Below are 43540 nucleotides of genomic sequence, written 5' to 3'. Positions count from 1 at the left end.
AAGTTATTTTACAATTGAGGTTTATTTTTTTAATCAACTGAAAGGTAAAATGAGATTATCAATTTCTGGATTTTTCAGATAATCAACAAGCATTATACCTGAATAATAGCTGTCGAAGCCAAGCTGCATGGAAAGCTCACCTCCAAGCTGTTGGATATACCATCTGTCGTTATATTTTAAAGTATCAGTACAAATGATATAGCGGGCACCATTAAATTCAAACACAACCGCGATGCTTTCCGCTTTATCCGAGCCGTAAATCTTCATCCTCCTGAGCCTTAAATCTTGAAATTTATCTGTTTCATATGACTCTGACAATTGTTCCGGATTAATATATCCCAGAACTTTTATGGAATTTAAATTCAAACGTTTTGGCATCTCTGATAACGCCGAAGAAACATTTAATTTTCCCGTCTGAACCAGATCACTCATATCATTTTCTGAAAAAACGCCCAGTGCTGTATATTGTTCTAAAAATCTCCTCTGAATCTCTTTTTTTCTGCTTTGAATGTTTAAATCTCTGGTAAAACCATTTACAACAGGAAGGTTGATTTCCTGCTGCATAAAAATATATCCTCCGGTAGTTTCTAATCTGGTCTGAAAATCTAAATGGTCCACATAGCTCTCTACTGCAAACGCACCAATCATCTTGTCCTGATCATTGGCTGCAAGACTTTCTAAATAGCTTTTAACTGCCATTTGAGGCGAATTAAAGCCTTCTGCCTCAATGTTGGAAACTGCAGATTTTTCCGCTCCACGCACAGCTTCCGTCTCTAATAGATTTTTTGAAAAATCAGGTACCAGCTGTTTCAGACTCTTCTCATCTTCTGTATCTAACGAGATACTTCCTGCCGCTTCCCTGTCTATTCCTAACATATTGGCAAATATTCCGCCTATCTGGTGATTAAACCATCGGCCATCCTTTCTTATTACATCAAAAATAAGTAAGTACTTAATGTCATCGGCCTCAATAGCTGCGACACAGCTTACCATCTTATCACCGCCACTGCGTTGTGCTGCCTTGATTAAATTTTCCTGATGTTTTTGACTTGCATATACCTCTTCTAACTCTTCCGGAGCAACAAACCCCATCAATTTTATTGAGCCAAAATCTCCCCCCCTGATATGACTTTCCAATTTTTCCACAAATGCCGTTACATCTGCCGGATCATTTAAAATCACAGGGCCTTCTTTCTCCAATTCAAGCCCGCAGAGAATAGTATATTGCCGTATAATATCATCTGTATTAATATTTTCTGAAAAGGTATCCATCATACGCTTCAAATCGTTGTCTCTAAGGCCTTCTAAATAAGCTATGACTGCACTTTCCGGCGAATCAAACCCTGCCTGAGCCGTTGTCTGCGACATACTTAAGGCCTCTTTCCCCTTAGAAAGTTCCGGCTGGATTTCTGAAAAAACTCTCTTTCCTTCCTCCACTGGAGGTTTCTCCTGCGAAGAACAGGCAGAAACAAGTGCCGTCACCAATAATGCAGCCGCAATTGCCAAAGTAAATTTACTTCTTTTAATCATTTTTATTACCCTCCCAGTAACTTTAAATCAATCTTATGTTCAGTTACATTATAATACAAATTTTTACATTTTTTCGCATCATGTAATAATTAGCAGCCTATATGTAATTTTTGGTAACAAAAAAAGAAAAGCAGTTGTTGACTGCTCTTCCAAGATAATCATTATTATGAAATATTAAAATTACCACTGCACAAGGCCTCCTCCTGCTTTCCCTCCCCCATAAACAATAACACGGCGCAGATCCTCACCATATAAGGAACCATCCATTGGTTAAAAATGGTATATACAGGTGTTGGTGCAGTCATCTGACTGAAAAATCCATAGGTATCCATATCCGACATAAAAATCTGATAATCCTGCCACTCTTTAAAAGAACATAAAACAGCGAAACCAATGGTTACGACTGCTCCTGCAATAAAATGCTTTAAACTGGTTTTATCAATGCATAAAGCCTGGCTTTTGTTTTTCAGAGACATTTTCATCACAATAATTACCATAAAAAATACGGTAACTATTTTAAATGCCATAAATATCGTGACAGCTATGGGATATGATTCAATAAAGAATGAAATCAGGTTATGAAAGATGTATATTATTATTTTTTCCAGAATGACTCCAATAATTAGGTACAAATACAGGATTTTTTTATATCCCTGCCACTGACCGTCTCTTTTTGATCTCCAGTCTGATAAAATGAATAACAGGAGAAGCGCTTCTCCATATATAACAGCTATCTCCAAAAAAGACCGGATTAAATAGTGAACAGCAACAGGAAGCGGCGGCAGCAATATAATAATATCCGTAAATATGCGGCTAATAAACCGGATACTTCCTTCCAGCCAGACAATTCCCCCCATCAGCATCATAATAACGTAATAATTTAATCTTTTTGTCATCTTATCCCCCATTTACCTGGTGGTTTTTAAATCTGACACCACCCCATCGTTTCAAACATGATCTCCTCCACTTCCTTGCGCCTGCTGCGGCTAACCGGTAGGCAGGTTCCATCCATCAATTCCACGACGTCATTGGAGAACCTGGCAATCTGGCTGAAGCTGACCAGATAGGATTGGTGTATTCTGATAAAACGAAATTTACGGTCTTTTAATTCGTTTTCGATCTCTTCCAGACTTTTATATAATCTGTGACGGCCTTCTTCACATGCAATCTCAGTCAGACGGAGCTTACTTTCAAAATACAGCACTTTCTTTAAATATACCTGGCACTCGGTTCTGCCATATTTAAAGTGGTAATATAAGTCTTTTGTTTCGATCAGATTCATAATGTGGCTGAAATTATTATTGAATTCAGGATCCCTGACTGGTTTTACAAGGTATCCTATGGGCGCCGAACGGAAGGCCTGATTAATGTATCTCTGGTGAGATGTCATAAAGACAATTTGTACCATGCGGTCAAATTCCCGGATACGTTCTGCAGCCATCAGTCCATTCATGCGTTTCATCTCGATATCCATATAAATGATATCATAACGCTTACCTAAATAAACAGCCCTGACAATTTCATCACCGTCACAGAAAGTCTCCACATCCAGATCCATTTCTTTTTCATTCCCAATCCTGCGCAAACGCGTTTCTGCTTCCAACAGCAGCAGATGGTCATCATCACATACTCCAATTTTCAACATGGCCTCTCCTCCTATTATCCAGCAATCTCCGAAATCAGTTTTCTACAGATTTGCTTCCTTATCATATATTAACAATTTGCCAATTTTGTTTTTTGTTAACGGTCTCAGCATATAACTATTTTCGACAACTTTCAACCCAAATGCCAAAATTATACACGTTGAGTTCCAAAATTGACACATTTTATTTTTTCAAAGTTACATTTTCCTTATTGAAATGATATTTTTTAGTCAATTTATAATCGAAAATTTTAACAGAATTCTAATACAAAAAAAGAAAACAGGGATGACCGGCATGACCTCAAAAAAGAGGCATACCGGCCATCCCTGTTTTCGTCTTAACAATTCAGGCACCCGTTCCCGAATTATTAATAACCTTATCAATAAATATCGTTACATATTCCTTACAGAACTGGGTTCCTGCTCCTTTGCGCAGCTCATTGACCGCAATCTCCTTTGACAACGCATGGCGGTAACTTCGTTCACTGATCATTGCATCATAGGCGTCTGCTATGGCGATAATTCTGGACTGTATGGGAATCTCTTTCCCCTTCAACCCTTTTGGATATCCGCTTCCATCCCAGCGTTCATGATGGGCTAGCACGTAATCCGCCATTTCTGACAGCTCATTCACTGTGCTTAAGATCCGGTATCCGATTTCGGGGTGCTTCTTAATTTCTCCCCATTCATCAACGTCAAGCTTTCCGTTCTTATTAAGGATGCCTTCCTCAATCGCCACCTTGCCGATATCGTGAAGAAGACCGACTGTCTTTAATTCCTTAATGTCATCCTCCTGAAGCTCAAGTGCTTCTCCCATCTTTTCACACAGCTCTGATACACGCAGGGAATGCTGTTCCTCCCTGAAATTCTTTTCATGAAGCGCTGCCATAATGGTATAAATGGTTTTCCCTCTCATACTTGGACTTTCCATCAGTTTTTTCCTGTACATAAAATCTTCGGCTTTCTTTAAAACCTCTGTAATGGAGTCTTCGCTGCTGCTCTTTATGCTGTATCCGAAAGAAATTGAAAGCATGATTTTATTCACAGACTGAACCTTTGCCATGTCACTCATGGCTGATATCATCTTTTTAATCTCTTTCTCATCCGTATTCGGTGAAAAAATAACAAATTCGTCTCCGCCCAGCCGGCATATGATATCCTGGCTCCGGGTATTGTTCATAAGAACCACTGCGGCTTTTCGTATGTACTCATCACCTGCTGTGTGGCCAAATGAATCATTAATCAGCTTCAGACCATTAATGTCCGCCATGGTGATCACCAGCGGATAGTGATAATCCTGGTTTAAAAGCCTTAGCTGTTCTTCAAAATATCTACGGTTATACAGACCGGTTAGGGGATCATGGTAGCTTAAATAATTCAGCCTCTCCTGGGCCTGCCTGCGCTCTGTTATGTTATTGATAATCAAAGCCAGCTGGCATTTCCCGGGACAAAATACAATCACCTCATAGTAAATGCCTGTCCTGTGCTGGAACCGCTCGTAGCGGGCAGGCTCACCGGTTTTCACAGTCTTATAAAGCAGTTCCCATATATCAGGTTCCAGAGTATCATGTATATCACAGAAATATCTCCCAATAACAGATTCTTCCTGGTCACAGGCCAGTTCCTCATAACAAGGGTTTACATCTATCAGCTTATAGTGCCTGATATCAGTTTCACACTCTCCCTCAAACAGTGCCATTCCAAGCTGCATATGGGCGATGATTGTCCGATATTTTTCTTCACTCTCCATGAGCTTCTGATCATAAAGACCGATCTTCTCATACTGCATCTTCAGTTCTTCATAACTTCTGCACAGCTCTTCTTCAGCAAAACCGGCTTTGTTTAACAGTCTTAATATCACATAGTATAAAAATACGGAAGTACAGAATACAAACAGGATTCCCTTCAGCATGCTAAAAAGCATGGCTTCCCAGGAATTACTGACAATGGCTGGAACCAATCTGTCAGAACAAAATATCCAGAACAAACCCAGCAGAAAATAGCTCACGCAGATCTTGATTCCTTCCCGCTTCAGTTCCTTTCTGCTCTTATTTAACATAAGGAAATGTTCCCTCAGCCTTTTCCACATACCGTCCCTCCTTTGATGATTTAATTATACACGATTTTCATTCTTCTGAAAACCAATAAGTGATTTTTTTCTATAGTTGGAAAAAACTGACAATAAAAAAACACGGTCTTAAAAAGCCGTGTCTTCCAAAAAAATAAATTAATTTTACAAGGGCATGACATCAATGTCCTTTAACTCACGGGCATCTTCTGCCTCTAAAAGGAACACATCAGACATGTGGGCTGCAATAATTTTTTTCCCTCCTCTGTCTCCTGTAAGCTCCATCAGTTTTTTTCTGTATTGCCCGGAAAATATAGCCGGATTGCCTAATTCCCCTCTGAAACATAAACAGGCAAGCCCTTTCCGGCTTTCCCAAAAGCCTTTTACCAGTGCTTCTATGGTGGAAGACTGTAAATAGGGCTGGTCACAGACTGCAAAAAAGAAATCCGTGTCATCCTTTTCCAGTTCCTTTAGTGCAAGATGGATGGAATGAGAGATTCCAAGTCTGCTGTCCCTGTTTGCAATGATCTTATATCCGGAATCTTTCATGTATTCCATAATTTCATCATACTGGGTGACAATCAGTTTTCTGGAAAATAACCCATCCGGAAGTTGATCAATTGCTTCTATAATATACCGATACATGGGCTTTCCGTTTATTTCATAAAGCAGCTTATTGCCGTTAAATCTTAAGCTGTCCCCTGCTGCCAGGAGAATCAGTGTCATATTCATTCTGAAACCCTTTCTTTTTCAGTAAGAAGCTTCTTTCTAAGGCTTAATACAGCCTCTAATACTCCCCCTCCAATGGCAGAGGCCTTATCTGATATGGTATAACAATGCCCGGTTATTCCTCTGGGATCAATATCTCCTGATTTCATCCCTTTAAAAACAGTCACGCCATCCTGAAGCAGCCCTCTAACCACACCGCCTGCTAAAGCAAATACAGGAGCGTTATCCACATATCCAACCACATCTCCCTTATTTACCACCGTTCCAATGGTGACAGCCGGATGAAATACGCCGTTTCCCACAGAACGGATGATCCGCTCTTTATCATAACCGCCGATTATTCCAGGGACTCCTGTGTTGGAAATTGCACTTCCCTTCCAGATGCACCGGCCCAGGTCGTGACCGCGTTTGGTCTCCACCACTCCATGGCAGTCCACGCCTGCAGTAAAACCAGGCCCCACTCCAATAACGATATCTGCATCTGTGATTTTTGTTCCCAGATTCCGTTTCGCTATGATGGCATCTACAACCACATCCGGCTTCAGCTCCTTCCGGATGCGGCATTCTTCATCAACCACCACAGCCACCTGGTCCCCTGACAGAGCTTCCTCTATCTCTTCCATGCTGCGGCATAACACTCCGGTAACATCCTCCACTTTGGCCCTGCCTTCATAAACAGCTCTGGAAAATGCCACTGTACGCCTCACTGTAGTGGGAACCGGAATTTCCGTCATAACAATGGAAAACCCGCAGCGCTGCAGGCGGCAGGCGATTCCGGAAGCCAGATCGCCTGCACCTTTGATCAATATCTTCATCCTACCAGCCCTTTCCAAATCCGCAGTTTGGATAATGACATTCATCGCAGGAGAGGCAGAGCCCTCCTTTTCCAAGCTTATCCAGTTCTTCTTTTGTCACCGGATCATCTGCCATCAGCCTTGGCAGGACTAAATCAAGCACCGTCCTTTTGGCATACATCACACAACCCGGAAGTCCTGCTACCGGAATGTTCTTCCCATCTTTCCTGTAATAGGAAAGAAGAAACATGGCTCCTGGCAGAACCGGTGCGCCGTAAGATACCACTTCAGCACCTGTACTGCGGATTGCAAGAGGCGTTTTATCATCAGGATCCACGCTCATGCCTCCGCTGACCAGAACCATATCTGCTCCCTGACTGATAAAATTAAGAATCGCCTCAGTGGTATGCTCCGGCTTATCATCCGTTATTGTCTGCCCCAGAATTTCTCCTCCAAACTCTTCAGCCTTGGCTCTTAAAACAGGACCAAAGGCATCCTTGACCTTTCCGCAGTATACTTCACTTCCGGTTGTTACAATACCGACTTTCTTATTTTTATATGGCAGAATGGAAAATATCTTTTTTCCGCTGCACATATTTTTCACTGCTTCCATTTTATCCTTCTTAATCACCAGTGGAATAACCCGGGTTCCGCACAGTTTGTCCCCTGGTTCCACAGGCGTATTGGGATGTCTGGAGGCAATCATCATATCTCCTGCACTGTTTACTGAATCAAGCAGACCGGTATCTATTTTCAGAAGTCCCCGGATGGTGGATTTTAATTCTATTTTTCCCTCTTTCGCATCGCCTCTTTCCATATGGTCGTTGATGCATAATTCACAGAGTATTTCAGCTGCCTCATTTTCATGATACATCGTATCATCCTTTTCCCATACATAAAGATGCGCTTTCCCCATCGACAGCAGAACAGGTATGTCTTCCTCTGTCACCACATGTCCTTTACGGAATCTTGCGTCCTTTGACACTCCAGGTATGATCTGGGTCATATCATGGCAAAGAACCTGGCCCACTCCGTCTTCCGTTCTGATTTCCTTCATCTTGTTAACCCCTTTCCTGTAAATGCGTTTTTATCTTTAGAATTTGCAGACTGCCCGGATTCCTTAAAACTGGCTGCTGCACAGCACTCCGCCCATTGTTCTCCCATGTCCTCTGCCACTGCCTGGGCACGGGACAGCTGCAGTTCATCATCTGCTTTGTTCATAAGAATCCGGTACTCCATGGACTCGGCTCCCTTTCTGGTCCCATTGGTGCTGGTCAGGATTCTGGCCGCATCACCCGGAGTAATCCGGTCTTTCATCGTCTGACTGCCAAATACCTGGGGCGCCAGTTCATGGCGGAAACATATTTTTTCCCATGGCTCTCCAATGCAGTCAAGCCCCATACACCCGATCACTGCATAGGTACCTTTTGGTATAACCGGTTCCCTCATCGCCGGTATCTTAATGGGAAGACGTTTTGCCCCATCTGCCTCAACAAGAAGCACATCACAAAGGCTTAACAGTTTTTCCAGTTCAGACAGTTCCATTCCGTTCAGTTTTCCCTCTCCGGCAGGCAGGCCGGTCACCAGTACCCAGCCTGCCAAAGAAGAATATTCCTTATGACCGGCAATAAAATCACTGACTGTTTTCCAGTCAGCCGCTTCTGCAACAATCCTGTCAACAGGGTAGAAGATATGTGTGCTGGTCGTTACAATTACCCGCTTTCCCTGACCCGCCAGTTCATCGGCAAGGCAAAACATGGCGGTTGTCTTACCGCCTCCACCGGTAAAAGCAACAATCATCGGTTCTACCAGGGTAAGGCGGAGCGCCTCCCACAAAGAATCCTTTTTCTCCGGCTGTATTTTTCCTTCTGTTACTTCAAAAGCATACGCGTTTTTTAATTTCATCAGGGTAACTCCATGGGTCTGTTTCTTGGCACATAAGAACCTGTTTTTTCCAATAGGACTTCACCGTTTTCAGCCGCCAGTCTGCCTTTTAAAAATACAAGCTCCGCTTTTCCCTCTACGGAAATTCCTTCAAAAGGACAGTAATCCACATTGGCAATCTGATTTTCAGCAGACATCGTCCATCGGGCATCGGGATTTAATACCACAATATCTGCGTCACTTCCGGGAGCTATAACCCCTTTCTTTGGATAAACACCGTAAAGCTTTGCAGGATTTTCAGAAAGCAGACGGCACATCTGTTCCGCAGTCAGGCCATTCTTTTTTACTCCGAAGCTGTACATTAAAGCAGGACGAGCCTCCACTCCAGGCATACCGTTTGGTATCTTTGTAAAGTCAGCCCTGCCTGCTGCCTTCTGTGCAGTAGTGAAGCTGCAGTGATCGGTGGATACTGTCTGAATCTGATCCGCCTTTAGAAGTTCCCACAGACGCTGTCTGTCTGATTCCTTCTTAATCGTTGGTGAAATTACATACTTACTTCCCTCAAAGCCAGGGAGGTCATAAACTTCCTCATTAAAAATAAGATACTGGGGGCAGGTTTCCACATAAACCTTCTGTCCTCTCTCTCTTGCATATAAGATCTCTTTATAACCGGCTTCTGAGCTTAAATGTACGATGATAACCGGACAGTCCGCCACCTGGGCGATCTTTAAAAGACGGCCTGCCGCTTCCGCCTCTACCGCCGCAGGTCTTGTCTTTTTATGGCCATTAACCGAAAAATTACCTTTTGCCTTTTCTTCCTCCACCAGTGCCTCTATGATTCCTTTGTTTTCACAGTGTACACCGGCAATTCCTCCGGCCTCTTTTAAACGTTTTAGAATCTGGTATATCTTTTTATCCGCCATATACATCTCATCATAAGTCATATACAGCTTAAAGGAGGTCACACCCTCAGAAATGATGGTGTCAAGCTCTTCACTTACAGAATGGTTCCAGTCCGATATGGCCAGATGAAACCCATAATCACAGGATGCATTGCCATCCGCCTTTTTATGCCAGTGGTCCAGTGCCTGATGAAGACTTTCTCCCTTGTACTGGGTGGCAAAATCGATGATCATGGTGGTTCCGCCTGCTAAAGCCGCTCTGGTTCCCGATTCAAAATCATCTGCAGTTACAGTACCTGCCACATGAAGGTCAAAATGTGTATGGGCATCAATAAATCCCGGAAACAGAAGTCTGCCGGATACATCGATTATATCTGCCTTCTCATCTTTTATTTCCTGTTCCACAGCCAGAATCGTTCCATCCTCCATGAGAACATCTGCTGCAACAGCCTTGCTTCCCGAAATTACTGTTCCGCCTTTCAACAACGTCTTCACAGCAAATCCACTTCCTTTCTTATGATCCGGTCTGCTGTCCGCATACCGGTCTATGTCATCTATTTTCCCTTTTTCCCGGTTTCTTGTCAATCCCAAAAAGGCGCAGAGAAAACGATTTTCTCCTGCGCCCTTTCCCCGGTTATTTTTTCTTTTTCCGATATGCCGTCTCTTCCAAAGGCAGGGAGGTACGAAATACTCCGTCATACTTATAATAAGCACCCTGCACAGCCGGTGCCGTAGGAATGGAGGTAATCTCTCCGATTCCGATTGCCCCGTAGGCCAGTGGATCGTGATTGCGTTCTACTATTATGCTCTTAACGTCCGGCGTCCTGTCCGCACGAAACAGCCCCAGAGTACCGAATTTTGCAAGGGGAACACCATGATCCAAAGGAAATTCCTCCGTCAGGGCATATCCCAGCGACATGATCACACCGCCTTCAATCTGTCCTTCTACAGACAGGGGATTGATGGCTTTTCCCACATCATGGGCAGCTATCACCTTTTCCACGGTGCCGTCTTCCTTTAAACAGACCACCTGGGTTGCAAAGCCGTAGGCCACATGGGAGACCGGATTCTTCTTTTCGCTTCCCATGGGATCTGTAGCAGCCAGATACTCTCCAAAGTATTCTTTTCCATTTAAAGAAGACAGATCGTTCCCGTCCTTTAAGTCATTAAGAATCAGACCGCATGCCCGTATCGCGGCTTCTCCGGTCACCAGAGTCTGCCGGGAGCCGGAGGTGGTACCGGAATCAGGAGCCAGATTGGTCTCTGCAGCCACATAGATTACCTGATCTCCTGTTATGCCAAGTGTCTCACAGACGATCTGCTCCAGAACTGTTCCAAGTCCCTGACCGATGCAGGATGCACCTGATCTGATATGGACTTTCCCATCTTCAATGGTAAGCCTGCACCTTCCCCAGTCAGGAAGTCCCACACCCACACCCGCATTTTTCATGGCACAGGCAATTCCTGCATATGGGCTGCTTTCATAAATATCCTTTACAGCAAGAAGGGTTTCCACAAGCGCCGTTCCTTCTGCAGCAATCTGGCCGTTTGGAAGTTCCTGTCCCGGCCTTATGGCATTGCGGTAACGGATTTCCCATGGAGTAATCCCTGCTTTCTCTGCAAGCAGGTTTAAGTTGCATTCTATGGCAAAACAGCTTTGTGTAACGCCGAATCCGCGAAATGCTCCTGCAGGCGGGTTATTGGTATAAACAGCCGTTCCTTCAATGTCGATGTTCTGATAATTATAGGGCCCTGCTGCATGGGTGCAAAGCCGCTGGAGCACAGGTCCTCCCAGGGAAGCGTAGGCTCCGGTATCCGTTATGACCGTTGCGGTCATGCCGGTGAGGTAACCGTTCTCATCACAGGCCGTGGTAAATTCCATGGACGCAGGATGGCGCTTTGGATGAACCATCATGCTTTCTTTCCTGGTGAGCTTTACTTTTACAGGTCTGCCTGTGTAGTAGGACAAAAGAGCCGCATGATGCTGAACGGACATATCCTCTTTTCCGCCGAAACCGCCTCCTACCAGCTTATTGATCACATGAACCTTTGAAAGCTCCCAGCCAAGCATTCCGGCACATTCCTTTTGCGTATCGTAGGTTCCCTGATCAGAAGAATAGATAACAGCTTCTTGCTTTTTTCGATCCACTATGGCTATGGCACACTCCGGCTCCAGAAAGGCATGCTCGGTAAACGGTGTGTCATAATGCATGGTTACCGAATAAGCGGAACTCTCTATTGCTTTTTTTGCATCTCCTCTTACCAGATGCTCATGGGCTAAAATATTACCGGTATCATGAACCAGAGGTGCATCCGGCTTTAAAGCTTCCTGCGGCGAGAAAACTCCTGGAAGCTCTTCGTAGTCAATCTTGATTAACCGTTTGGCTTCTTCCAGTATCTCGGGAGTGTCGGCCGCTACAAGGCAGACTGCATCTCCCACATATCTGGTAATTTCTCCTTCCGGAATCATGGTATCCCAGTCTTTTTTTAAATGTCCCACTTTATTCCTTCCCGGAACATCCTTAGCTGTTAAGACTGCACGGACTCCGGGCAGCGCTTTGGCCCTGGAACTGTCTATGGACAGAATTCTGGCCCTTGGATACCGGCTCCGTACTGCGCTGCCGTAGATTAAGCCTTCCACTTCCATATCATCCACGTATTCACCGTAACCCAGAACTTTTTCCGGTACATCCAGGCGATGAACCCGCTGTCCCACAGACGTTACCTCAGGAGCCTTTAAATCCCTGACATCTTCACGCAACAGCCTGGCTGCAAGAAGAATGGCATCAATAATTTTCTTATATCCGGTACAGCGGCAGATATTCCCCCTCACTGCAAAGGCAGCCTCTTCCCTGGTCGGATCAGGATTTTCATCAATTAAAGCCTTCGCACAGATTACCATACCCGGGATGCAAAAACCGCACTGAACAGCTCCTGCCTGCCCGAAGGCGTAGACAAACACTTCTTTTTCTCTGTCAGACAATCCCTCCACCGTCATGACAGATTTCCCCTCCATCCTGGCGGCTTTCTGAACACAGGCTTTTACAGCCTTTCCGTCTATTAAGACCGTGCAGGTCCCGCAGGCACCCTCACTGCAACCGTCTTTCACTGACTTAAGCCCAAGATCGGTTCTTAAAACGTCTATCAGCTTTCTTTCTTCCGGTACTGTTACGGTCTCCCCGTTAACCAGGAAACGAACCATTGCTTCACCCACTTTCTTATCCTAAAAGATAATCGTAGTCTTTTATGACGGTTTCCACAATCTTTAAAAGTCCCTCCGGAACTGCGTCAAACTGCTCTCCTGCTTTCCCCGTATACAGCTTTCCCAGATACCGGATCAGGAATGTACCGGTTTTTCTGTCAGTTACGGTGAAGCCCTGATTTTTACTGTTATTTAAATCCGCTTCATTTGCAAACAGGGTGAATTTGTCTAAATACGGAGCGCTGTCATATGGACAAAAGCTTCGGCAGTTTCCGCACTCATTGCATAAATAATCCACATGAAGGATCTGATGCTTTGTTAATCCCGGAATCAGGAGTGCCAGATTGGCGCGGTTCGGACAGACCTCTGCGCAGTTTTCGCAGATGCTTTTACAGCCAAGGCATCTGGTACTTTCTTCCTGACCGTCCAGGGTTTCTTTTAAAATTCCCCTTCTGCCGTAAAGCTTCGTAGTATCGGATGATGTGCCGTCAAAATCCTTTGCGGCCTTTTTTCCTAAAATGGATTCAGCTGCCATCCTTGCATCTCTTATGGCTTCCACCACTGTTCCCGGGCCAAAAAGACCATCTCCCACTGCATAAACTCCTGGTACGCCTGTTTCCAGAGTCTCCTCATTCACAAGCACTCTTCCCCTGTCTGTTAATTCAATGCCGTTCTTTACATAAAACTCCTTTGGTATTCCCTCACCAACTGCGGCTATGACCGTATCAGCAGGTATGGAAACGGTCTCTTTCGTCTCTGTAACAGCCCTTCTTCCGCTTTCATCTGCTGCGGAAAGCTTCATCACTCTGCAGATGAGCTGGCCGTTGCTCCACTCTGCGGGAGCTAAAAGTTCCATGAATTTTACCCCATCCTGCATGGCCAGCAGCAGTTCTTCCTCATCTGCAGGCATATATCGTTTCGTTCTCCGGTAAATAAGCGAAACCTCTTTCACACCATGGGTTCTGACAGCTGCTCTTGCCGTATCCATGGCTGTATTTCCTCCGCCGATTACAGCAACTGCCTTTCCGATCTCCACGTTTTTATCCATTTCCTTGTATAGATTCAGAAAATGCAGGGCGTTCATGGTTTCGCCTGTTTTCAGATTCAAAACTCCCGGCTCGCCTGCACCTGCTGCCAGAATGATAAAATCAAAGCCTTCTTCTTTTAATGCAGACAGATCTGTTACTTCCGTATTCAGCCTTACTTCTGCCCCATAAGAGAGACATAAATCGATATCATGATCAATCACGTCCCCTGAAATTCTAAAATCAGGAATGATGTTTCGTACTACGCCTCCAAGCTTTCCGCTCTTTTCAAAGATTGTAGCAGGCATGCCATTCTTAGTAAGAAAATAAGCAGCAGAAAGACCAGCTGGTCCGCCTCCGACAATTGCCGTTTTTTTGCCCGTCAGTTTCCCTTTTTTAATGGTTTTCCGATAATTGTCATATCCATTTTCTGCACAAAGCAGCTTGGCCCCCCGTATATTAACCGGGGATTCGTAATGATTCCTGGTACACATATTCATACAGTTATGGGCACAAATGGAACCGGTTATGAAAGGAAGGGGATTTTTCTCCGCAATCACCTCCATGGCCTCTTCATAGTTTCCCTGACCAGACAGTTTTAAATAGGTGGTAATATCCTGATGAATGGGACAGGCCTCCTGACAGGGTGCCGTATAGCAGTCAAGCAATGGCACTGTTTTTTTCATCTTCCTGTCCGGCAAAAGCTTTAAGGCTTTTTTATAATGAGGATCTGAAACGGAATCTTTGGCCAGCCTGGAAGCTTTTATACGATCCACTCCCTGAAATGAGACGCCTATTTCTTTCGTCTTTTCCGCCATCTGAAGGAGTCTCTGGTAACCGCCCGGTTTTAAAAGGGTAGTGGCAACTGTAACCGGCCAGATTCCTGCGTCTATAATGTCCCTGATGTTATGATAATCAGCTCCGCCGGAGAATGAAATCCGAAGCGCTCCGTCAAATTCTTTGGAAAGTCTGGCTGCCAGAGCCATGGACAGAGGGAAAAGTGATCTTCCCGACATATACATCTCCTGGCTTGGAAGCTCGTTATTCTTTACATCAACCGGAAAGGTGTTGGTAAGTTTTACACCAAACTCCAGCCTGCTCTCCTTTGCCAGTGCCATAAGCCTCTTTAGCATGGGGATTGCATCCTCATACTGAAGATCATCAAGAAAATGGAACTCTCCGAAGGAAATATAGTCATATCCCATCTGGTCCAGGGTATTTCTGGCAAATTCATATCCAAGCAGTGTGGGGTTGCATTTAATAAAGGTATTCAGTCCCTTTTCCTCTATTAAATATACTGCAATCCGCTCAATCTCCTGAGGCGGACATCCATGTAAGGTAGAAAGAGTCACGCTGTTGCAGATCCGGGAAGAAATGGACTCAATATCCTCTTTTGTCACATTCTGAAACTGCTCTGAATGATCCAGAAGATACTGCCTGCAGGATTGGAACGTTTCCGTATCTTTTGCTTCCATCATGGAGTCAATAAAGGAATTGACTTTGGGGGATTTAATTCCCTCCAGGTCATAGCCCACACTCATATTAAACTGAAAGCCATCCATCCGGCCCAGTCCGTATTCTTTTGCCATAAAAGACAGTAAAAACCACGCTTTGATATATTCCTCCTGAGCCTGGGGAACATATAGCTCCGTGGACCATTCGCAGTTGTAGCACTCATCCTCTGCCCTGATGCAGGGCTTTTCTACAGGAAGATCATCTCCGTCTAAAATCTGCACAGTCTTCAGTTCAAAGAAACGGCTTCCTGCATAGTAAGCAGCTGCAATGTTCTGGGCCAGCTGGGTATGGGGACCAGCCGCCGGTCCGATTGGTGTTTCAAGAGTTCTGCCAAAGAGTTCCCTGTTATAGGACCCATCCGCCCGGTAAGGACGGTATACTCCGAATATGGAGTCCTGTTTTTTCTGTTCTTCTGTTACCCATTCCATTAATTGTGAAAACGGCATAGGTGTCATTTTGTCTCCCATTGATATCCTCCTGCATCCGGGCTTACTCTCAGTGATCTTTAAGCCCTGTATGAATATTCTCAGACTGTTTTTTATCGTCCGTTGATCCGTGCAGCAAGCGCTCCCGCCGCTTCCCTGCAGTCTGCCATAAGCTTCTCCTCATCGATTCCCGTAAGGATTCTGTCTTTCATAAGTACCTTGCCGTTACAGACGGTTGTGACAACGCTTCGCCCGGTCATTCCAAACAGAATATGACTGTTTGCGTTCTCTGCATTCATGGGTGTTAACGGGATATAATCCGTTACAATGACATCGGCAGCAGCACCTTCTTTTAAAACTCCCAGCGGTTTCTTAAAATATCTTCCTGCAATCTTTGCATTCCCTTCAAAAAGCATCTTCGGAACCTCGCCCCATGCCGCATTGGGATCGCATAAATGGTGCTTATGGAGAACGTTGGCTGTCTTATAAGACTCCAGCATATCGTGGGTATAGCCGTCTGTTCCAAGACCGGTTAAAATCCCACGCCTCACCAGTTCCATAGTGGGAGGGCATCCGCAGGCATTCCCCATATTGGATTCCGGATTGTGGACCACCATGGTGTCTGTATCAAGTATTAAATCCATCTCATGGGGATTAATGTAGATGCAGTGTCCCAAAAGCGTCTTCTCCCCAAGAATCTGAAAATCCATAAGGCGGTCAGCAATCCGCTTTCCGTACTTATGAAGGCAGTCGTGGAGATCTTCAATGCCTTCTGCCACATGAATGTGATAGCCTGCCCCGTCAGGCTTATGGGCTGCCGCAAATTCCATGGTCTGATCGGATATGGTAAACTGGGCATGCATTCCCATCATACCTGCAATCATGTCACGTTCATCAGAAAGAGCATGGCGGATAAACGCCTCATTCTCAAGAACGCCTTCCTTTGCTTTTTCCTCTCCTGCGCGGTCGGATACTTCATAGCATAAGCAGGTTCTCACTCCGGTTTTACCCGCTGCATCCTCAATTTTAAATAAGGAGTCCCTGATCTGACCGAAGCTGGCATGATGGTCAAATACAGTTGTCACACCGTTTTTAATGGAATCCACATAAGTGGCCATAGCGCTTAAATAAACATCATTTAAAGTTAAATTCCTGTCTATGGTCCACCAAAGACCGTCAAGAATTTCCAAAAAGCCGTGGGGATCGTACCCGTCAATGGCTAATCCTCTGGCAAAGGAGCTGTAAATATGCTCATGGGTATTGATAAAGGCAGGCATGATTACCCCTCCCCTGGCATCGATGTATTCCGCCTGGGGATATGCCTTTCTCATCTCACCAGTGGTGAGAACACGTTTTATAACCCCGGCCTCTATAGCCACTGCACCGTCTTCCAGAAACGGATTCTTAAGATCTCTTGTGATCATTCTTCCATTACCGATTATCAGCATGATTCCATCTCCTTTTCAATTTTCTAATATACGAAAGCAAATTGCTAATTTTCTTATGTATGCAAACCTGACAGAAGTAATTTCATGGTCCAATACTTTATTTTCACAATTTGCTTACATTTTATCTGTTTCACCTTATTTTTTTATGCACATTATACCATGGTTCTCTGTTAAAAACAGTGTATCATTTCATTTTCAGAATTGCAAGCATGAATTACAAAAATAATTAGCAAACCTAAAAATTTTTTAGAAAACCACTTGTAATTAAATTTTTTTATGCTATGATGAGTTTATCAATGATCCTGTAAGGAGGAGAAAAGAATGGATTCAAAGCTTCAGTTACTGACACAGATCGCACAGGGAGTCGCGGCTCACTTCGGCAGTCAATGTGAAGTGGTGATTCACGATTTGAGCAGGGAAAACATGGAAAGCTCCATCGTTTTTATAGAAAACGGCCAGGTCAGCAACCGTAAGATCGGAGACGGCCCCTCTGAAATTGTTCTGGAGACTTTAAAAAAGGATCCTGATCTCTTAAAAGACCGTCTTTCCTATCTGACACGAACCGAGGATGGCAGAATATTAAAATCCAGCACCATGTACATCAGGGGAACCGATCATACGGTAGACTACATCCTTGCCTTAAATTATGACATTACCGGACTGCTTACAGTTGAAAATGCCGTAAAATCATTAATCTCCACCGGCGAAGCTGCCGGCGATCACAACAAAGAGCCTAAAAAAATCACCCATAACGTCAATGACCTGTTAGATACCTTAATCGAGCAGTCCGTGGCTTTGGTTGGAAAACCTGTCGCCTTAATGAGTAAGGATGACAAGATCCTGGCAATCCAGTATCTAAATGATGCGGGTGCATTTCTCATTACCAAATCAGGCGACAAGGTCTCCAGTTATTTTGGTATCTCAAAGTTTACTTTATACAGCTATATGGATGCAAACAAAGAAAAGGTGTAAGCATCCGTCCAATGATACCCGTTGATTTTAATTTATTATAAAGGAGAATGTGCAGACATGAAACCAATCGAATGGGCTGTAAACACCATGCCAAAAACCGATGACAGACATCTGCCTGTTATGTCACAGGAGGAGGTACAAAAAGCGAGAAACTTTCACGTAAGCTTTCCCCAGTACAAAGAAACTCCTCTGACAAAGCTTCCCCATATGGCAGACCACCTGGGATTAGGTGAGATTTACATAAAAGATGAATCTTACCGGTTCGGCTTAAATGCCTTTAAGGTTTTAGGCGGATCTTACGCCATGGCCAGATATGTGGCAAAGCAGACAAAAAAGGAAGTTTCTGATCTCCCCTATCAGGTACTGACCTCAGAAGCTTTAAAGAAGGAATTCGGTCAGGCCACCTTTTTCACTGCAACTGACGGCAACCACGGAAGAGGCGTTGCCTGGGCTGCCCGCCAGCTTGGTCAGAAGGCAGTTGTCTTTATGCCAAAAGGGACTACAATGAACCGTTTTAACAACATCAAAGCGGAAGGAGCAGAGGTAACCATCGAGGAATTCAACTACGACGAATGTGTCCGCATGGCAGCAGATGCTGCTGCAAAGGTGAAAAACGGCGTGGTAGTCCAGGATACTGCATGGGACGGCTACGAGGAAATCCCTGCCTGGATCATGCAGGGCTATGGCACCATGGTCATGGAAGCAGACGAACAGCTTAAACAATACGGCTGTGAAAGACCTACCCATGTCTTTGTTCAGGCAGGTGTCGGATCTCTTGCCGGAGCAGTGGTGGGATATTTTAATAACCGTTATCCGGAAAATCCTCCTGTCTGTGTTGTGGTGGAGGCAGATGCGGCAGCCTGCCTTTATGAAGGAGCGAAAGCCGGAGACGGTAATATCCGGATCGTGGATGGCGACATGCAGACCATTATGGCCGGTCTCGCCTGCGGAGAACCCAATACCATATCCTGGGATATTTTAAAGAATCATACCGATACCTTTATCTCTGCACCTGACTGGGCTGCCTCTGCAGGCATGAGAATGCTGGCTGCACCAATAAAGGGAGATACTCCTGTTACATCGGGTGAATCGGGAGCTGCACCCTTTGGAGTTTTAGCTTCTGTTATGAAGGATGACTCCTGTCAGGCTTTAAGAGAACACCTGGGACTTAATAAAGATTCGAAAGTTTTACTTTTTTCAACAGAGGGAGATACTGACCCGGACCGTTATAAAGCCATTGTCTGGGAAGGAAAAGAACGTTAACCATTTCATAAAAACCGGAGGTTAAAAACATGGATTACGAAAAAATCAAAGAAGCAGCAAAAAGCTACGAAGCAGATATGACAAAATTTCTGCGTGACATCGTTCAGTTTCCAGGAGAGAGCTGCGATGAAAAAGCTCATATCGACCGGATTGCACAGGAGATGCAAAAGCTTGAGTTTGACAAGGTGGAAATCGATCCCATGGGCAATGTGCTTGGATTTATGGGAACCGGAAAAACACTGATCGGCTTCGATGCTCACATTGATACGGTAGGAATCGGTAACAAATCCAACTGGAACTTCGACCCCTACGAAGGCTATGAAACTGATACGGAGATTGGCGGAAGAGGTGTTTCCGACCAGTGCGGCGGACTGGTATCTGCTGTTTACGGTGCCAGAATCATGAAGGATTTAGGTCTTTTAAATGATAAATATACCGTTCTGGTTACCGGTACCGTTCAGGAAGAAGACTGCGACGGGCTTTGCTGGCAGTACATTATCAATGAAGATAAGATCCGTCCGGAATTTGTAGTTTCCACAGAGCCCACTGACGGAGGGATCTACCGCGGCCAGAGAGGCCGTATGGAAATCCGTGTGGACGTAAAGGGTATCTCCTGCCACGGCTCCGCACCGGAGCGGGGAGACAATGCAATCTATAAGATGGCTGATATTCTTCAGGATGTCCGTTCTCTAAACGAGAATGATGCTGCTGATGACAAGGAGATCAAGGGACTTGTCAAGATGCTTGATGAATCACATAATCCGCAGTGGAAGGAAGCAAACTTTTTAGGAAAAGGCACCATTACTGTTTCAGAGATTTTCTTCACTTCACCAAGCCGCTGTGCAGTAGCCGACTCCTGTTCTGTTTCCTTAGACCGCCGTATGACAGCAGGGGAAACCTGGGAAAGCTGTCTGGATGAGATCCGCAGCCTGCCAAATGTTAAGAAATACGGAAGCGATGTCACCGTTTCCATGTATGAGTATTCCCGTCCTTCCTATAAAGGCCTTACCTATCCGATCGAATGTTACTTCCCAACCTGGGTCATTCCTGAGGATCATAAAGTAACCAGATCATTGGAAGAAGCTTATAAGTCCTTATACGGGGATACCAGAATCGGTGCAAAAGAGACTGTCTCCATGCGGATTGCACGTCCTCTCACCGACAAATGGACCTTTTCCACCAACGGCGTCTCCATTATGGGACGCAACCAGATTCCATGCATCGGTTTTGGACCGGGAGCAGAAGCCCAGGCCCATGCGCCCAACGAAAAAACCTGGAAGCAGGATCTTGTCACCTGTGCCGCCGTATATGCCGCACTTCCCACTGTTTACTGCAAAGAATAATACTAAAATCAGGAGGCTTACCACATTATGAAAACCTTACAGGATTATATCGACAAACTGAATTCCTTAAATTTCAAGGAGATGTACGAAAATGACTTCTTTTTAACCTGGGAGAAAACGGACGATGAGCTGGAAGCAGTCTGGACCGTTGCAGACGCTCTCCGCTTTATGAGAGAAAACAACATCTCCACAAAGGTTTTTGAGAGCGGACTTGGAATCTCCTTATTCCGCGACAACTCCACCCGTACCCGCTTCTCCTTTGCCTCTGCCTGCAACCTTCTCGGACTGGAAGTCCAGGATTTAGACGAAGGAAAATCCCAGATCGCCCATGGAGAGACTGTCCGTGAAACTGCCAATATGATCTCCTTCATGGCAGATGTCATCGGGATCCGTGACGATATGTATATCGGAAAAGGAAACGCCTATATGCATCAGGTTTCCGATGCTGTGACAGAAGGCTATAAGGATGGAATTCTGGAACAGAAGCCGGCCCTTGTAAACTTACAGTGTGATATTGACCACCCCACACAGACCATGGCCGACATGCTTCATATCATTCATGAATTCGGCGGCATCGAGAACTTAAAGGGCAAGAAGCTGGCCATGACCTGGGCTTACTCTCCTTCCTACGGAAAACCTTTATCCGTCCCTCAGGGTGTCATCGGATTAATGACACGTATGGGAATGGAAGTGGTTCTGGCTCATCCGGAAGGCTATGAGGTAATGCCGGAAGTTTTAGATGTTGCAAAGAGCAATGCGGAAAAATCCGGAGGCTCCTTCCGTGTATCCAATGATATGGCAGATGCATTTAAGGATGCTGACATCGTTTATCCAAAGAGCTGGGCACCATTTGCAGCCATGGAAAAGAGAACCGATCTTTATGGCAATGGGGATATGGACGGAATCAAAGCGCTTGAGAAAGAACTTCTGGCTCAGAATGCCAATCACAAAGACTGGTGCTGTACAGAAGAACTGATGAAGACGACTAAGGATGGAAAAGCCCTCTATCTTCACTGCCTCCCTGCAGATATCAACGATATCAGCTGCAAGGACGGAGAAGTGGAAGCTTCCGTATTTGACCGTTACAGAAATCCCCTTTATAAAGAAGCCAGCTATAAGCCATATGTAATCGCTGCCATGATCTTCTTAAGCAAATTTGAAAATCCCCAGGAAGTATTTAAAAAGCTGGAGGAAAAGAAATCACCGCGTAAGTTCTCAATCTGACCAAGGGGATCACTCATATGGAGAAAAAAAAGAGAATTGTAATTGCCCTGGGCGGAAACGCCCTTGGCAATACCCTGCCGGAGCAGATGGCAGCAGTGAAAATTACCTCAAAAGCCATCGTGGATCTGATTGAAGAAGGCTGTGAGGTTGTGGTTGCCCATGGAAACGGCCCTCAGGTGGGAATGATCAACAATGCCATGAGCGCGTTATGCAGAGAGGATCCAAAGCAGCCTAATACTCCTCTCTCCGTCTGCGTTGCCATGAGCCAGGCATATATCGGCTATGATCTGCAGAATGCCTTAAGAGAAGAACTGGTGAACCGGAATATCAGACATATTCCGGTAACCACAATGATCACCCAGATCCGTGTGGATGAAAAGGACCCTGCATTTTTAAATCCCTCCAAACCAATCGGGCATTTTATGACAGCCGGACAGGCTGAAGAAGCGGCTTCAAAATACGGATACTTAATGAAAGAAGACGCCGGAAGAGGCTACCGCCGTATGGTTGCTTCTCCAAAGCCTCAGGAAATTATTGAAATTGAAGCCATCCGCTCCCTCGTAAACAGCGGACAGCTGGTGATCGCCTGCGGCGGAGGCGGAATTCCTGTTACCTTAAACGGGAACCACTTAAAGGGTGCCAGCGCAGTCATCGATAAAGACTTTGCCAGCGAACTCCTGGCTGAAGAACTGGATGCAGATTTACTCATCATTCTGACAGCCGTGGAAAAGATCGCCTTAAATTATGGAAAGCCTGATGAGAAATGGCTGAGTAACATTACCGCAAAAGAGGCCAGGCAGTACATCAAAGAGGGACACTTTGCACCTGGCTCCATGCTTCCAAAGGTAGAGGCTGCAGTAAAATTTGCAGAATCCAGGAAAGGACGGACGGCCCTCATTACTCTGTTAGAAAAAGCAAAAGAAGGAATACTTGGAAATACGGGAACTCATATTCAACAGTAAAACTTGTTAAAGGAGAACATTTTACTATGAGACAATCTGACAGGCAGTATGCATCTATTTTTGAACTCGACGGCATCCCCAGGTTTTCTCACGCACTCCCCCTTGCAATACAGCATCTGGTTGCAATGATCGTAGGCTGCGTCACACCACCCATCATTGTATCCAATGTCGCAGGACTGGAAGCTTCCGACCGGGTCATCCTGATTCAGGCTGCCCTGGTGGTTTCGGCCCTGTCCACACTCCTCCAGCTTTTTCCCGCCGGGAAAAAGAAAGGATTCCACCTTGGCTCCTCCCTCCCCGTTATCCTGGGCATCAGTTTTGCCTACGTCCCAAGTATGCAGTCCATTGCTGCAGATTATGGTCTTTCTGCCATTTTGGGAGCACAGATTGTGGGCGGCATCGTGGCATGTCTGGTAGGAATCTCTGTTATGCGGATCCGGAAATTCTTTCCCCCACTCATTACCGGAACTGTAGTTTTTACCATTGGACTTTCTCTTTATCCCACTGCCATTAACTATATGGCAGGCGGAGTATCAAACCCTTCCTACGGATCGTGGCAGAACTGGACCGTCGCTTTTATTACTCTGACTGTGGTCACAGTACTGAATCATTTCGGAAAGGGAATTTATAAGCTGGCTTCCATTCTCATCGGCATCATGGTGGGATATGTGACCGCACTGTTTTTTGGAATGGTGAGTTTTTCCAACATCGCTGCAGCTTCTTTATTTTCCATTCCAAAGCCGCTTCACTTCGGAATCACCTTTGAACCCTCCTCCTGTATTGCCATCGGACTTTTATTTGCCATCAACTCGGTTCAGGCAATTGGTGACTTTACAGCCACCACCAGCGGATCCATCGACAGAGAGCCAACCGACAAGGAATTGCAGGGCGGAATCATGGGATATGGTGTAACAAATATCTTCGGTGCTCTTTTAGGAGGTTTGCCAACAGCCACATACAGCCAGAACGTGGGCATCGTAACTACGACGAAAGTTGTCAACCGCTGCGTTATGGGATTAACTGCCGCCTTCTTACTGGCTGCCGGTCTGATTCCCAAGTTTTCTGCTTTGCTTACTACCATTCCCCAGTGTGTGTTAGGAGGCGCTACGGTATCTGTATTTGCTTCCATTGCCATGACGGGAATGAAACTGGTAACCTCTGAAGAGATGAACTACCGGAATTCTTCTATTGTAGGACTTGCAGCAGCTCTTGGCATGGGAATTTCCCAGGCTACAGCCGCGCTTTCCACATTTCCTGCCTGGGTGGTCACGATCTTTGGCCGTTCTCCAGTCGTTGTTGCAACCCTGGTAGCCATCTTTTTAAATATTATTCTGCCTAAAAACGGGAAATAATTTTCTATAAAACAGAATAGACTGTATTAATTACAGGAATAGGAGTTTCCTATGAACAATAACAGAAAGAAATTTATTTTTTTCCTGGTACTACCCCTGGCAGTAGGCGCGTTGGCTGGATTTCTTACAAAGAACAGCATGATGATATACAAAGATTTAAACCGGCCGGCACTTTCCCCACCTGGATGGATCTTCCCGATTGTCTGGACCATCTTATATCTTTTAATGGGGTTAGGATCTTATTTAATTGCCCAGTCAGCTTCTCCGAAACGAAAGGAAGCGCTCCGGCTTTATGCAATCCAGCTGTTTCTTAACTTTATCTGGAGCCTTGTATTCTTTAACCTGCAGAATTATCTTCTGGCATTCCTGATTCTGCTGCTTTTATGGTACTTTATTATTCGTATGATCTCAGCTTTCCGGTCTGTGAATCAGACAGCTGCTCTGATGCAGATCCCCTATCTTTTATGGGTTACATTTGCAGGATACTTAAATCTGGCTATTGTTTTATTGAACTGATTTCTGGTATAGGGAATAAAACCGCAATAAAAAGGCGGTGGCAATCCGTCATTCAGGCAATACCTGCCTGGTGAACGTTTGTCACCGCTTTTTTTACAGTTCTATCAGATCAGTACATATTTGAGTACAAACAATACTGCTAAAATATACATCAGCAGACTGATTTTCTTTTTCTTTGCATTGCCTGTTACAACATTAATAAATACATAAGAGATTACGCCCATTGCAATACCTTCGGAAATGCTGTACATAAACGGCATGGCAATAATTGCAATGTAACAAGGGAGAGCCTCTGTAAAATCGGAGAAATCAATCTTGGTAATGGATGTCATCATTAAAAATCCCACAATGATCAAAGCCGGAGCTGTCGCAAAGGAAGGAATCGCAAGAAAGATCGGAGATAAAAACAGGGACAAGCCAAAGAGTATGGCTGCTACCACTGCTGTTAATCCGGTTCTTCCGCCTTCTGCCACGCCTGAAGCACTCTCCACGAAAGTCGTTGTAGTGGATGTACCAAATAATGCTCCTAAAGAAGTACCTACGGCATCTGCCATCAGTGCTCCCTTAATCTGGGGAAGCTTTCCATCCTTATCAAGCATGTCTGCTTTGGAGGCCACTCCGATCAGAGTTCCCAGTGTATCAAACATATCTACAAACAGGAATGCAAACATGACTACCAGAAAATCCACTGATAAAATTCTGGAAAAATCCAGCTTTAAAAAGGTTGGTGCCATGCTTGGAATTCCAAATCCCCTGGAAAAATCCGGGAATACACTGAACATGCCCAGTTCCGGGTTCGGCTGGTAAAGTCCAACCGCCTGGCAGATCATTCCAAGTGCCCAGGTAGCAAGAATTCCCCACAGGATGTTACCTTTCACATTCTTAACAACCAGCACCGCAGTGATCAGGATACCGATAATCGCAAGTAAAACTGTGATGCCTACGGAATGAAAGGTTCCGTCTGAAAGGGAGGTCTTAAAGGAATACATGGTTACAAGAGTCGCTCCGTCAACCACTACCTTCGCATTCTGAAGTCCGATAAATGCAATAAACAAACCGATACCAGCTGATACCGCATGTTTTAAATTCATTGGAATTGCATTGAAAATCGCCTCGCGGACACTGGTCAGTGAAAGCAGAATAAAGATAATACCCTCGATGAATACGGCTGCCAGAGCCATTTCCCAGGTATAACCCATGTTCAGAACTACGGTATATGCAAAGTAAGCATTTAATCCCATTCCCGGTGCCAGTACAAATGGATAATTTGCAAGACCCGCCATTAAAAGTGTTGCAATCATGGATGCCAGGGCTGTGGCTGTAAAGACTGCACCGCTGTCCATTTTTGCCGCCCCAAGAACGCTTGGGTTTACTGCCAGTATATAAGCCATCGTCATAAATGTAGTGATTCCGGCTATAATCTCAGTTTTCACATCTGTGTGATTTTCAGATAAATGAAATATCTTCTGTAAAAATCCTTCATTGGTGTTTCGTTCCATACTTCCTACCTCCTTAGGTGCTCTAAAAGATTCGTTTCCCTTCCACATACTTCCCCGTGATGTGTCTGTCATCAGACAGATAGATAAAACGTTCCAGCCGTTCCCTCGTACTTAGCGGCTGGGGATGACTTAAACTGCTGTCATCAAGAATCAGAGCATCAAACTCATAACCTTCCAGAAAGCTGCCTGTCTTTCCAAAGAAAGAACCTCCTCCCAGAGTTCCCAGATAGAATGCTTCCTCAATCGTAACAGGCTTTAATGAAGAATCCACAAGGCGCCACCGAAGCTTTGATACGGATATGGCATCTGCCATGGCACGGAATATGGATTCCCCGCTTCCCCCTGCTACATCGGTACCTAAGCCTGTCTTTAATTCCAGATCTAGAAAGGTACGGACTGGTGCAATTCCAGAAGCAAGGTTGGTGTTGGACTGGGGACAGTGTGCAATATAAACTCCCCGCTTTTTAATCAGTTCAATCTCCTGCTCAGACGAATAGACGCAATGTGCCATTACAGTCTTTTCCTCCCCACCGAACATGCCGAACTGATCATAGGCTTCGCCGTAACACCCGGTACTGGGACATAAACTCTTCACCCATTCAATCTCACTTAAATTCTCCGACAAATGGGACTGAACCGGAAGTCTGTATTTCCGCTTCAGCCTTCCCAGCCGCTCCATGAGATCATCGGTGCAGGACGGAATAAATCTGGGTGTCAGAATCGGAGTTACATTCTTATACTTCCCTCTTGTATGAGACAGCCATAAAAGAGTTTCCGCCTCTGACGCCTGTGCACCCGGCTCACATAGATAATCCGGTGCATTCCGGTCCATATTGACCTTTCCAACCATCGTCTTTAAACCGGTCTCTTCCATGAGATCCATTAAAAGCTCCGTCGCCGGTCCGTGGATGGTTGCAAATATACAGGCTCTGGTGGTCCCGCTTTTCTTCATCGCTTCTGCAAATATCTGGTAGGCCTTTTTTGCATATTCCAGATCGCCATATCTGGCTTCCTCCGGAAACGTATTGGTATTCAGCCAGTCTAACAGCTCTAAATCCATGGACAGTCCGCGGAATGAATATTGGGGTGCATGAATATGAAGATCGACTAGTCCCGGTATAATCAGCTTATCGTTACAGTCAATTACCAAAAAATCCTTAAACTGCTCCGGTATGCTGTGATATACTCCGGCTGACTTCCCATTCTGGCATATTAAAAAACCCTGATCCACCGTTCTTAACGTATGGACACCCTCACTATAGCAAATGTTTCCTTTTAGTATAAAATTTCTATCACCGGTCATAGAACCTCCTGTTCCGCACAAACAAAAATACGGCAGCCAAATTGCAACGTTCCTAAAAACCAAGCAATAAAAAACTACCGTTCCCTTTTGTCGCTCCAAACGTGAACAAAAATAGCACAGCTAAAAAAGCCGCCTTCCCATCACGAGGAAACTTATAGACAACTATTACGGTAGTTGGTAGAAACACTCATCCAATTATGAGCATATATAAGTTTCTTTGAATACTGATACTTAACAAATTTTGTGACCTCTGACAGGTTGACTATAACATATTGTAAAACTATTTGTCAATGCCAATTTTGTTTTAAATCATTTGTCCTTATATGCTGTCTTTTTAGTATATATATCATATTTTTCCGACTATTTTCTTGTGTAAATGATAATTTGAAAATATCAAATGAAATACTCCCCTACTGATTCCCATTTAAGACCTTTCTCTTCCATCCATTGGCTTAAGTCTCCCTCCCAGGAAACAGGCATGGACCAGGAAAGTCCGCAGCCCGCTTTAATTTCCCTGGGTACCGGAATTATCCTTCCCGGAATATTTTCTTTCATACACGCAGTCTCCATGGCAATCGCTTCCGTAACAGTATGAAATGTCACTACGGTCTTTAACTCTTTCTGCCTCATAATATCTCCTGCCCCCATCTGCCCAGCTCTCTGACCGCCTTTACCGCCTGATCAATTTCCTCTTCTGTATTGAAATGGGACATGGAAAAACGCACTGCTCCCTGCTTTGCGGTTCCAAGTGCCTGGTGCATCAGGGGAGCACAATGAGCGCCTGCCCTGGCATAGATATCATAAGAAACCGCCAGTTCGTCTGCAACCCGGCCAGAATCTAAATCTCCAATATTTAAAGCTACGACCGGTGCCCGCTCATCAAGGCTCTTCCGGGAAAAATCACCGTAGACGGAAACTCCGGGGATATCCTTCACCCCTTCATAAAACCGTCGCATCAGAAGCTGTTCCCGTTTACGGATGAACTCTATCCCCGTCCGGTCAATATAAAGAAGCGCTGCATGAAGCCCCGCAATGCCATGGCAGTTTAATGTCCCGGCTTCCAGACGCTCCGGCATCTGCTCCGGCTGTGTCTTTAAGAAACTCTGTGTCCCGCTTCCGCCTACGATCAAAGGCTGAATATCTACCCCTTCCCTTACGCAGATTCCTCCGGTTCCCTGTGGACCTAAAAGCCCCTTGTGTCCGGTGAAGCAGACAACATCAATTCCCATTCCCTCCATATCAATGTCAAACACTCCGGCTGTCTGTGAGGCATCCAGAATGAAAAGAATTCCGTGTTTATTGCAAATTCTGCCTATTGTCCCCAGGTCATTTACATTTCCAGTTAAATTAGAAGCATGGGTACAAATCACAGCTCTCGTATTGCTCTTAACTGCAGTCTCAAGCTCTTCCCAGCGTATGCAGCCATCTTTATCTGCAGGCAAAATGGTAAGTTCTGCCCCCTTGTCTTCCATACGGTAAAGAGGGCGGAGTACGGAATTGTGCTCCATCATGGTTGTAATTACATGATCCCCCGGACGGATAATTCCTTCAACAGCCAGGTTTAAGCTCTCTGTTGAATTAGCTGTAAATGCTACCTGGTCTGGATTTTTTGCATGAAACAGCCGGGAGACCAGACTCCTGGTATCATAAATCATTCTGGCTGCATCAAGGGATGCGCCGTAAATCCCTCTGCCGGGATTTCCCATGGTAAGAATGGCGTCAGCTACCGCCAGCCTCACTTCCTCCGGTTTTTGCAGGGAAGTTGCTGCATTATCCAGATAAATCATAAATGATTCCTCAGCTTTACCGGCTTTTCCTGCTTCTTCGTAACTCTGCCGACCATCCGGCATGTAGTTTCCATACCCACTCGTATAAAATCCTCCATAATTCGCTCTCCGTCTTCTCTGGATACACTGATAAGCAGCCCGCCTGATGTCTGGGGATCACAGAATATATCAATCATGCATTCCTCTATATCTGCGTAATCCACACGTTCACTGGTATAGGAACGGTTTTTATACGCCCCTTCCGGCACCAGTCCCATTCTTGCAAGCTCAAAAGCTTCCTTCTGAACCGGAAGATCACTCACGGAAAATTCCAGAGTGACCCCGCTGCCTTCAGCCATCTCAACGGAATGGCCTGCCAGACCAAAACCGGTCACATCGGTGCAGCTGTGTACCTCATATTGTTCAATGACCTGCTTGGCTTTCCGGTTTAAGGAAGTCATGACCTTTATCACTTCTTCTTTTGCTTCCTGTGATGCTAAATCAGCCTTTACAGCAGTATTAACGATTCCGGTTCCCAGGGGTTTTGTGAGAATTAAAACATCCCCAGGCCTGGCTTGACAGTTTTTAAAAACCTTATCCGGATGGACAAATCCGGTCACACTGAGTCCGTACTTGGGTTCCTCATCCTGAATGGAATGGCCTCCTGCCAGTACGGCGCCTGCTTCCAGAACCTTCGACGCGCCGCCTTCTAATATCCTGCCCAGAATCCCGGGATTTAAGCAGTTTGGCCACGCTACAATATTTAAAGCAACCTTCGGCTCTCCCCCCATGGCGTAAATATCACTGAGCGCGTTGGCAGCAGCTATCTGGCCGAATGTAAAAGGGTCATCGACCACAGGTGTGAAAAAATCCAGAGTCTGAATCAATGCAAGATCATCATTTACCTTGTATATCGCACCATCATCAGATGTTTCAATCCCCACCAGAAGACTGGGATCCTGAAACTTCGGTAAATGCTCCAGAATTCCAGCCAGTGTACCTGGACCGATTTTCGCGGCACAGCCAGCCGTTTTCGTCATTTGAGTCAATCTTACTTCACTGTCAGGTATCATATGGTTCCATCTCCATTCTATACGATATTATGTTCCGTTTATTACAACTTCTTTTTTCAGTGCGAAGGAGTAGATAATCATCTCTTTCACTTTTTTCCCTGTGATCTGTTCCAGAGCACGTCTGTAATACTCCATCTGGATTCCATAACGGTCAAAAAGAATGGATTCTTCCCCTTCCCTTAAAAAATCCGTCTTATAATCCACTAAAACCAGCTGCCCTTCTTCTTCTATATAAGCATCAATGATTCCCTGTATGAGAATTCGTTCATCGGAATCAGCCACATCCATCTCCCTGGCCGGTATGCCGATCACAAACTGCTGTTCCCGTTTTAACAGCCCTTTCTCCTGGGCTGCTGCCAGACGCCTTCCTAAAGATGAGTTTATAAATGCGAAAAGCTGTGATTTTGACAGCAGGGCAAAGCTTTCCTCATTCAGCCGTCCATCTCCTTTTAATTCTTCCAGTGCAGCCGTCAAATCCTCTGCTGTCTTCACCCTGGAAAAATCAAGGAGCTCCAGAGCACGGTGATAAGCCGTACCACGGCGGACACCTCCTGACTTTTCTTCTTCTACTTCTTCTCTTAAAAAAACAGGAATTGTGGGAAGAAAATCACTCTCCTCTTCATCCAGAAACTGCCCCTGCTTTTTCAGTTCTGAAACCGTCAGCTTGGTGTGGAGCCTTATGTCCTCTTCATAAGGATACAGATAGGAAAGTGCCTCCTTTAAGCCTCTTTCAAACTCCTGGTCATAGCTTATTTTTGTATCCAGTCTCAGGAAACTTTCTTTCGTCAGTTTCTTACTCACCTGACGGTTCATCTCTCCCATAACCAGGCCGGAAACCGTCAGTTCCTTCATAACCAGATTCCCCGTATCCTGCCCATCCTCCGACAGAATACCTTCAGGGGAATATTTACCGGACAGACTCATAAGCAGCCAGTCTAAATAAGAATCTGCTCCGGAAAGAAAAGAAAATGGAATCTGGCCGTGAGCTCTCATGACAGATGCGTAACGCTCAAATTTCTTATCCAGATAGCGGTCCAGTCCGGTCATAATCAGCTTTTCTTTTGCTCTTGTCATGGCAACATAAAGCACGCGAAGTTCCTCTCCAAGAGCGCTTAATTCTGTCTTTCTCTTTAAAACGTGTTTTTTTAAGGTAGGTGCCTTAATCCGCTTTTCTAAATCTATGTAATCTGTTCCGATTCCCAGATCAGGGTCAATAAGAAGCTTTCCATAGGCATCCTGTTTATTGAATTTTTTCCCCATTCCAGCCAGAAATACAACCGGAAATTCCAGTCCCTTGCTCTTATGTATGCTCATGACGCGTACCGTATTCTCTTCGCCAAGAAGGGAGGCTTCTCCAAAATCCGTATCATATTTTTTCAGATTTTCAATATACCGGATAAAATGAAACAGCCCTCTGTAGCTGGTCTGTTCATAGGCTGCCGCCTTTTCCACAAGCATGGAAAGATTGGCCCTTCGGACTTCACCTCCAGGCATGGCGGAAACATAGTCGTAATAACCGGTACCCTCATAGATATCATAAAGAAGCTCATGAATGGAAAGATAAGCAGCTTTTTCCCTGTACTTGGAAAGCTGTTCGGAAAATGCTGCAAGCTTTTTGAAAAGTTCAGGGGCGGTTTCATCTTCCTTATCTTCATACTCCTTTAAATAGTGCTGCCACGCACCATAAATCCCACGGTCCTGGCCCTTTTTATCAGCATTTTTCCATACAGCCATGAGGTGAGCCATCTCCTGGTCATCAATCCCTGCAACAGGAGATTTAAAAACTGCAGCCAGCGGAATGTCCTGCATGGGATTATCAATAATGTTCAGCATGGATAGAACCGTCTCCACTTCTGCTGCAGAAAAATATCCGGTTTTTCGTTCGGCGTGGGCAGGTATCCCCTCATTCATCAAAATATTGACAAATTCCTCCGCCCATCCGCTTAAGCTTCTTAATAAGATAACGATATCAGAGTATTGGCATACCCGGTATCCACCTGTCTGACCCAGGTTTTTATCCCAGATGAGAAGTCCCCCGTCAGGATCCGTAAGTTCCCTGATTTTAGAGACTATTACCTTCGCCTCCGCTTCCCTGCTGGTATAATCTGCGGTGTCTTCATCAAGCTGCTTCAGCTGCTCTGATGAGCCATGGATAAGAAGGAGCTCCGTCTTTTCCCCCACCCGGCCCTCCGATTCGCAAAAGACAGCTCCCGGGTGAAGTGCCGTCTCCTTTGTATAACGGATATTCCCCAGATTTTTTGTCATAATCTGATAAAAAACCTCATTAATACTGGTTAATACCGATTCTCTGCTACGGAAATTCTGGTGCAGCTCAATCTTTTGATAACTTCCTTCCTCACTGGAATACCTCTGGTACTTATCCAGGAACAACTGCGGTCTTGCCAGACGGAACTGGTAAATACTCTGTTTCACATCTCCTACCATGAAAACGTTGGGACTGCCAAACCGTTCTCTTGAAATGCTGTTGATCAGTGCTTCCTGTACCTCATTGCTGTCCTGATATTCATCCACCAGAATTTCCTCAAACTGGCGGCTGAATTCGTCAGCCGCTTCCGACGGAACCCTTAATCCGTCTTCTTCCTTTAATAGAATCTCAAGAGCATAATGCTCCAGGTCGTTAAAATCTACCAGATTCCGTTCCTTTTTTTTCTCCTGGTATCTGCGGGAATATTCCTCTGCAAGATGAAGAAGCATGAAAACAGCTTCTTTCGTCCCTTCCATATCCGCTCCCACTTCTTTGGGAGATTCAAAACAGTATAAATCGCAGAGCTTTCCAACGCCCTTTTTCACTCTGTCCCTGACCGCGGTTACAGCGGCTTTTTTCTCCGGATCAATGTCTTTGCTTCGTATAGAAGCAAGTCTGGCAAAAGCTGCCTCTTTTAACCTGCCGTTTAAAGTCTCGTAATCTCCTGCTTCCCCAAGTGATTTTAACATGGCTGCATCACCGGCCAGCATGGGAAGATATGCCTCCGGCCCGTTTTCCTCCTGGCAGATCTCCATGGCTGCCTCTGTCTGGATCAGGAGTTCCTCAAGCAAAAGAGCGGCATCCTCCATCAAAAATCTCATCCATGCAGTGTCCTTCATATGGTTTAAATCACAGGATTCAAGTTCTTTCCTGCAGTTGTTTATCCATTCCTCCGGCCATGGATTGCTTTGGGAGAAGCGGTATACCTGCATGATAAAATCTTCAATTCCGCGGTCTGTCTTGCCGGTGGCATACGTCTCCACAAAACATTCGAAGGAAGGGTCCTCCGATTCGTAGAACTCCTCCAGCATCTCCCTCATCACATCTCCACGAAGAAGAATCAGTTCTCCTTCATCTCCCACACGAAAGGCAGGATCAATGTCTAACCGGCTGTAATGCTCTCTGATAATCCCCAGACAGAAGCTGTCTATGGTCGTAATCTGGGCGTAGGGAATCATGGCTGCCTGCATTTGAAGATGATCATTATCCGGCTGTTCCATCAGCTTCTCATCCACCGCCTTTAAAACCCGCTCCCGCATCTCGTCTGCAGCAGCCTTTGTAAACGTCATGACCAGAAGCTGATCTATTTTAAGGGGATGCTCTCCCTCCGTAATCATCCGTATGATGCGTTCCACCAGAACAGCCGTTTTACCGCTTCCTGCTGCTGCCGATACCAGGAGATTCCTGTTCCTGCTTTCAATGACTGCTTTCTGTTCCTCTGTCCAGGTGATTGCCATGTTCTTCTCCTTCCTGCGTTTCTCCTTCAATAACCGGCCATATTTCCTCAGATTTTAAAGCCTTGAACTTCCTGAAACCATACCCCTGTGTCTTTAAATCAAACCCGCATACAGCATGGTAAGGGCAGTAATCGCAGGCTGTTTTATTCCCTTGTTTATAAGGGTTTACATCAATAATCCCATCTAAGATTTCCCGACCTTCTGTTTTCAGCCTTTCCTGGACATACTGGCGTAAAGCGGAAAAACGAGTTCCTCCTGCTACTGATGACCGTGCCTCCTGAATGATTCCATTCTTCATGGCAACCGGTATCACATCGGATTCTGTCTCTATCTCATGATCCAGATGGGAAATGGCATTTAAATCTGTGTTAACAAGCCCATTCATGCGAAGCTGTTTTAAAATCCGGCCTGATATCTCCTCCTGCGTCATCTCACCGTCCTTGTCCACAACCGGATCGTTGATGTTATAATAGAAGATGCCTGCCGGAACCACCTGCTTATCCGGTCTTTTTCTCTCTTCCATCTCCAGCGCCGCATCCATGTAAACCACCAGCTGCAGCTGCAGTCCATAATAGAGAGAAGTTAAATCAAAAGCCGTGCTTCCGGATTTGTAATCAATGATCTTAACATAGACTGCCTCCTCATCCTCACATAAATCCATACGGTCAATCCGCCCCCTTAAATGAACGGATTCATCCTTTGATAAGGGCAGTCTCATTGCTTTTAAATGATCGTCTGCAGAAAAGGAAACTTCGAATCCCACAGGAGTGAAATCCCCTTTTTTCAGCTGCTCGGACAGCGCCCAGACCGTTCTGTCCGTGATCCGCTCCACCTTACCTGCAAGGTAAGCGTTTCTTGCAGAGCTCTTTAAGACTGTATTTCCATATTCCTCCGTCACTCTGGTTACACATTCGTGCACCATAGTCTTACGTTCCTCTTCTGTCAGCGTCTTAAAATCCCGGCCCTCTTCCTTCATCCGTGCAAACCATAAATCAATGGAACCATGGAACAGATTACCGATATCCATGGCTGCCAGTTCATATTCCTGACGTTCCATCAGTTCCAGACCGTAACTTAAAAAATGAGCATATGCACAGGAAGCATACTGCTCCATCCTGGTCACGCTTCCATTGATAACGGAACCGTAAAGAGCTCTTGCAGCCGCTTTTCCGATACCTTTTTGCTGGTATACATAAAAAGCCGCTTCAATCAGCTGTCTTCCTTCCTCCTTATGGTCCGCAGATGCAAGAAAGGCTTTTAACAACTCCAGAATCCGGCTGTCTTCACCGTTCTTTCCATACTCCCTCATACCAGCTGCCAGCTGGTTCTTTGCCTCACGGAAGGTCAGGGGAACACCTGCTTTTAGCGGAGCTGATTCCTTTAATCCTGGAAACAGCTTCTTTAGTTCCCCGATTAAGGTAGAGGGGCGCATGCTCTTTCCGCTCCCATCCATGGCTGAATAAGATAACACCAGTTCTTTCTCCGGCTTTGTCAGTGCCAGGTACAGATAAAACCTCTGGCGAAAGCCTTCTTCCATGGAAGTAGGGGCCAGCTCTATGGCATGACCGGATAAAAATTCCCTTTCCCGGTCTGTAAATAAACTGCTTTTCTCCTTTTTTACGGGAACCAGTCCATCATTGACGCCTACAAAATAAAGAACCTTGATATGATCCAGACGGGTTCTCGTGATATCTCCCACTACAACCCGGTCCACAGCGGCCGGAATCACACCCACTTTAATCTCAGCAAAGCCGGCATCCAGAATCTCCCCGTATTCTCTCCTGCTCACATGCTCCCCGCCCAGCAGTCCGGCAAGACGGTCAAATAAATCCATTACCAGCCCGTAAACCTGTCCATATTCCTTTGCAAGAGCAAATTCCCCCATATCCTGAAACTTTTTCTCAAAAACAAGCATCTTCTCTTCAATGCCTGTCTCCATTAAAAGTGCGGTCACTGCGGCAGTCATGGTTTTTACCGTGGAATCTTCTCTTTTAAATTCCTCACGCAGATGCTTAAGGGGGCCCATTACCTCATCCTTAAACTGGTTTAATTCCACAAGATTTAACTCCCTGGCTCCTTTATACCAGCCCTCAAACGCAGCATCCCATCTTTTAAAGCCCCGGATTCCCATGGCTATCACGTAATTTTCCAGTCTGTCTGCCTGATCCAAACGATCCTGGGAAACAATCAGTCCCGTTCTTATATAACGAAACACCGATTCATAGGAAAAATCCTTCTGAACAATCTCTATGGCAGCCCGGATCAGCTCGACCATGGGATTCTTTAATATGCTCTTTTTATCATCCAGGAAATAGGGCACCTGACTTAACTGAAACTGATGGATCATCTCGTTTGCGTAGTTTGATAAGTTCCCGGTTATTACCGCCATATCCCTGTAGCGGAGTCCGTTCTTTCTGATGTTTTCTTCCATGGATCGTATCACAAATGCGATCTCTTCCGACGGATTGCGCGTCTGATACAGATGTATGGATTCCGGCTGTCCTTTAAAGGATCTTCCTGTGTAGCGGTAGAGATTCTGTTCCAGAAAATCCAGAGAACAGGGAGCACCCTTTCCTTCCTTAAGAAAGCGGACTGCCGGATGATCGGAAAGAAGAATGTCCTTTTCCCGGCTGATCCCCGTTTCCTTAGCCAGATCGTTCAGCTTTTTAATCATCTGACGGCTCATGTAAAACAGCTCCTGGACCCCGGTTTTTCTGCTCATATTCTCTGCCGGATCCATGGTCACTGTAATCACAACCTTCCTGCTGTAACGGAAAAACAGTTCTAAAATCCGATACTGGACAGGGGTAAAACCTGTATATCCGTCTAGCGTGATGACACTGTTTTTAATCAGCTCCGATCTTGGAAGGACGTTGCAGAGTACATCTAAAATCTCCTCCGATGTAATAAACTTACCTTCAATATACTCCTTAAACCCCTGATAAACAACAGCAATATCCGACAGCTTCTGTGCCAGTACAGGGCTTACATTCTCAGGGACCTTTTCCCCAAGCATCTCAGGAGTAATTCCATACTGGTAGAGTTCTGAAAGCATGGACTTAAGCTGAGAAATAAACCCTGCCTTTGATAAATGCTCTTTATAAAAAACCAGACTTTTTTTCTTATCTGCTGCTACCTTTCTGAGTACCATGGATTTTCCCATATCATCAAGAACCTGGGGATTCGTAACTGCCAGTTCCTCAAAGATCCGGTAGGCAAGACGCTTAAAGCTGACAATATCAATATTCATTACTCCAAAGCTTGGGTGCAGGGAAACAATCTCCTTCTGGGTCTGCATGGTGAACTGCTCCGGCACAATGGCAAAAAACTGGGTATCCGGTTCTTCCACCGACTGCCGGATCAATTCCGTATAAAGGCGGCGGGTCTTGCCGGAACCGGATCCGCCCAGAATAAATTGAAGGGACATACTTTTTCTTCCTTTCCCAAAACACATGTTTGTCTATTATATTAGCACAGATTTCCTGTTACAACAATGAAATCTTAGGAATGAAATCCCCTAATCCCCTCATACATTGTAACAAAACTATACGGAGGGCTTCTGTCTTATGAGCTCAAAAACAAAAATTGTTGTTTTACGAATGAAAGAGATCATCTATACTGCGATCTTCGTTGGCCTTGGAATCCTCCTCATTACCCTGTTTCTAGTCATGTTCCGCCCGAAAAAGGATACTGTTCCCACTTCCGGAGATTCTGTGGACTATGTACCGGGTGTATATTCCTCTGCCATTACGCTGAATAGCCAGGATATCAATGTTGAGGTCACAGTTGATTCTAAGAAAATCACTTCCGTTACACTGGTTCCTTTAAGCGAGGCGGTTACCACGATGTATCCCCTTATGCAGCCCGCCATGGATAATTTATCTCCGCAGATTTTAAAGAACCAGTCAACCAAAAACATTTCCTACCCGTCTGAATCCCGCTACACCTCCGGAGTCCTGTTAAAAGCAGTGGATCAGGCACTTACAAAAGCCCAGAAAACCGACTGAGACAGGGGATTGTGTTTTTTAATTTCAGACGGTATAATGAAAAATGATTACATAATTACTTAAACGAGGAAATTTTATGAAAGAGAATACGAGAAACAAAGACGAAGGGACGTCGAATCAGATTACAGAGGGAGTGATATGGAAGCAGCTTCTTCTGTTTTTCTTTCCAATTTTATTCGGGACATTTTTTCAGCAGCTCTATAATACAGCAGATGCTGTCATTGTAGGCAGATTCGTGGGAAAGGAAGCACTGGCTGCCGTAGGAGGTCCTACAGGAACCATAATCAATCTTTTCATCGGGTTCTTTATCGGGCTTTCCTCCGGCGCAGGCGTAATCATATCCCAGTTTTTCGGGGCCGGACAGAAAAAGCAGCTGAGCCAGGCAGTGCATACAGCCATGGCTTTTTCTGCTGTCTGCGGCTTTTTTATTATGATCATCGGAATCGTTCTGGCTCCCTTTGCCTTAGAAGCCATGGATACTCCGGCTGACATTCTTCCCTATGGTGTTTTATACATGCGGATTTACTTTCTTGGAGTGATTCCAAATCTGGTCTACAATATGGGGGCCGGGATATTGAGGGCAATCGGGGATTCCAGGCGCCCCCTTTACTTTCTGATTGCCAGCTGCTTTACCAATATCATTTTAGATATCATCTTCGTGGTTTTCTGGAAAATGGGTGTCACAGGGGCAGCCGTTGCTACCATCCTGTCCCAGCTTCTCAGTGCCGTACTGGTTCTGCTCGTTTTAATGCGTACCAGACAGCCATACCGGCTGATGCTGTCTTCTTTAACGTTTCATAAGGACATGCTGGTGCGGATTGTCCGGATCGGATTTCCGGCAGGACTGCAGTCAGTTATGTATACTTCGTCAAATATTATCATTCAGTCAAGCGTGAATGCACTGGGAACCGATACCGTGGCTGCCTGGACCGCATATGGCAAGATCGACACCCTGTTCTGGATGATGATCAGTGCCTTCGGAATCTCCATAACCACATTTGTGGGGCAGAATTACGGTGCCAGGAAATTAGACCGGGTATACAAGGGCATACGGGTCTGTCTTTTTATGTGCTTTCTTTCATCAATTGCATTAAGCTTCCTGCTTTACACATTCGGAAGTCTGGTATTTCTTTTGTTTACCACTGACGCAGCCGTTATTGCCAAGGGTACACAGATTCTCCGGTACCTGGTTCCCACCTTTTTTACTTACGTCTGTGTGGAAATTTATTCCGGATCTCTGCGGGGAACCGGCGACTGTTGGATTCCGATGATCCTTACCAGCCTGGGAGTCTGTGTTCTCAGGATTGTGTGGATCTGTACTGCAGTGCCAATTCATCCGGCGATTGAGACTGTAGTATTTTGTTACCCTCTGACCTGGACCGTTACATCCATATTATTTCTCATATACTTCCATTGGTTCAGCAGGCTGAAGAAAACAAGACCGAAAAGAAAACAACAGACACCTTAACCGTGCAAATATTTACTTGTTACGTGTCAGTAAATCTTGACAATCACATCTATGTTCACTATACTAAAACGGATAAAAGGGAGTAGCTTACGCCATTTGGCGTTTTGCGTATACGCCAGTCCCGTTTCCACTGCCAAAAAGTGGGAAACCGGTACGCATATAATTAGCGAGACTTTTATTGCATATAATATGCAATAAAAGTCTCGCTTTCTGTTTTAAGGCTGCTGCTCATATAAAAAAAGAAAGAGGAAACAAAATGATGTACTTATGGTTAATTCTAGGTTTTGTGTTACTAATTAAAGGAGCTGATTATTTTGTTGAAGCCAGCTCTTCCATTGCGAAAACACTAAGAGTACCCCGGATTATAATCGGTCTTACCATCGTCGCCTTTGGAACCAGTGCTCCGGAGCTGGCAGTCAGTACGACTGCAGCGCTGTCCGGCAACAATGATATCGCCATCGGAAATGTAATCGGCTCCAATATTTTTAATCTTTTAGTCGTTCTTGGCGCCTGCGGAATAATCCGGCCATTCGGCGTCCGCCTGCGGTGGGACTACGCTGCCAGCGTTGGCGTCACCGTAATTTTATTCATCATGATGCTTTTCAATCTTGATATTACAAGAACAGAAGCAATCATACTGCTTTGTCTGTTTTCCGTATTCGTGGGTCTTACCATCCGTGACGCAATTATTAACCGGACATCGGCGGAAGAAGGAGATAAGCCCCTTCCCCTTTGGCTTGCCGCCGTATTTATCATCGGAGGGCTTTCCGCCATCATCTGGGGCGGTAATCTGGTTGTAGAAAATGCCAGTGCTATCGCAGCCTCCTTTGGCCTCAGCCAAAACCTGATCGGCCTCACCATTGTAGCCATCGGAACCTCACTGCCGGAGCTGGTAACTTCCATTGTCGCCTCCAGAAAAGGAGAAAACGGACTTGCACTTGGCAATGTCATCGGCTCCAATATTTTTAACATCCTTATGGTATTAGGAGCTTCCTCCGCCATCAGCCCAATAAAGGTCAATCCACTCTCCCTTTATGACACCGGTTTTCTCATTGGTGCTAGCATGATCACCTGGATCTGGTGTAAAAGCAAAAAGCAGCTGAACCGGGCAGAAAGTGCTTTCATGATAATTTTATACATTTTATATATGATCTATATCATTATCAGGTAGATTTACTCCATGGGTGCACGGTAAAATTTTCCGTAAAACTGCTGGGTCTTAAACATATTTATAATCACATGGTCATCCACTTCATGAAACAGTGCGATGATATCTGTTACTTCATAGGAGGATACTACTGTATGGAGAAGATACATCTTCTTCCTGCTGTAGCCTCCCACTGCATCCACACAGGAAATGCCATGGCGGAAGTCCTTCACATATTTTGCCGCCAGCTCCGGCCCTTTCGCTGTGGTAATCTGAAGTGTAACACGTTCATACCGGTGATGGAAGGTAGATATGACCTTCGTCGATACAAACTGAAACAGGATAGAATATCCGGCATAATCCCAGCCGAATATGGCCCCGAAAATACACAACAGGATAACATTTCCCACAAACACATAGGTCCAGATGGAATTGCCGGTTTTATTGGAAACATAAAGAGCGATGAAATCGGTACCTCCGGTGGATGCGTTTCCCCGAAGTGCCATTACAATGGCAAATCCGTAAAGCACACCGCCGTAGATCACATTTAATATGCTGTCTTCAAATATGGGAGTAAAATCAAATACTCTTAAAAATAAACTGGCTAAAAGTACCTGCAGGAGAGAAAAAAAAGTAAACCGTTTGCTGATGCTCCTGCTGCACGCCCATGCAACCGGAAGATTTAATACCACCATGCCCAGAGAGGTTGATATATTAAATCCAAACAATGATGTAACACGGTCTATTAAAATGGCAATTCCCGTAAATCCTCCTGATAATAACCCTGCCGGCCTGATAAAGGCCTGAATCACATAAGTCTGTAATAATGCTGATCCGAGAACTGCCACTGCAGTCATTACATTCCGGACCCGCTTATCTCTCCTCAGTTCTTTCCACATAGAATTCCTCCTTATCACATCACATATTATATGTAAGATCCTTTCCCCTATCAACGCTTTTTATAAAAAAATTAGAGGACTGCCCTTCCCCCACAGAAGGCAATCCTCTGTCACGATCTAAAACCGTCACACTATGTAGTTTTGCGTTTTGACATCCCCACGTCAAAACACCGCACGCAAGGCACCCCTTGTGCTTCTCACATGGACGATAATACCATCTTTTAGCTCATAAGTCAATATTTTTAGTGTATTTTGCCAAAAATCAACAGGATTCGACCACCTATCCCTGCATATTTTCCAATAAAAAAAGTTGAAAAAGTCCTTTTTCACCATGCAGAATTAATAAAACATATTTTTTACAAAAATGCGCATACTTTCTATTACCAATGCAAGGAGACCATTACCATGGAATTTACAACGAATCTTTCTGATACTATGAATCACTTAAATAAGAAACTGGATGTAGAGGGGAACTTTGATCTGGTTTACCGCACCTTCTATGTTGCAGACAGAGAAGCATGCCTTTACTACATCGAAGGTTTCACAAGAGGAAACGTATGGCAGAAATTAATGGAGGACTTTGCATCCATTACGCCTGAAAACATGCCCTCCGACGCTCATGAATTCTCGAAAAAGAATCTGCCTTACAGTCAGGTAGGACTTGTAAAAGATGACGAAGCGATGATCAAACAGCTTCTTGCAGGAATCTCCTGCCTGTTTATTGACGGGTATGATAAATGCTTTACCCTTGATTGCAGAAGCTATCCGGCAAGAGGTGTATCGGAGCCGGAAAAAGACAAAGTCCTGCGCGGGTCCAGAGACGGATTTGTGGAAACGCTTACCTCTAATACCGCCTTAATCCGAAGGAGAATCCGGGATCCCAGGCTTACGATTGAAATTATGAATACAGGGGAAAGCTCCCACACGGATATTGCCATCTGTTATTTTAAGGGACGGGTGGATGAAAAACTTCTCTCCATGATAAAAGATCGGATTAAGAAGCTGAAAGTAGACGCCCTTACCATGAACCAGGAAAGTCTGGCAGAATGTATTTATCCCCATAAATGGTACAACCCCTTTCCCAAATTCAAGTATTCGGAACGTCCGGATACTGCAGCAGCATCCCTGCTGGAGGGAAATATCATTATTATGGTAGATAATTCCCCTTCCGCCATGATTCTCCCCTCGTCTGTTTTTGATATCATAGAGGAGGCCGATGATTACTATTTCCCTCCCATTACCGGAACCTATCTGCGGCTGTCACGGCTCATTATATCCATCTTAACCTTGTATTTAACGCCCCTTTGGCTGCTGTTTATGCAGAATCCGGAAATGATTCCCGATTGGCTGCGTTTTATCCGTTTATCGGAAGAACCCCAGGTTCCTCTTATATTCCAGCTTCTGATTCTGGAATTTGCCATTGACGGACTGCGGCTGGCGGCTGTCAATACCCCCAGCATGCTGACGACCCCTTTAAGTGTGATTGCCGGTATTGTACTGGGTGAATATTCCGTGAAAACCGGGTGGTTTAACAGTGAAACCATGCTATATATGGCCTTTGTAACTGTAGCAAATTATTCCCAGTCCAGCTTTGAACTGGGCTATGCATTTAAATTTATTCGTATGATTCTCCTGGTTTTAACCGCTCTTCTGAATGTATGGGGCTTTATAATCGGCTTTATTTTATCTATATGCGCCGTTATATTTAATAAAACCATCGCAGGTAAGAGCTATATCTATCCTCTGATTCCCCTTCATCTATCAGAGCTTAAAAAAAGGTTATTCCGGGGACGCCTTCCTCATAAAGTAAAATAAAGTTTAAAAAAGCAGACGGAACATTTTGAACTGACCCCCATAAG

At 45.1% G+C, this 43540-nt stretch carries 31 protein-coding genes and 1 riboswitch; of the genes, 11 read left to right on the top strand and 20 right to left on the bottom strand.

Annotation, left to right across the window (positions count from 1 at the left end; genetic code table 11):
• Nucleotides 1-33 precede the first annotated feature (33 nt).
• The 12 genes from DS742_RS27185 to ssnA all read right to left on the bottom strand — a co-directional run bounded on the left by DS742_RS27185 (nt 34) and on the right by ssnA (nt 17164).
• A complete protein-coding gene (locus DS742_RS27185) occupies nt 34-1530 on the bottom strand; it encodes a hypothetical protein (protein ID WP_117420041.1) in 1497 nt (498 codons plus the stop codon).
• Nucleotides 1531-1694: 164 nt separating this feature from the next.
• Complete coding sequence (locus tag DS742_RS27180; RefSeq protein WP_117420040.1) at nt 1695-2426, bottom strand: hypothetical protein; 732 nt, start codon at nt 2424-2426, stop codon at nt 1695-1697.
• Nucleotides 2427-2452: 26 nt separating this feature from the next.
• A complete protein-coding gene (locus DS742_RS27175) occupies nt 2453-3175 on the bottom strand; it encodes a LytR/AlgR family response regulator transcription factor (protein WP_117420039.1) in 723 nt (240 codons plus the stop codon).
• A gap of 343 nt (nt 3176-3518) precedes the next feature.
• A complete protein-coding gene (locus tag DS742_RS27170) occupies nt 3519-5261 on the bottom strand; it encodes a sensor domain-containing diguanylate cyclase/phosphohydrolase (RefSeq protein ID WP_117420038.1) in 1743 nt (580 codons plus the stop codon).
• A gap of 144 nt (nt 5262-5405) precedes the next feature.
• Nucleotides 5406-5972, bottom strand: coding sequence for a nucleotidyltransferase family protein (locus DS742_RS27165; protein WP_117420037.1), 567 nt, complete (start codon nt 5970-5972; stop codon nt 5406-5408).
• Nucleotides 5969-6784 (bottom strand): selenium-dependent molybdenum cofactor biosynthesis protein YqeB, encoded by an 816-nt coding sequence (yqeB, locus tag DS742_RS27160; RefSeq protein ID WP_117420044.1) that lies wholly within the window; start codon nt 6782-6784, stop codon nt 5969-5971. Before yqeB ends, DS742_RS27165 begins: the two co-directional genes overlap by 4 nt.
• 1 nt (nt 6785) lies before the next feature.
• On the bottom strand, nt 6786-7820 hold the full coding sequence (locus DS742_RS27155; RefSeq protein ID WP_117420036.1) for a molybdopterin-binding protein: 1035 nt from the start codon (nt 7818-7820) through the stop codon (nt 6786-6788).
• Nucleotides 7817-8668, bottom strand: a complete 852-nt coding sequence (yqeC, locus tag DS742_RS27150) for a selenium cofactor biosynthesis protein YqeC (RefSeq protein WP_117420035.1) — start codon at nt 8666-8668, stop codon at nt 7817-7819. The genes DS742_RS27155 and yqeC overlap by 4 nt, the downstream gene beginning before the upstream one ends.
• The gene (hydA, locus tag DS742_RS27145; RefSeq protein ID WP_117420043.1) at nt 8668-10044 is read right to left on the bottom strand and encodes a dihydropyrimidinase; all 1377 of its coding nucleotides are present in this window, start codon (nt 10042-10044) and stop codon (nt 8668-8670) included. Before hydA ends, yqeC begins: the two co-directional genes overlap by 1 nt.
• Nucleotides 10045-10183: 139 nt before the next feature.
• Nucleotides 10184-12751, bottom strand: coding sequence for a selenium-dependent xanthine dehydrogenase (gene xdh / locus DS742_RS27140; protein WP_117420042.1), 2568 nt, complete (start codon nt 12749-12751; stop codon nt 10184-10186).
• A 16-nt stretch (nt 12752-12767) separates the two neighbouring features.
• On the bottom strand, nt 12768-15758 hold the full coding sequence (gene ygfK, locus DS742_RS27135) for a putative selenate reductase subunit YgfK (protein ID WP_117420034.1): 2991 nt from the start codon (nt 15756-15758) through the stop codon (nt 12768-12770).
• 71 nt (nt 15759-15829) lie between these two features.
• Complete coding sequence (gene ssnA / locus DS742_RS27130; RefSeq protein ID WP_117420033.1) at nt 15830-17164, bottom strand: putative aminohydrolase SsnA; 1335 nt, start codon at nt 17162-17164, stop codon at nt 15830-15832.
• A gap of 321 nt (nt 17165-17485) precedes the next feature.
• Between ssnA and DS742_RS27125 the strand changes: the two genes are divergently transcribed.
• The 7 genes from DS742_RS27125 to DS742_RS27095 are packed head-to-tail and all read left to right on the top strand — an operon-like array spanning nt 17486 to nt 24796.
• The gene (locus tag DS742_RS27125; RefSeq protein ID WP_117420032.1) at nt 17486-18136 is read left to right on the top strand and encodes a helix-turn-helix transcriptional regulator; all 651 of its coding nucleotides are present in this window, start codon (nt 17486-17488) and stop codon (nt 18134-18136) included.
• A 57-nt stretch (nt 18137-18193) separates the two neighbouring features.
• Nucleotides 18194-19399 carry a diaminopropionate ammonia-lyase gene (gene dpaL, locus DS742_RS27120; RefSeq protein ID WP_117420031.1) on the top strand — a complete coding sequence of 402 codons (1206 nt, stop codon included), beginning with the start codon at nt 18194-18196 and terminating at the stop codon, nt 19397-19399.
• Between the two features lie 29 nt (nt 19400-19428).
• A complete protein-coding gene (locus DS742_RS27115) occupies nt 19429-20742 on the top strand; it encodes a YgeY family selenium metabolism-linked hydrolase (protein ID WP_117420030.1) in 1314 nt (437 codons plus the stop codon).
• Between the two features lie 27 nt (nt 20743-20769).
• Nucleotides 20770-21966, top strand: a complete 1197-nt coding sequence (gene ygeW, locus DS742_RS27110) for a knotted carbamoyltransferase YgeW (RefSeq protein WP_117420029.1) — start codon at nt 20770-20772, stop codon at nt 21964-21966.
• Between the two features lie 17 nt (nt 21967-21983).
• The gene (gene arcC, locus DS742_RS27105; RefSeq protein WP_117420028.1) at nt 21984-22928 is read left to right on the top strand and encodes a carbamate kinase; all 945 of its coding nucleotides are present in this window, start codon (nt 21984-21986) and stop codon (nt 22926-22928) included.
• 26 nt (nt 22929-22954) lie between these two features.
• Nucleotides 22955-24280 (top strand): uracil-xanthine permease family protein, encoded by a 1326-nt coding sequence (locus tag DS742_RS27100; protein WP_117420027.1) that lies wholly within the window; start codon nt 22955-22957, stop codon nt 24278-24280.
• Between the two features lie 51 nt (nt 24281-24331).
• The gene (locus DS742_RS27095) at nt 24332-24796 is read left to right on the top strand and encodes a TspO/MBR family protein (RefSeq protein ID WP_117420026.1); all 465 of its coding nucleotides are present in this window, start codon (nt 24332-24334) and stop codon (nt 24794-24796) included.
• 104 nt (nt 24797-24900) lie between these two features.
• Here DS742_RS27095 and DS742_RS27090 read toward each other — a convergent pair whose 3' ends face one another.
• The 7 genes from DS742_RS27090 to addB form a co-directional block, all read right to left on the bottom strand.
• Complete coding sequence (locus tag DS742_RS27090) at nt 24901-26295, bottom strand: NCS2 family permease (RefSeq protein WP_117420025.1); 1395 nt, start codon at nt 26293-26295, stop codon at nt 24901-24903.
• A gap of 22 nt (nt 26296-26317) precedes the next feature.
• Nucleotides 26318-27598 (bottom strand): amidohydrolase family protein, encoded by a 1281-nt coding sequence (locus tag DS742_RS27085; protein ID WP_117420024.1) that lies wholly within the window; start codon nt 27596-27598, stop codon nt 26318-26320.
• Between the two features lie 135 nt (nt 27599-27733).
• Nucleotides 27734-27829: riboswitch (purine riboswitch) on the bottom strand.
• A 162-nt stretch (nt 27830-27991) separates the two neighbouring features.
• Complete coding sequence (locus DS742_RS27080) at nt 27992-28228, bottom strand: putative Se/S carrier protein (RefSeq protein WP_117420023.1); 237 nt, start codon at nt 28226-28228, stop codon at nt 27992-27994.
• On the bottom strand, nt 28225-29385 hold the full coding sequence (locus DS742_RS27075) for an aminotransferase class V-fold PLP-dependent enzyme (protein WP_117420022.1): 1161 nt from the start codon (nt 29383-29385) through the stop codon (nt 28225-28227). Before DS742_RS27075 ends, DS742_RS27080 begins: the two co-directional genes overlap by 4 nt.
• Complete coding sequence (gene selD, locus DS742_RS27070; protein WP_117420021.1) at nt 29382-30437, bottom strand: selenide, water dikinase SelD; 1056 nt, start codon at nt 30435-30437, stop codon at nt 29382-29384. Before selD ends, DS742_RS27075 begins: the two co-directional genes overlap by 4 nt.
• Before the next feature lie 27 nt (nt 30438-30464).
• Complete coding sequence (addA, locus tag DS742_RS27065) at nt 30465-34160, bottom strand: helicase-exonuclease AddAB subunit AddA (RefSeq protein WP_117420020.1); 3696 nt, start codon at nt 34158-34160, stop codon at nt 30465-30467.
• A complete protein-coding gene (gene addB, locus DS742_RS27060; RefSeq protein ID WP_117420019.1) occupies nt 34120-37587 on the bottom strand; it encodes a helicase-exonuclease AddAB subunit AddB in 3468 nt (1155 codons plus the stop codon). Before addB ends, addA begins: the two co-directional genes overlap by 41 nt.
• 139 nt (nt 37588-37726) lie before the next feature.
• Here addB and DS742_RS27055 point away from each other — a divergent pair, with 139 nt between their 5' ends.
• The 3 genes from DS742_RS27055 (at nt 37727) to DS742_RS27045 (ending at nt 40806) form a co-directional block, all read left to right on the top strand.
• Complete coding sequence (locus tag DS742_RS27055) at nt 37727-38167, top strand: FMN-binding protein (RefSeq protein ID WP_117420018.1); 441 nt, start codon at nt 37727-37729, stop codon at nt 38165-38167.
• 76 nt (nt 38168-38243) lie between these two features.
• Nucleotides 38244-39635 (top strand): MATE family efflux transporter, encoded by a 1392-nt coding sequence (locus DS742_RS27050; RefSeq protein ID WP_117420017.1) that lies wholly within the window; start codon nt 38244-38246, stop codon nt 39633-39635.
• Nucleotides 39636-39891: 256 nt separating this feature from the next.
• Complete coding sequence (locus DS742_RS27045) at nt 39892-40806, top strand: calcium/sodium antiporter (protein WP_117420016.1); 915 nt, start codon at nt 39892-39894, stop codon at nt 40804-40806.
• 2 nt (nt 40807-40808) lie between these two features.
• Here DS742_RS27045 and DS742_RS27040 read toward each other — a convergent pair whose 3' ends face one another.
• A complete protein-coding gene (locus tag DS742_RS27040; protein ID WP_117420015.1) occupies nt 40809-41681 on the bottom strand; it encodes a YitT family protein in 873 nt (290 codons plus the stop codon).
• Between the two features lie 405 nt (nt 41682-42086).
• On the opposite strand from DS742_RS27040, the gene DS742_RS27035 reads away from it, so the two are divergent.
• Nucleotides 42087-43496, top strand: coding sequence for a spore germination protein (locus DS742_RS27035; protein WP_117420014.1), 1410 nt, complete (start codon nt 42087-42089; stop codon nt 43494-43496).
• Nucleotides 43497-43540: the final 44 nt, after the last annotated feature.

The organism is Lacrimispora amygdalina (genome assembly GCF_003432035.1).
GTDB classification, from domain to species: domain Bacteria; phylum Bacillota; class Clostridia; order Lachnospirales; family Lachnospiraceae; genus Lacrimispora; species Lacrimispora amygdalina.
Note: the sequence above shows the minus strand (reverse complement) of the source record. Positions and strands in the feature narration are given on the sequence as shown.

Coding starts and splice junctions, on each gene's coding strand:
- DS742_RS27050 (WP_117420017.1), top strand. CDS start 38,244: ATGAAAGAGAATACGAGAAACAAAGACGAAGGGACGTCGAATCAGATT.
- ygfK (WP_117420034.1), bottom strand. CDS start 15,758: ATGGGAGACAAAATGACACCTATGCCGTTTTCACAATTAATGGAATGG.
- DS742_RS27170 (WP_117420038.1), bottom strand. CDS start 5,261: ATGTGGAAAAGGCTGAGGGAACATTTCCTTATGTTAAATAAGAGCAGA.
- DS742_RS27185 (WP_117420041.1), bottom strand. CDS start 1,530: ATGATTAAAAGAAGTAAATTTACTTTGGCAATTGCGGCTGCATTATTG.
- DS742_RS27175 (WP_117420039.1), bottom strand. CDS start 3,175: ATGTTGAAAATTGGAGTATGTGATGATGACCATCTGCTGCTGTTGGAA.
- yqeC (WP_117420035.1), bottom strand. CDS start 8,668: ATGAAATTAAAAAACGCGTATGCTTTTGAAGTAACAGAAGGAAAAATA.
- addB (WP_117420019.1), bottom strand. CDS start 37,587: ATGTCCCTTCAATTTATTCTGGGCGGATCCGGTTCCGGCAAGACCCGC.
- yqeB (WP_117420044.1), bottom strand. CDS start 6,784: ATGAAGATATTGATCAAAGGTGCAGGCGATCTGGCTTCCGGAATCGCC.
- DS742_RS27040 (WP_117420015.1), bottom strand. CDS start 41,681: ATGTGGAAAGAACTGAGGAGAGATAAGCGGGTCCGGAATGTAATGACT.
- DS742_RS27085 (WP_117420024.1), bottom strand. CDS start 27,598: ATGACCGGTGATAGAAATTTTATACTAAAAGGAAACATTTGCTATAGT.
- DS742_RS27155 (WP_117420036.1), bottom strand. CDS start 7,820: ATGAAGGAAATCAGAACGGAAGACGGAGTGGGCCAGGTTCTTTGCCAT.
- DS742_RS27165 (WP_117420037.1), bottom strand. CDS start 5,972: ATGAATATGACACTGATTCTCCTGGCAGCAGGGGACAGCTTAAGATTT.
- DS742_RS27100 (WP_117420027.1), top strand. CDS start 22,955: ATGAGACAATCTGACAGGCAGTATGCATCTATTTTTGAACTCGACGGC.
- addA (WP_117420020.1), bottom strand. CDS start 34,160: ATGGCAATCACCTGGACAGAGGAACAGAAAGCAGTCATTGAAAGCAGG.
- DS742_RS27180 (WP_117420040.1), bottom strand. CDS start 2,426: ATGACAAAAAGATTAAATTATTACGTTATTATGATGCTGATGGGGGGA.
- selD (WP_117420021.1), bottom strand. CDS start 30,437: ATGATACCTGACAGTGAAGTAAGATTGACTCAAATGACGAAAACGGCT.
- DS742_RS27125 (WP_117420032.1), top strand. CDS start 17,486: ATGGATTCAAAGCTTCAGTTACTGACACAGATCGCACAGGGAGTCGCG.
- DS742_RS27045 (WP_117420016.1), top strand. CDS start 39,892: ATGATGTACTTATGGTTAATTCTAGGTTTTGTGTTACTAATTAAAGGA.
- xdh (WP_117420042.1), bottom strand. CDS start 12,751: ATGGTTCGTTTCCTGGTTAACGGGGAGACCGTAACAGTACCGGAAGAA.
- DS742_RS27115 (WP_117420030.1), top strand. CDS start 19,429: ATGGATTACGAAAAAATCAAAGAAGCAGCAAAAAGCTACGAAGCAGAT.
- DS742_RS27075 (WP_117420022.1), bottom strand. CDS start 29,385: ATGATTTATCTGGATAATGCAGCAACTTCCCTGCAAAAACCGGAGGAA.
- DS742_RS27095 (WP_117420026.1), top strand. CDS start 24,332: ATGAACAATAACAGAAAGAAATTTATTTTTTTCCTGGTACTACCCCTG.
- ssnA (WP_117420033.1), bottom strand. CDS start 17,164: ATGCTGATAATCGGTAATGGAAGAATGATCACAAGAGATCTTAAGAAT.
- arcC (WP_117420028.1), top strand. CDS start 21,984: ATGGAGAAAAAAAAGAGAATTGTAATTGCCCTGGGCGGAAACGCCCTT.
- dpaL (WP_117420031.1), top strand. CDS start 18,194: ATGAAACCAATCGAATGGGCTGTAAACACCATGCCAAAAACCGATGAC.
- ygeW (WP_117420029.1), top strand. CDS start 20,770: ATGAAAACCTTACAGGATTATATCGACAAACTGAATTCCTTAAATTTC.
- DS742_RS27035 (WP_117420014.1), top strand. CDS start 42,087: ATGGAATTTACAACGAATCTTTCTGATACTATGAATCACTTAAATAAG.
- DS742_RS27090 (WP_117420025.1), bottom strand. CDS start 26,295: ATGGAACGAAACACCAATGAAGGATTTTTACAGAAGATATTTCATTTA.
- DS742_RS27055 (WP_117420018.1), top strand. CDS start 37,727: ATGAGCTCAAAAACAAAAATTGTTGTTTTACGAATGAAAGAGATCATC.
- DS742_RS27080 (WP_117420023.1), bottom strand. CDS start 28,228: ATGAGGCAGAAAGAGTTAAAGACCGTAGTGACATTTCATACTGTTACG.